The organism is Georgenia sp. Z1491 (genome assembly GCF_049856175.1).
Lineage (GTDB): Bacteria > Actinomycetota > Actinomycetes > Actinomycetales > Actinomycetaceae > JB111.
The window spans coordinates 1-56,441 of sequence record NZ_JBNDNA010000008.1; the positions used below are offsets into that span (position 1 = coordinate 1).

Annotated in this window: 48 protein-coding genes and 2 tRNA genes (1 of these 50 running past the window's edge); 17 read left to right on the forward strand and 33 right to left on the reverse strand. The window is 72.8% G+C overall.

What is annotated here, in order from left to right; all coding sequences use genetic code 11:
• Nucleotides 1–349: DUF6318 family protein (locus ACPYO4_RS09415; protein ID WP_425708973.1), on the reverse strand; the 349-nt coding region annotated here is incomplete at its 3' end.
• 365 nt (nt 350–714) lie between these two features.
• Complete coding sequence (locus ACPYO4_RS09420; protein WP_425708974.1) at nt 715–1,374, reverse strand: hypothetical protein; 660 nt, start codon at nt 1,372–1,374, stop codon at nt 715–717.
• A gap of 176 nt (nt 1,375–1,550) precedes the next feature.
• On the opposite strand from ACPYO4_RS09420, the gene ACPYO4_RS09425 reads away from it, so the two are divergent.
• The 4 genes from ACPYO4_RS09425 (at nt 1,551) to ACPYO4_RS09440 (ending at nt 5,152) form a co-directional block, all read left to right on the forward strand.
• Nucleotides 1,551–2,483 carry an ACP S-malonyltransferase gene (locus ACPYO4_RS09425; protein WP_425708975.1) on the forward strand — a complete coding sequence of 311 codons (933 nt, stop codon included), beginning with the start codon at nt 1,551–1,553 and terminating at the stop codon, nt 2,481–2,483.
• On the forward strand, nt 2,480–3,496 hold the full coding sequence (locus tag ACPYO4_RS09430) for a beta-ketoacyl-ACP synthase III (RefSeq protein ID WP_425708976.1): 1,017 nt from the start codon (nt 2,480–2,482) through the stop codon (nt 3,494–3,496). The genes ACPYO4_RS09425 and ACPYO4_RS09430 overlap by 4 nt, the downstream gene beginning before the upstream one ends.
• 61 nt (nt 3,497–3,557) lie before the next feature.
• The gene (locus tag ACPYO4_RS09435) at nt 3,558–3,806 is read left to right on the forward strand and encodes an acyl carrier protein (protein ID WP_425708977.1); all 249 of its coding nucleotides are present in this window, start codon (nt 3,558–3,560) and stop codon (nt 3,804–3,806) included.
• 95 nt (nt 3,807–3,901) lie between these two features.
• Nucleotides 3,902–5,152, forward strand: a complete 1,251-nt coding sequence (locus ACPYO4_RS09440) for a beta-ketoacyl-[acyl-carrier-protein] synthase family protein (protein ID WP_425708978.1) — start codon at nt 3,902–3,904, stop codon at nt 5,150–5,152.
• A gap of 10 nt (nt 5,153–5,162) precedes the next feature.
• Here the strand turns inward: ACPYO4_RS09440 and ACPYO4_RS09445 are convergent, their stop codons facing one another.
• Nucleotides 5,163–5,453, reverse strand: a complete 291-nt coding sequence (locus ACPYO4_RS09445; RefSeq protein ID WP_425708979.1) for a hypothetical protein — start codon at nt 5,451–5,453, stop codon at nt 5,163–5,165.
• 15 nt (nt 5,454–5,468) lie between these two features.
• Between ACPYO4_RS09445 and ACPYO4_RS09450 the strand changes: the two genes are divergently transcribed.
• Entirely contained in the window at nt 5,469–5,843 is a 375-nt protein-coding gene (locus ACPYO4_RS09450) for a VOC family protein (protein ID WP_425708980.1), read from the forward strand.
• A gap of 61 nt (nt 5,844–5,904) precedes the next feature.
• On the opposite strand, the gene ACPYO4_RS09455 is transcribed toward ACPYO4_RS09450, so the two are convergent.
• From ACPYO4_RS09455 to def, 5 genes are all read right to left on the reverse strand, one after another.
• A complete protein-coding gene (locus tag ACPYO4_RS09455) occupies nt 5,905–6,738 on the reverse strand; it encodes a mycofactocin-coupled SDR family oxidoreductase (RefSeq protein ID WP_425708981.1) in 834 nt (277 codons plus the stop codon).
• A gap of 155 nt (nt 6,739–6,893) precedes the next feature.
• Nucleotides 6,894–7,394: a DUF3145 domain-containing protein gene (locus ACPYO4_RS09460; protein WP_425708982.1), complete on the reverse strand. Its 501-nt coding sequence runs from the start codon at nt 7,392–7,394 to the stop codon at nt 6,894–6,896.
• 173 nt (nt 7,395–7,567) lie between these two features.
• The gene (locus tag ACPYO4_RS09465; RefSeq protein ID WP_425708983.1) at nt 7,568–8,230 is read right to left on the reverse strand and encodes a TetR family transcriptional regulator; all 663 of its coding nucleotides are present in this window, start codon (nt 8,228–8,230) and stop codon (nt 7,568–7,570) included.
• Nucleotides 8,230–9,744, reverse strand: a complete 1,515-nt coding sequence (locus tag ACPYO4_RS09470; RefSeq protein ID WP_425709123.1) for an MFS transporter — start codon at nt 9,742–9,744, stop codon at nt 8,230–8,232. Before ACPYO4_RS09470 ends, ACPYO4_RS09465 begins: the two co-directional genes overlap by 1 nt.
• Nucleotides 9,745–9,839: 95 nt before the next feature.
• Nucleotides 9,840–10,331 (reverse strand): peptide deformylase, encoded by a 492-nt coding sequence (gene def, locus ACPYO4_RS09475; protein WP_425708984.1) that lies wholly within the window; start codon nt 10,329–10,331, stop codon nt 9,840–9,842.
• A gap of 152 nt (nt 10,332–10,483) precedes the next feature.
• Between def and ACPYO4_RS09480 the strand changes: the two genes are divergently transcribed.
• Both ACPYO4_RS09480 and ACPYO4_RS09485 read left to right on the forward strand, forming a co-directional pair.
• Nucleotides 10,484–10,555: transfer RNA gene (locus ACPYO4_RS09480), tRNA-Asn, on the forward strand.
• 243 nt (nt 10,556–10,798) lie between these two features.
• Entirely contained in the window at nt 10,799–12,454 is a 1,656-nt protein-coding gene (locus tag ACPYO4_RS09485) for an MDR family MFS transporter (protein WP_425708985.1), read from the forward strand.
• A gap of 100 nt (nt 12,455–12,554) precedes the next feature.
• Here the strand turns inward: ACPYO4_RS09485 and add are convergent, their stop codons facing one another.
• From add to ACPYO4_RS09500, 3 genes are all read right to left on the reverse strand, one after another.
• Entirely contained in the window at nt 12,555–13,559 is a 1,005-nt protein-coding gene (add, locus tag ACPYO4_RS09490) for an adenosine deaminase (protein WP_425708986.1), read from the reverse strand.
• A 58-nt stretch (nt 13,560–13,617) separates the two neighbouring features.
• Entirely contained in the window at nt 13,618–14,118 is a 501-nt protein-coding gene (locus ACPYO4_RS09495; protein WP_425708987.1) for a hypothetical protein, read from the reverse strand.
• 66 nt (nt 14,119–14,184) lie between these two features.
• Nucleotides 14,185–14,655 carry an SRPBCC family protein gene (locus tag ACPYO4_RS09500; RefSeq protein WP_425708988.1) on the reverse strand — a complete coding sequence of 157 codons (471 nt, stop codon included), beginning with the start codon at nt 14,653–14,655 and terminating at the stop codon, nt 14,185–14,187.
• Nucleotides 14,656–14,943: 288 nt separating this feature from the next.
• Between ACPYO4_RS09500 and ACPYO4_RS09505 the strand changes: the two genes are divergently transcribed.
• Nucleotides 14,944–15,017: transfer RNA gene (locus ACPYO4_RS09505), tRNA-Ile, on the forward strand.
• A gap of 77 nt (nt 15,018–15,094) precedes the next feature.
• On the opposite strand, the gene rbsK is transcribed toward ACPYO4_RS09505, so the two are convergent.
• Complete coding sequence (gene rbsK, locus ACPYO4_RS09510) at nt 15,095–16,021, reverse strand: ribokinase (protein ID WP_425708989.1); 927 nt, start codon at nt 16,019–16,021, stop codon at nt 15,095–15,097.
• Between the two features lie 214 nt (nt 16,022–16,235).
• Between rbsK and ACPYO4_RS09515 the strand changes: the two genes are divergently transcribed.
• The 4 genes from ACPYO4_RS09515 (at nt 16,236) to ACPYO4_RS09530 (ending at nt 20,843) form a co-directional block, all read left to right on the forward strand.
• A complete protein-coding gene (locus ACPYO4_RS09515; protein ID WP_425708990.1) occupies nt 16,236–17,264 on the forward strand; it encodes a septum formation family protein in 1,029 nt (342 codons plus the stop codon).
• Between the two features lie 206 nt (nt 17,265–17,470).
• Nucleotides 17,471–18,445, forward strand: a complete 975-nt coding sequence (locus ACPYO4_RS09520; protein WP_425708991.1) for a hypothetical protein — start codon at nt 17,471–17,473, stop codon at nt 18,443–18,445.
• A gap of 166 nt (nt 18,446–18,611) precedes the next feature.
• Nucleotides 18,612–19,595 carry a hypothetical protein gene (locus ACPYO4_RS09525; RefSeq protein ID WP_425708992.1) on the forward strand — a complete coding sequence of 328 codons (984 nt, stop codon included), beginning with the start codon at nt 18,612–18,614 and terminating at the stop codon, nt 19,593–19,595.
• A 120-nt stretch (nt 19,596–19,715) separates the two neighbouring features.
• Complete coding sequence (locus ACPYO4_RS09530) at nt 19,716–20,843, forward strand: hypothetical protein (RefSeq protein WP_425708993.1); 1,128 nt, start codon at nt 19,716–19,718, stop codon at nt 20,841–20,843.
• 50 nt (nt 20,844–20,893) lie between these two features.
• On the opposite strand, the gene dnaG is transcribed toward ACPYO4_RS09530, so the two are convergent.
• The 3 genes from dnaG to ACPYO4_RS09545 all read right to left on the reverse strand — a co-directional run bounded on the left by dnaG (nt 20,894) and on the right by ACPYO4_RS09545 (nt 27,752).
• Nucleotides 20,894–22,999 (reverse strand): DNA primase, encoded by a 2,106-nt coding sequence (gene dnaG, locus ACPYO4_RS09535; RefSeq protein WP_425708994.1) that lies wholly within the window; start codon nt 22,997–22,999, stop codon nt 20,894–20,896.
• Entirely contained in the window at nt 23,000–24,304 is a 1,305-nt protein-coding gene (locus tag ACPYO4_RS09540) for a deoxyguanosinetriphosphate triphosphohydrolase (RefSeq protein WP_425708995.1), read from the reverse strand.
• Nucleotides 24,305–24,752: 448 nt separating this feature from the next.
• The gene (locus ACPYO4_RS09545) at nt 24,753–27,752 is read right to left on the reverse strand and encodes a metallophosphoesterase (RefSeq protein ID WP_425708996.1); all 3,000 of its coding nucleotides are present in this window, start codon (nt 27,750–27,752) and stop codon (nt 24,753–24,755) included.
• Nucleotides 27,753–28,065: 313 nt separating this feature from the next.
• Between ACPYO4_RS09545 and ACPYO4_RS09550 the strand changes: the two genes are divergently transcribed.
• Nucleotides 28,066–29,310 carry a hypothetical protein gene (locus ACPYO4_RS09550; RefSeq protein WP_425708997.1) on the forward strand — a complete coding sequence of 415 codons (1,245 nt, stop codon included), beginning with the start codon at nt 28,066–28,068 and terminating at the stop codon, nt 29,308–29,310.
• A 176-nt stretch (nt 29,311–29,486) separates the two neighbouring features.
• Here the strand turns inward: ACPYO4_RS09550 and ACPYO4_RS09555 are convergent, their stop codons facing one another.
• Nucleotides 29,487–30,248 carry a transglycosylase family protein gene (locus ACPYO4_RS09555; protein ID WP_425708998.1) on the reverse strand — a complete coding sequence of 254 codons (762 nt, stop codon included), beginning with the start codon at nt 30,246–30,248 and terminating at the stop codon, nt 29,487–29,489.
• Nucleotides 30,249–30,861: 613 nt separating this feature from the next.
• On the opposite strand from ACPYO4_RS09555, the gene ACPYO4_RS09560 reads away from it, so the two are divergent.
• Together ACPYO4_RS09560 and dhaL are read left to right on the forward strand one after the other, a co-directional pair.
• Nucleotides 30,862–31,860 carry a dihydroxyacetone kinase subunit DhaK gene (locus ACPYO4_RS09560; RefSeq protein WP_425708999.1) on the forward strand — a complete coding sequence of 333 codons (999 nt, stop codon included), beginning with the start codon at nt 30,862–30,864 and terminating at the stop codon, nt 31,858–31,860.
• Between the two features lie 3 nt (nt 31,861–31,863).
• Nucleotides 31,864–32,496: a dihydroxyacetone kinase subunit DhaL gene (gene dhaL, locus ACPYO4_RS09565; protein ID WP_425709000.1), complete on the forward strand. Its 633-nt coding sequence runs from the start codon at nt 31,864–31,866 to the stop codon at nt 32,494–32,496.
• Nucleotides 32,497–32,582: 86 nt separating this feature from the next.
• On the opposite strand, the gene map is transcribed toward dhaL, so the two are convergent.
• The 9 genes from map to ACPYO4_RS09610 all read right to left on the reverse strand — a co-directional run bounded on the left by map (nt 32,583) and on the right by ACPYO4_RS09610 (nt 43,332).
• On the reverse strand, nt 32,583–33,350 hold the full coding sequence (map, locus tag ACPYO4_RS09570) for a type I methionyl aminopeptidase (protein WP_425709001.1): 768 nt from the start codon (nt 33,348–33,350) through the stop codon (nt 32,583–32,585).
• 12 nt (nt 33,351–33,362) lie between these two features.
• Nucleotides 33,363–34,406, reverse strand: coding sequence for a zinc-binding dehydrogenase (locus ACPYO4_RS09575; protein WP_425709002.1), 1,044 nt, complete (start codon nt 34,404–34,406; stop codon nt 33,363–33,365).
• Nucleotides 34,407–34,591: 185 nt separating this feature from the next.
• On the reverse strand, nt 34,592–35,251 hold the full coding sequence (deoC, locus tag ACPYO4_RS09580; RefSeq protein ID WP_425709003.1) for a deoxyribose-phosphate aldolase: 660 nt from the start codon (nt 35,249–35,251) through the stop codon (nt 34,592–34,594).
• Entirely contained in the window at nt 35,248–36,246 is a 999-nt protein-coding gene (locus tag ACPYO4_RS09585) for a sugar-binding transcriptional regulator (RefSeq protein WP_425709004.1), read from the reverse strand. The genes deoC and ACPYO4_RS09585 overlap by 4 nt, the downstream gene beginning before the upstream one ends.
• A 51-nt stretch (nt 36,247–36,297) precedes the next feature.
• Nucleotides 36,298–37,344: a galactitol-1-phosphate 5-dehydrogenase gene (locus ACPYO4_RS09590; RefSeq protein WP_425709005.1), complete on the reverse strand. Its 1,047-nt coding sequence runs from the start codon at nt 37,342–37,344 to the stop codon at nt 36,298–36,300.
• Nucleotides 37,345–37,418: 74 nt separating this feature from the next.
• Nucleotides 37,419–38,969, reverse strand: a complete 1,551-nt coding sequence (locus ACPYO4_RS09595; protein WP_425709006.1) for an FGGY-family carbohydrate kinase — start codon at nt 38,967–38,969, stop codon at nt 37,419–37,421.
• A 178-nt stretch (nt 38,970–39,147) separates the two neighbouring features.
• Nucleotides 39,148–40,074 carry a sugar ABC transporter permease gene (locus ACPYO4_RS09600; RefSeq protein WP_425709007.1) on the reverse strand — a complete coding sequence of 309 codons (927 nt, stop codon included), beginning with the start codon at nt 40,072–40,074 and terminating at the stop codon, nt 39,148–39,150.
• Nucleotides 40,074–41,699 (reverse strand): ABC transporter permease subunit, encoded by a 1,626-nt coding sequence (locus ACPYO4_RS09605; RefSeq protein ID WP_425709008.1) that lies wholly within the window; start codon nt 41,697–41,699, stop codon nt 40,074–40,076. The genes ACPYO4_RS09600 and ACPYO4_RS09605 overlap by 1 nt, the downstream gene beginning before the upstream one ends.
• 274 nt (nt 41,700–41,973) lie before the next feature.
• Nucleotides 41,974–43,332 (reverse strand): sugar ABC transporter substrate-binding protein, encoded by a 1,359-nt coding sequence (locus tag ACPYO4_RS09610; RefSeq protein WP_425709009.1) that lies wholly within the window; start codon nt 43,330–43,332, stop codon nt 41,974–41,976.
• 258 nt (nt 43,333–43,590) lie between these two features.
• Between ACPYO4_RS09610 and ACPYO4_RS09615 the strand changes: the two genes are divergently transcribed.
• Nucleotides 43,591–44,712: a LacI family DNA-binding transcriptional regulator gene (locus tag ACPYO4_RS09615; RefSeq protein WP_425709010.1), complete on the forward strand. Its 1,122-nt coding sequence runs from the start codon at nt 43,591–43,593 to the stop codon at nt 44,710–44,712.
• The gene (locus ACPYO4_RS09620; RefSeq protein ID WP_425709011.1) at nt 44,709–46,589 is read left to right on the forward strand and encodes a glycoside hydrolase family 13 protein; all 1,881 of its coding nucleotides are present in this window, start codon (nt 44,709–44,711) and stop codon (nt 46,587–46,589) included. The genes ACPYO4_RS09615 and ACPYO4_RS09620 overlap by 4 nt, the downstream gene beginning before the upstream one ends.
• A gap of 213 nt (nt 46,590–46,802) precedes the next feature.
• On the opposite strand, the gene ACPYO4_RS09625 is transcribed toward ACPYO4_RS09620, so the two are convergent.
• From ACPYO4_RS09625 to ACPYO4_RS09660, 8 genes are all read right to left on the reverse strand, one after another.
• On the reverse strand, nt 46,803–48,494 hold the full coding sequence (locus ACPYO4_RS09625; protein WP_425709012.1) for a dihydroxyacetone kinase family protein: 1,692 nt from the start codon (nt 48,492–48,494) through the stop codon (nt 46,803–46,805).
• A 143-nt stretch (nt 48,495–48,637) separates the two neighbouring features.
• The gene (locus ACPYO4_RS09630; RefSeq protein WP_425709013.1) at nt 48,638–49,693 is read right to left on the reverse strand and encodes an alcohol dehydrogenase catalytic domain-containing protein; all 1,056 of its coding nucleotides are present in this window, start codon (nt 49,691–49,693) and stop codon (nt 48,638–48,640) included.
• A gap of 169 nt (nt 49,694–49,862) precedes the next feature.
• Nucleotides 49,863–50,648 (reverse strand): DeoR/GlpR family DNA-binding transcription regulator, encoded by a 786-nt coding sequence (locus ACPYO4_RS09635; RefSeq protein ID WP_425709014.1) that lies wholly within the window; start codon nt 50,646–50,648, stop codon nt 49,863–49,865.
• 46 nt (nt 50,649–50,694) lie between these two features.
• Nucleotides 50,695–51,729 carry an NAD(P)H-dependent glycerol-3-phosphate dehydrogenase gene (locus tag ACPYO4_RS09640; RefSeq protein WP_425709015.1) on the reverse strand — a complete coding sequence of 345 codons (1,035 nt, stop codon included), beginning with the start codon at nt 51,727–51,729 and terminating at the stop codon, nt 50,695–50,697.
• A 162-nt stretch (nt 51,730–51,891) separates the two neighbouring features.
• On the reverse strand, nt 51,892–53,403 hold the full coding sequence (locus tag ACPYO4_RS09645; protein ID WP_425709016.1) for a xylulokinase: 1,512 nt from the start codon (nt 53,401–53,403) through the stop codon (nt 51,892–51,894).
• A complete protein-coding gene (locus ACPYO4_RS09650; protein WP_425709017.1) occupies nt 53,400–54,464 on the reverse strand; it encodes an NAD(P)H-dependent glycerol-3-phosphate dehydrogenase in 1,065 nt (354 codons plus the stop codon). The genes ACPYO4_RS09645 and ACPYO4_RS09650 overlap by 4 nt, the downstream gene beginning before the upstream one ends.
• Before the next feature lie 32 nt (nt 54,465–54,496).
• On the reverse strand, nt 54,497–55,240 hold the full coding sequence (locus tag ACPYO4_RS09655; protein WP_425709018.1) for an L-ribulose-5-phosphate 4-epimerase: 744 nt from the start codon (nt 55,238–55,240) through the stop codon (nt 54,497–54,499).
• 2 nt (nt 55,241–55,242) lie between these two features.
• Nucleotides 55,243–56,441: the 3' portion of a ribulokinase gene (locus ACPYO4_RS09660; protein WP_425709019.1), read on the reverse strand. 484 nt of this gene lie beyond the right edge of the window; the window shows 1,199 of its 1,683 coding nt (coding positions 485–1,683); its start codon lies beyond the right edge, outside the window; its stop codon occupies nt 55,243–55,245.

The window sequence follows — 56,441 nt, forward strand, 5'->3', positions numbered from 1 at the left end:
TCGACTCATCGATCCGTACCACGTACTCGTCGATATATCTGCCATCGATCGCAAGTTCTTCGGTCGAATCAACCAATGACGAGCAGTATCCGCAGTCGTCACCCGACACTTCCACGAACGGTCCGGTTACGCCGGTTTCAGTCAGGTGCTCGATGAGCTCGAGGAAGTGATGAGCCGCCGCCAGCGCGCCGGCCTCGCCGTCGTCGTCCATCTCCGGGGGCGCTTCGGGCGCGGGCCGCGCACGGCGCTCGAGCTCCCACTCGGTCCACTCGATGTCCTCGGTGCTGACCTCGGCCCCGGCTGAACCGGACTCACGACCGCTCGACGACTCCGACGGTGTCTCCGTCATCCCGTCGGACGGTGTCTCCCCGGACTCGGCCTCGTCGTCGGGTCCGACACGCACCGGTGGTCGCTGCGTCTCGTCCGCGTCGTCGTCGCCCTCGCCACCGCAGCCGGCCAGTCCCATCGCACCGACGAGCAGCAGTGCGGTCAACCGACGCCGACGGCGCCCCCCTGGTCGCGTCATGCAGCCGAGGCTAGCGGCCCGGCCCACGCGGTGGGCGGTTACCGCTCACCCTGTGCACAACCTGGGCCGTCCACACCCGCAGGCGCCCGCGCCGTCCCCGCCGAGATGGAGCCCCGACGAACCGCAGGTTCGACAAGCCCAACCGCACGCTCGAGGGTCGAGAACCGCACACTCGATGACGTCGAGGGCTACTGGTTGCGGGCGTCCTCGAGCACCGAGCGCAGCTCGGTCACGACGGCGGCGCTCTCCTCGTCCTCGTGCGCGTCCAGGAGCTCGAGGTACTTCTCGGCGTCCTCGTAGCGCTCGGACTCGATCGCGGCCAGCACGATCTGGCGGCCCGCTGCCGGCACGTGCTGCTCGGCGTCCCAGTGCGCGGTCGCCAGCGCGTGCGCATGCGTGGGGTGGCCGGACTCCCGCAGCACCCACAGCGACTCGGCGAGCGCGAGGCCGGTCTCCTCGCGCGCGCACGCCGCACCGAGCCTCCGGTTCGCGCCGTCGAGGTCGTCCTCCACGGAGAGCCGGGCGAGCTCGATGAGCGGGTACCAGGCGTTCGGCCGACCGGCGAGCTCCTCGGCCAGCGCCCACACGGCGAGGTCGGCCGAGCGCGGGTCCGACTGCGGGACGTCCGCGGTCAACGGGTCCGCCGCGCGGGACTGGGAGCCGTGGCGGCGCACGATCTCCGCGAGCTCGTTGAACGCGACCGTGTCGTTCGGGTCCTCCTCGAGCCGCGCCCGCAGCTGCTCCTCGCGTGGGTCGGGCGCCTGCTCGTGGGCGGGCCGGTGGTGGCCGTGGTCGGTCGTGGCGAGCAGCAGTGCGAGCAGGAGAGCAGGACGGCGCGCGAGGGACATGCTCCTCAGGATAGCGGCCACGACCGAACTCGCTCGGTGAGCGAGTGCTCCCGGTCTCACCCACGGTGTCGCCCGTTCGGAGGCCCGTACCGGTCCCCGCGGCGCAACCCCCTGCGAGGCGTCCGACACGTAGGCGGAGCCCTGACCTGCCGTCGCTCCGGCGGTAGGTTGGCCCGATGATCGCTGTGCTCGCCCCAGGCCAGGGGGCCCAGACGCCGGGCATGCTCGCCCCGTGGGTCGAGGACCCCAGCTCCGCCGCTCTGCTCGACGAGCTGTCCTCCGCCGCGGACCTCGACCTCGCCGACCTCGGCACGCACGCCGACGCGGAGACCATCAAGGACACGGCGCTCGCCCAGCCGCTCATCGTCGCCTCCTCGATCCTCGCGTTCCGGGCGCTCGAGGCCCGCTCGCCAGGGTTCGTGCCGTCACTGACCGCCGGCCACTCCGTCGGCGAGCTCGCCGCACTCGCGATCGCGGGCGTCCTGTCCGACGTCGACGCCGTGCGTCTCGTCGCGGTCCGCGGCCGGGCCATGGCCGACGCCTCCGCCGTCACGCCCACGGGCATGTCCGCCTGCGTGGGAGGCGACGCAGAGGAGGTCACCGCCGCCATCGAGGCGGCCGGGCTGACCGCCGCCAACGTCAACGGGAGCGGCCAGATCGTCGCGGCCGGCACCCTCGAGCAGCTCGCCGCGTTCGCCGAGCAGCCGCCCGCCAAAACCCGGGTCGTGCCGCTCGCCGTCGCCGGCGCATTCCACACCGAGCACATGCGTCCCGCCGTCGACGTCGTGGGCTCCGCCGCGGGCGGCCTCGCCGCGGCCGACCCGCGCGTGACGCTCCTGTCCAACCGGGACGGCGTCGAGGTCACCTCGGGCGTCGAGGCGCTCGAGCGCGTCGTCGCCCAGATCGCCCACCCGGTCCGGTGGGACCTGTGCTGCGAGACCATGCTCTCCCGCGGGGTGCGCGCCGCCGTCGAGCTCGCCCCTGCCGGCGTGCTCACCCGACTGGCCAGGCGCACCCTTCCGGGCGTCACCGCCCGCGCCCTGTCCACCCCGGACGACCTGGCCGCCGCCGTCGAGCTCGTCGACACGGACACCGAAGGAGCCTCATGAGCCGCCCCGCACTCAGGACCGCACCGCCGAACCCTCACGCGAGGATCCTCGGCGTCGGGGGCTTCCGCGGCGAGAACGTCGTCCCCAACGACGACATCGTCGAGCCGATCAACTCCTCCGACGAGTGGATCCAGCAGCGCACGGGCATCGTCACGCGCACCTACGCGAACCCCGGCACCACGGTTGCCGACATGGCGTCGTCGGCGGCCGAGGCGGCCCTCGCCTCGGCCGGCGTCCCGGCGACGAGCGTCGACGCCGTCATCGTCGGCACCGTCACCTGGTTCACGCAGACGCCGTCGCTCGCGGGCATCGTCGCCGACCGGATCGGCGCGAACCCGGCGGCCTCCTACGACATCTCCGCCGCGTGCGCCGGGTACGCGTACGGCATCGCCCAGGCCGACGCCCTCGTCCGCTCCGGCACCGCCGAGCACGTGCTCGTCATCGGCGTGGAGAAGATGAGCGAGTACATCGACCCCACCGACCGGTCGATCAGCTTCATCCTCGGCGACGGTGCCGGCGCCGCCCTCGTCGGCCCCTCGGACACCCCGGGGATCGGTCCGACGGTGTGGGGCTCGGACGGGTCCAAGGCCGACGTCATCGCCCAGACCCACCCCTGGTCCACGTTCCGCTCGGACGACCCGGACGCGGACCGCTCCTGGCCGACGCTGCGCCAGGAGGGGCCCACCGTCTTCAAGTGGGCGAGCTTCGAGATGACGAAGATGGCGGGCCGGGCGATCGAGGCCGCGGGTCTGCGCCCCGAGGACATCGACGTGTTCGTCCCTCATCAGGCGAACATGCGGATCATCGACCACATGGTGAAGTACCTGGGGCTGCGCGACGACGTGGTCGTCGGACGGGACATCGCCGACACCGGTAACACCTCGGCCGCCTCGATCCCGCTCGCGCTCGAGCGCCTGATCCGCGAGGGACAGGCGAGCAGCGGCGACATCGCGCTGCAGATCGGCTTCGGCGCGGGCCTCGCCTACGCCGCACAGGTGGTGGTGGTGCCGTGATCCGGTGCCCGCGCCTGCCACACTGACCCCCGTCCACGTTCAACCCAACCAGGAGAAGCACATGGCACACACGGAGGAGGAGGTCCTCACGGGCCTCGCCGAGATCGTCAACGAGGAGACCGGGCTGCCGGTCGAGGACGTCAAGCCGGAGGCGTCGTTCACCGACGACCTGGACGTCGACTCCCTGTCGATGATGACGATCGCGACCCTCGCCGAGGAGCGCTTCAGCGTCACGATCCCGGACGACGAGGTCGCGAACCTCAAGACGGTCCAGGACGCCGTGAAGTACATCGTCGGGGCCCAGTCCTGACCACCGGTCGGGGGCCCCGCCAGGCGCCCCCGACCGCTCCCCCGCGAAGGGGGCCGAACCATCGCGCCGCTCCGGCGCGCACCCGAGGAGGAACCGTGCCCGAGCAGTCCACCGCACGCCGCCAGGTCGTCGTCACTGGCATGGGGACGACGAACCCCATCGGCGGCGACGTCGCGTCGACGTGGTCCGCCGCGCTCGCCGGCACCTCCGGCGTGGCGACCCTCGACAACGACTGGACCGAGACCTACGGGACGACCGTCACCTTCGCCGGCACCGTCAAGGTCGACCCCCTCGAGGTCCTGCCGCGCCCCGAGGCGCGCCGGCTCGACCCGTCGGGCCAGCTCGCCGTCGTCGCGGCGGACGAGGCGTGGGTCGACGCCGGCGAGCCCGACGTCGAGGGCGAACGCCTCGGCGTGGTCGTGGCCACCGGCATCGGCGGAATCCACACGTTGCTGAACGCGTGGGACACCGTCCGGGAGAAGGGCGCCCGCCGCGTCCTCCCGCTCACCGTCCCGATGCTCATGGCCAACTCCCCCGCGGCCAGCATCTCCGTCAAGCGCGGCGCACGCGCCGGTGCGCACGCGCCCGTGTCCGCCTGTGCGTCCGGCGCCGAGGCCGTCGCGTACGGGGTCGACATGATCCGCAAGGGCATCGCCGACGTGGTCATCGCCGGCGGCACCGAGTCCGCGATCCACCCGGTCACCATGGCCTCGTTCGGGAAGATGCAGGCGCTCTCGACGCGCAACGACGACCCGCAGGCCGCCTCACGCCCCTACGACGTCGACCGCGACGGCTTCGTCATGGGCGAGGGCGCCGGCATCGTCGTGCTGGAGTCGGCCGAGCACGCGGCCGCCCGCGGCGCGACCGTCCACGCCGAGGTGCTCGGCGTGGGGATGACGGCCGACGCGTTCGACGTCGCTCCCCCCGACCCGTCGGGCCAGGGGCAGGAACGGGCGATGCGCATCGCGCTGGAGGACTCCGGGCTCGCGGCGTCCGACGTCGTGCACGTCAACGCGCACGCCACCTCCACCCCGGTGGGAGACACCATCGAGGCAGAGGCCGTCCGTCGGCTCTTCGGCGAGCAGGTCACGGTCTCGGGGACGAAGTCGATGACCGGGCACCTGCTCGGCGGGGCCGGGGCGCTGGAGACGATCTTCGCCGTGCTCGCGGTCAAGGAGCGCACCGCTCCCCCGACGATCAACATCGAGAACCTCGACCCCGCCGTCAACGTCGACGTCGTCCGTGACACGCCCCGCGATCTGCCCGGCACCGGCCGACTGGCTGCCCTCAACAACGCGTTCGGGTTCGGGGGCCACAACGCCGCGCTCCTCGTCGGCAGCGTCTGACGGCCGGCGCTCACCGCACCTCGCTGTCCGTCCCGACGTCGAACGCCAGTCGGGGCGGCTGGCCGTTCACCACCCCGACGAACCGGACCTCACCGGACGGTGACCGGCCGAGCCGGCAAGCGCCCTCGACGGCCTCGTCCTCCAGGGCGCGGTCGCGAGCACCGGCCTGATAGAGCGCGAGCACCTTCGGAGCGGCGACGCGCGTACTCGGAAGCTCGATCCGGATGACGGGGATGACCGACCGCCCTTCCTCCTCGAGTTCCGGTCGCACGTCTTCAGGTCGCGGGACGACGTACCGCATCGTACGCTTCCCGGCATGGCCGTCAGAAGCGGTTTTCCCATCCTCACGAGCGACGCCATCGAGCCGCTCGTCGCCTTCTACGAGGCAGCGTTCGAGGCGACGAAGACGTACCGCTACCCGGGCGAGGACGGCCGGGACGTCTACGTCGCGCTCGACGTGGGTGGCATGCAGCTCGGCATCGGCGTCAGCACCGAGCTACCTCCGCCGGACCGGCGCACGGAGCTGTGGTTCTACGTCGACGACGTCGACGAGAGCTATCGCCGGGCTATCGACGCCGGTGCCGGCGACGAGGGCGCACCGAGCGACATGCCCTGGGGCGAGCGCGTCGCCCACGTGCGTGACCCTGACGGCCTGGTCATCCACCTCGGCGCACAGACCGCACCGGCGTGAGGTGCGGAGCGGACCTTCGGACCCGTGGACTCACGACGGCGCCGGCTCCGTACCGACGAGCTCAGCCCAGGCGCGCCCCGGCGTCGAGGGCGTGCTCGATGCCCGTGACGTACCGCCCGCTGTCGGAGACCAGGTAGAGCACCGCCTCGGACGAGTCGTCCGGCTCGAGCGCGGCCGTCGGCATGATGTTCATCTGCCGCGCCGCCTCCTCGAAGTCCTCGCGCGTGGGGCTCTCGAGATCGGGGCGGAAGAGCTTGTACGTCGGCTCGTTGAGAATCATCGGGCTCGCGAGCGTCGTCGGGTGGATCGTGTTGACCCGGATGCTCTGCGGGGCGAGCTCCTTTGCGAGGACCTTCATGAGCCCGACGACGCCGGCCTTCGCCGCCGTGTAGTGGGCGATGTTGGCGTTCGCCTTCATCGACGCGAGCGAGCTCGTGATGACGATCGCCCCACCGTTGCCGCCGGCGACGATGTGCGGCGCCGCGGCGCGGACCGTCTTCCAGACGCCCGTGAGGTTGATGTCGATCATCGTCTGCCACATGTGCTCGTCCATCTCGAGCGTGGGCGACATCGTGTTGATGCCGGCGTTGGCAAGGATGATGTCGAGGCGGCCGAGCTCGGCCACTCCCTCGTCGACGACGGCGGTCAGCGCCGCGAGGTCGCGGACGTCGACCTCGCGAGCGACGATGCGCCGGTCGAGCGCCTCGACCTGACGCACGGTCTCGGCGAGGTCCTCGGCGGTCGCGGTCGGGTACGGGACCGTGTCGATCTGTTCGGAGACGTCGACGGCGATGATGTCGGCGCCCTCCTGCGCGAGACGGACGGCGTGGTTGCGGCCCTGTCCCCTCGCTGCTCCGGTGATGAAGGCGACCTTGCCCTCGAGACGGCCTGCCATGGCGTGCTCCTTCCGTCGGCCCGGCGGGCGTCGGTGCCTGCCGAGGCATGTCCCAGCAGGCTATGGCACGCGGTGCCATTACGGAAGGGCGTCGGCCGCTGGTGCCGGTGCGCTCCGGGCGGCACGCGGCGTCCGGCGGGTCGCCTCACCCGGGGTCACCCCACCCGGTGCAGCCAGCGCACGGGCGCACCGGCGCCCGCGTACCGGAACGGCTCGAGCTCGTCGTCCCAGGCCTGGCCGAGGGCGAGGTCGAGCTCGTGCCGCAGCCGGGAGGGGTCGGTCCCGTGCTCGAGCGCTGCGCGCACGCGGTTCTCGGGCACCACGACGTTCCCGTGTGAGTCCGTCTGGGCGTAGAAGATGCCGAGCTCGGGTGTGTGCGACCACCGTCCGCCGTCGGAGCCCGGTGCGGCCTCCTCGGTGATCTCGTAGCGCAGGTGCTGCCAGCCGCGCAGGGCGGAGGCGAGGCGCGCGCCGGTCCCGACGGGGCCGACCCAGGACCGCTCGGCGCGCAGGAGTCCGGGCGCGGCGGGCTGCTCGGTCCACTCCAGCGCCACGCGCGCGTCGAGGACCTGGCCGGCCGCCCACTCCACATGGGGGCACAGCGCACGGGTCGCGGAGTGCACGAAGACAACGCCGCGGGTGTAGGCACCACTCATGTCGAGCCTCCTGGTTCGTGTGCGAGGGACGTCTTCCCCAACGGCCTCACGAGGAACCGGGCTGAACATGATCCACGGCGGAACAGCACCAGGATGCACGAGTCGGCGGCATTGCGCCAGAGTCGGGACGGACGGGTGTGGTAGATGGGGATAGTGCGACGCGAGTGACGAATTCAGGCCTCCGAGCGCCCCCGGTCGCTCGGGACGTCGTCCCGTGCCCCCGCCACGTCGATGATGCGCGCGACGAGCCGCTCCCGCACCGGGGGCAGGAGCTCCTCGGAGGTCAGCGCCTCGTAGAGCCAGAGTCCGTCGGCGGCGAGGCGCGCCACGAACCGATCGACTGTTGCGTCGTCGTCCGGGTCCGGGGCGGCCGGCGCCCACTCCTCCAGCACACGCCGCCACGGCAGCAGCAGGCCGTCCTCGTCGGCCGCTTCCAGGAGCAGGCGCAGCTCGGCGCGCGTCGCCGACGCCGCCGTGCTGCGGACGTAGGCGGCAAGCCGGGCCTCCTCGGCGCGTGGGGCACCGGTGGTGCCGGCCGGCGCGTCACCGACAACCGTGCCGGCCGAGTCACCGGCGGCACGACCCTCCGACGCCTCACCGGCCGCTCCGGCGCCGCGTCCCGCGTGCCGGCTCATCTCGGTGTGCCACTGCTCGCCGACCCTCTCGTGCATCGCCTCGAGGAGGGCCTCTCGTGAGGGGAAGTGGTAGAGCAGGCCGCCCTTGGTCAGGCCGGTCTCGACCGTGAGCGCCTCGTAGGTGAGCGCACGGACGCCGTCGCGGCCGACGATCGCGAAGGCGGCGTCGAGGACGGCGGCACGCTTGCTGGACCGGGACATCACTCGTTCCCCTCGTAGGTGCTGGCGCGGGAGCCGCGGCCGTGGTGACGCAACATCCGCGCCGTCGCGACCGCGGTCGTGGCGAGGGCCAGGGTGACGACGGCGAGCACCACGGCGTAGGCGTGGTCGAAGGCGGCGGAGGCGGCCTCCATGAGGCCGGGGGTCGTACCGGCGACCTCTCGCGCCTCTCCGATGCTCGATCCGGCCGCCTCGGGCGCACCGGCGGGCAGGGAGACGCGCGCCGTGTAGAGCAGGGAGGACAGGCTGCCGAGCACGGCGACGGCCACCAGTCCGCCGAACTCGTAGCTCACCTCCTCCACGGAGGCGGCCATGCCGGCCCGCCGCGGCGGGGCGTTGCCGAGGATCGCCGTCGAGGCGACGGACATCGAGGCGCCGAGCCCGAGGCCGGTGATCACGAGGCCGACGACGAGCAGGGCGAGGCTCGAGCGGGCCCCGGCGAGCGTCACGACCAGGCCCAGGGTGGCGATCGTGAAGCCGCCGGAGATCAGCAGCCGGAGCCCGGCGCGGTGGAGGATCATGCCGCCGAGAAGCCCGGTCGGCAGCGAGCCGGCCGCGACGGCGGTGACGAGCAGCCCGGCCTCCAGCGGCGAGTAGCCCGCGACGAGCTGGAAGCGCTGCGTGGTGAGCAGCTGGACGCCGCCGATGACGAACATGGCGGTGACGGCCGCGAGCACCCCGGCGGAGAAGGCCGGGTTGCGGAACACCGTGAAGTCGAGGAGCGGGTCGGCGAGGCGCCGCTGCCGGCGGACGAACAGCACACCGCCGACGACGGCGACGGCGGCCGCCGCGGCGACAGTCCCCCAGGCCTGGGGCTGGTGGAACGCCTCCTTGATCGCGAGCACGGCGCCGCTGAGCATGACCAGCGCCAGGATCGAGGAGGGGACGTCGAACGACTTCGACGGGTCCCGCGGCGCGCGCGGGGCCACGAGCGGGGTGACGATCAGCGCGACGACGACCACGGGCACGTTGATGAGGAAGACCGATCCCCACCAGAAGTGCTCGAGCAGCAGGCCACCGATGATCGGGCCGATGCCGAAGCCGATGATCGAGATGCTGCCCCAGACGGCGATCGCGAAGTTGCGCTCTCGGACGTCGTCGAAGCCGAGGCGCACGAGCGCGAGAGTTGCCGGCATCATCCCCGCGGCGCCCACCGCGAGGAAGGCCCGCGCCGCGATGAGGACGCCCGCCGTCGGGGCGAAGGCGGCCGCGAGGGAGGCGACGCCGAAGACGACGAGGCCGCCGAGGAACATCGTCCGGTGGCCGATCCGGTCCCCCAGCGCGCCGGAGCCGAGGAGGAGGCCCGCGATGACGAGCGGGTAGGCGTTGATGATCCACAGCGCCTGCGATGCAGACGCGTCGAGCTCGGCGGTCAGGGTCGGCAGCGCCGTGTAGAGCACCGAGTTGTCGAGCGTGATGAGCAGCAGGCCGACGCTCACGGTGGCCAGCAGGAGCCAGCGCCGCGAGGCTGCGGTGGTGGAGGTGCGTCCGGTCATCGTCACGACCCAAAACTGTACCGTCCGTACGGTTCAAGTCACCGTGTGGACCCAGTCACGGAAGCCGGGGGCGGGCCCGGGCGACACCGGGCTTGTCAGACCATCATCTCGCGCACGGCCTTCATGGCCTTCTTCTTCACCGAGCGCTCGAGGCGGTCGAGGTACAGCATGCCGTCGAGGTGGTCGAGCTCGTGGAGGATGCAGCGCGCCATGAGCTCCTCCCCCTCGACGACGACCTTCTTGCCGTCGACGTCGATGCCCTCGGCACGCGCGTACCAGGCACGCTCGGTGGGGTACCAGAGGCCGGGGACCGACAGGCAGCCCTCCTCGCCGTCCTGGTAGTGCTCCTCGTCGACGGCGACGAGCGTGGGGTTGAGGATGTAGCCGATCTCGTCCTCGATGTTCCAGGAGAACGCCCGCAGGGAGACCCCGATCTGGTTCGCGGCCAGGCCGGCGCGCCCCTCGTCGTCGACGGTCTCGCACAGGTCCTCGACGAGCTGCTTGACGGTGTGGTCGATGTCCGTCACGGGGTCGCACACGGTGCGCAGCACGGGGTCGCCGACGGTCCTGATCTCACGCATGGCCATGGGGCTCATTGTTTCACCGGCGCGGGGGCGCGCCCGGCGCTCGTCCCCCACCCCCTGGGTCCGGCTCGGTGAGTCTGCCCACAGGTCGCCCGCGGGGCGGGATTCTGCCCCTGGGGCCGCCCCCGGGTTTGTTAGAGTCGGTCGTCGCACGATCCCGCGTAGCTCAATGGCAGAGCATTCGACTGTTAATCGAACGGTTGCTGGTTCGAGTCCAGCCGCGGGAGCCGAGAAGGCCCGGGACCACCACGGTCCCGGGCCTTTGTCGGTGCCCGGCCCGGAATGTTCTCGCCCCGCCATCGGTTCGGTCGTAGGGTCGTCCGCGGCCCGCCGGTCCGTGCCCGGCTCACGCCCCGCACCTATCGGGCCACCACCGTCCGTCGACGTCCCGCGCCGACCTCCGACGCCTTGCCGCTCCCGGCCACGAGCGGCGAGCGCCGCTCCGCACCGCCCGTCCTCCTGGAGGTCCCATGTCACCCGCCGCCACCACCTCCTCACGCCCGGACGAGGCCATCGACCCGCAGGGCATGAAGGTTATCTGGCTGCTGCTCGTCGCCGCCTTCGTCGCCATCCTCAACGAGACGACGATGGGCATCGCCGTGCCCGACCTCAACAGGGACCTCGGCCTGGACCCCGAGCTCGGGCAGTGGCTGACCAGCGCGTTCATGCTGACGATGGCGGTCGTCATTCCCACCACGGGGTTCGTGCTCGAGCGGTTCACCACCCGCCAGGTGTTTCTCGCGGCGTCGAGCCTGTTCGCGCTCGGCACCCTGATCTGCCTCGTGGCACCCGGATTTCCGCTGCTGCTCACCGGCCGCGTCGTACAGGCCACCGGCACCGGCATCATGCTCCCCTTGCTGATGACGACGATCATGAACGTCGTCCCGCCGGGCTCCCGCGGGCGGATGATGGGCCTGGTCGGCATGGTCATCTCGCTCGCCCCGGCGATCGGCCCCACCCTGTCCGGCGCCGTGCTGGAGGCGCTGAGCTGGCGCTGGCTCTTCGCGATCGTCCTGCCCATCGCCCTCGTCTCGCTGTTCCTCGGCGCCCGCTGGATGACCAACCTCGGCGAGACGTCGAGGCCGTCGTTCGACCCACTGTCCGTCGTTCTCACGGCCCTCGGTTTCGGCGGCACCGTGTTCGCGCTCAGCCAGTTCGCGGCCGAGGGCGAGGCGGGGCTCGCCGCTCGGGTCGGGATGTCGACGACCGGGTTCGCGCTGACGATCCTCGCCGTCGGGCTCGTCGTGCTCGCCCTCTTCGTGTGGCGCCAGCTCGCGCTCCAGCGGTCGGACCGGGCGCTGCTCGACCTGCGGGTGTTCACCTCGCGGAACTTCACCGTGGCCGTGGCCATCATGGCGATCGTCGCGCTGGCCATGTTCGGCACGCTCAACCTGCTGCCGCTGTTCCTGCGGGACGTCGCCCAGCTCGACGCCCTGCAGTCCGGCCTCGTCCTGCTGCCGGGCTCGCTCGTCATGGGGCTGCTCGCGCCGGTCATCGGCCGGGCGTACGACGCGCGCGGCCCCCGCGCGCTGCTCGTCCCGGGCACGACCCTGCTGACGGCCGGGCTGCTCTTCTACGGGACCATCGGCCAGGCCACGCCGGTGTGGCTGATCGTCGTGGTCCAGACCGGCATCTCGCTGGGCCTGGCCATGTCCTTCACGCCGCTGTTCTCGGCGTCGCTCGGGTCGCTCCCCCGCGCGCTGTACCCGCACGGTTCGGCGGTGCTCAACACTCTGCAGCAGGTGGCCGGTGCCGCGGGCGTCGCGGTGCTCGTCGGCCTGTACTCCGCCGTCCTCGGCGCGGGCACGGACGACGGGCTCCCGAAGGCCGCCGCAGGCGAGCCGGGCGCCCAGACGGGCTTCCTCGTGGCCTCGGGCTTCGCGCTCGTCGCCGCGGTGCTGGCCTGGTTCATCCGGACCCCCACGGACCAGGAGGAGCACGACGACGCCGGACGAGGCGAGGGATCGCCGATCGCGGAGGGCGGCCCGGCCCCGACGACGGGCCCCGCCGGGAACGCGGACGTCCCGCACGGCCCGACCGATCGAGCGCGTGCTGACCGTCCGCGCGACCCGACCGACCGGGGGCCGGCCGACGAGCGTCACGTGCCGGCCGACGTCGTCGGCTGACCTCCCGAACGCAGCGCGACGGACGGCCCTCGGTGCTCCGGTTTCTACCGGGGCACCGAGGGCCGTCCGCTTGCCGGCCGCCCAGCTGACCGGTCGCGTGCTACGCCAGGGCGTCGAGCCGCGCGCGGATGTCGTCCTTGACGGCGGGCGGCGCCCAGGAGATGTCCACGGCGTTGCGCTCCAGCTGGAGGAGCTCGGCTGGCGTGAACCCGGCCTCCTCCGCCAGCACGGCGAGGTTCTCCTGGACGTAGCCGCCGAAGTAGGCCGGGTCGTCGGAGTTGATCGTGATCCTGATGCCGAGCTCGAGGCAGCGCCGGATCTCGGCGGCCTTGGTGCCGTCGCCGCAGAAGGTGTTGGAGATCGGGCACGAGGTCAGCCCGATGCCGCGCACGATCACCTCCTGCGTCAGCTCCTCGTCCTCGAGCACGTTCGTCCCGTGGTCGATGCGCTCCACGCCGATCTCGTGGAGCACCTGACGAATGTGCTCGATCGAGTTCTCCTGGTCGACGTCGCAGTGCATCGTCAGCCGGTACCCCTCGCGGCGTGCGCGAGCGAACACCTTTGCGAACTTCTCCGGAGGGTTCCCCTTCTCGTCTGAGTCCAGGCCGACCCCGACGATCCACTCGCGGTACGGCAGCGACTCGAGCAGCGTCGCCATCGCGTAGCCCGCCTCGAAGTCCCGCAGGAAGCACATGATGAGCGCGCTACGGACGCCGAGACGGTTCTCGGCATCCATCTGCGCACGCCGCAGACCCCGGATCACGACGTCGAACGGCACGCCCCGCGACGTGTGCGCCTGCGGGTCGAAGAACATCTCGACGTAGGCCACGTTCTGCGCGGCGGCGCGTTCGAGGTACTCCCGTGCCAGGTCGTAGAAGTCCTCCTCGGTGAGCAGCACGTTCATGCCCTCGTAGTAGACGGCGAGGAAGGACGGAAGGTCGTCGAAGTCGTAGGTCTCGCGCAGCGCCGCGGGGCTCTCGAACGGGTTGGCCAGGTTGTTGCGCTCGGCGAGCCGGAAGCGGAGCTCGGGCTCGAGGGTGCCCTCGATGTGCAGGTGAAGCTCCACCTTGGGCAGGGCGGTGAGGAAGTCGTCGTCGACAGTCATGCCTCGTACTTTCGCGCTCCCGCGAGCCGGTGTCGAGCCGACACGACAGGTGGCAGCCTCACTCACCCAGGCCGACGGCGCCGCGCGCCTCCGCCTCCGCCGCGAGGATCGCCTCGGCCTCCGCGGTGTCACCGGCAAGCGGGCCGGTGGTCGTCGTCTGGGAGATCAGCTCGCCGGCCTCCCCGCGCCGGACGTGGACCTGGACCTCGGAGCGGTTGGGCAGCTCGCGGCGGACCGTGTGCACCAGCGAGGAGGTCACTCGTTCGCGGAGAGCGTCGGCGAGGGCCTGGACGTCGTCGTCCTTGGTGCGCAGCTCGGCGGCCGGGGTCGTGGTGTCGACGTAGGTCACCGTGAAGACGCGTGTCTCTCCGTCCCAGCGGGCGTGGAGGATCTCGTGCCACGGCGTGCGCGAGCGGACGGCCTCGGCGTCGACGAGCGTGAGGGCCGACGGCGTGGCGACGGCCCAGGTGCCGTCCTCGAGCTCGGCGGCCGAAAGGACGGGGGCCTTGGTCAGGTGGGCACGGATCTCGGCGGGCGGGAGCGGGCGACGACGGCGCATGGTCCCAACCTACGTGGCGCCGGCGTTGCCGGCGGTGCCGGTGCGGCGCCGCACAGCGCCGGGACCTCACGACGAGGGGCGGGCCTCCGCCGCGGCAGCGATGTCCACGAGGTCCTGCCTCATCATCTTCTTCGCCATCATCAGGCCGAGCCGGTTCGGCACCGTCATGAGGACGCGCTTGATCAGGCCCCCGTCCGTCTCCTCCCCGCCGAACTCCATGGTGAGCCGCGTGCCCGTAGGGATCGGCTCGAGGTGGAAGGTCGTCCCGTAGGTGGCGCCGCGCGCTTCGGCGGCGAGGACGGTCGAGCGCGGCTCGTCGACCGCCGTCACCCACATCTCCTCAGTCTCCGAGCCGCCCATGAAGGAGCGGGTCTCCTTCCAGCGGGTTCCCACGCGATAGGGACCGTCGGTGAGCATCTCGATGGAGCTGACGCCGCTGAGGACCTGCTCGCTGCCGGCGGGGTCCGTGAGGATCTGCCAGACGGCGTCGGGCGGCGCGGCGATGTCGCGCGTGAGCGTCAGGGTGCGGGTAGCCATGTCGGTCTCCGTCCAGGTCTCGGGCGCTCTCGCGTGGACGCCCGGCGCTCAGAGTAGGCCCCGACGACGGACCGGAGCGGGCCCGCGTGGCCGGACGTGGCGCGGGGCCAGACGTGGCGCGGCGTCGGACGTGGCGTGCAGGGCCGGGGTCACCGCGCGGGGCCGGACGCGGTGCGCAGGTCGTCGCACAGGAGTCCGTCGAGGTGGGCGCCCGGACCTCCGTCGCCGAACTAGGATGGGCCGCCGTGGCCGACGAGGTCCGCTCGCGCGGATCGGTGGCGGCCATGCGCCCCTGTAGCTCAGCCGGTCAGAGCAGCGAACTCATAATTCGTCGGTCGCGGGTTCAAGCCCCGCCGGGGGCACCGGTTTCTACGACCCGCTGTAGCCACCGGTATAACCACGGCGCGTCCGCGGCCCTCGTGTCGGCCACGGTCGACCGCTACGACCGCTCGAGCAGGCGGTCGAGCCCCTCGCCGCGGGCGTAAGAGGCCTGAGTCCCACGGCGCGTGACGGAGTCCGACGCCAGCGTCGTGCCCAGCCTGATCGCGTCCGCCGGCGAGGCGCCCCCGGCGAGCGCGTACGCGAACCCGCCGCAGAAGGCGTCCCCGGCACCGGTGGTGTCCACCGCGCGGACCGCGGGCGCCTCGAACCTCTCGGCCACGCCGTCGCGGACGAGCAGCGCGCCCCGCTCCCCCAGCGTGACCACCAGCGACGCGTCGATCCGGTCGGCGAACGTGAGGGCGTCGGCCTCGAGGTCGCCCACGGTCCGCCCCGTCTCGGCCTCGAGGAGGATGGCGAGCTCGGTCTCGTTGGGCACCACCCAGTCGGTCACCCGCAGCAGCTCGGGATCGACCGGGGCGGCGGGGGCGGGGTTGAGGACCGTGGTCGCACCGCTTCGACGGGCGCGCTCGAAGCCGCGGCAGATCGTCTCCTGCGGGACCTCGAGCTGGCTGAGCACGAGATCGGGGGCCGGCGAGCCGTCGAACGCGGCATCGACGTGGTCCGGGGTGAGCAGCTCGTTGGCACCGGGCGCGAGCACGATCCGGTTGTCGCCGTCGGGGTCCACGAGGATCATCGCCAGCCCGCTGTGGGTGTCGTCCACCTCGACGATGAAGTCCGTGCCGATCCCGGACGACCGGAAGTTCTCGATCGTGTCCCGGCCGAAGGAGTCCGTCCCGACGGCACAGACCATCGTCACCTGCGCGCCGAGGAGCGCGGCCATCACCGCCTGGTTGGCACCCTTTCCGCCGAAGCCCTGCGCGAAGTCCTTGCCGAACACCGTCTCCCCCCGGTCCGGCATGCGATCGAGGTAGGAGACGAGGTCGGTCATCGTGCTGCTGACGATCATGATCCTTGGTCCGGGCACGGCGTTCTCCTTGTCGTCGTCGACGATCGATGCACCTCGCACGGTAGCCGCGGCGGGGGCGGGCCCGCAGCGCGACGAGACCCACGGGACCCCGGACGGGAACATCCCTGCGGCGCTGGTCAGCGGCACATATCGTTGGCAGGCATCCGTTGCCGACGGGGGCCGACCGGAGGGCCGGGCTCGGGTGCAGCACACGACGACGTAGGAGGGCACGATGTCGAACGACGGGTCGTGGGGCCAGCCCGGCGGGAACCCGCAACAGGGCGGCTTCGACCAGGGGGCCGGGTACCCGGCCAACGGTGGATGGGACCAGGGCGCGGGCGCTGCCGGGCAGGGCGGCTACGGGCAACAGCCCGGGTCCGGCCAGCAGCCCGCGTATGGCCAGCAGCCCGGGTACGGCCAGCAGCCCGCGTACGGCCAGCAGCCCGCCTACGGCCAGGCCGGAGGCTATCCGGCCCAGGGCGGCTACGGGCAACCCGGCTACGGGCCCGGACCTGGTGGGCCCGGTGGCCCCGGCAGCCCTGGTGACGACGGGCCGGATTCTGGGGGCTCAGGCGGCAAGGGCTGGCTGTGGGCGATCATCGGCCTGCTCGTCGCGGCCGCGCTCGCCGTCGGCGCGTACTTCCTGTTCTTCTCCGGCGACGACGACGAGAGCGCGACCGGCGGGCCGACCGACGAGGCCACCTCGTCGGCGCCACCGGAGGAGGGCACGGACGAGCCGACCGACGAGACCGAGGAGCCCACCACGGAGGACACCGAGGAGCCCACCACGGACGAGACCGAGGAGCCCACCACGGACGAGACCGAGGAACCGACCACGGAGGACACCGAGGAACCCACCACGGAGGAGACCGACGCACCGCAGGGCGGCACGTCGACCGTCCAGCAGTTCGAGGTCGGTCAGTGCCTCGACATGGACGCAGCAACCAGCGGCGGGGAGGGCACCGTCTCCGAGCTCCCCGTCGTGGACTGCACCGAGGAGCACACCGGTGAGGTCTACGTCGTCCACACCTTCGAGGGCGACGAGTTCCCGGGTGCGGAGCAGGTCGCCAGCGAGCTCGAGGCCGAGTGCGAGGCGGCGTTCGAGGAGTACGTCGGCATCGACTACGCCACCAGCGTCTTCGCGGCTCAGCTGCTCACCCCCACCCAGGAGACCTGGGACCAGGCGAACGACCGTGAGGGCATCTGCATCCTCACCACCCCCGCGGGAACGACCGGTTCGGCCGAGGGCAGCGCACGCTGACCCGTACCCGACCATGACATCGGCGCCGCACGCCCAGCGTGCGGCGCCGACGTACGTCCGGGCCCGCCGCGGGTGAGGACTCCCCATCGGGCTCCGGCCCCCGCCACCCGGCGCAGACATACCGTGGCGCTGTCCGCCGGGAACGGTGGGCGGCGTGCGACGGGCCGAGGCCCGGCCACGGCACGACGAGGTGTGGAGGACCAGACGTGTCGAACGACGGCCAGTGGGGCCAGCAGGGCGACTACCTGCAGCAGGGCGGGTATCCCGACCAGAGCGGCTATCCGCAGCACGGCGGCTACCCGCCGCAGGGCGGCTATCCGCCGCAGGCCGGGCCGGGCGGCCAGCAGCCTCACGGGTACGGTCCCCCGCCCCAGGGCTACGGGCAGCCCAGCGGCTACGGGCAACCCGGCGGCTACGGGCAACCCGGCGGCTACGGCGGACCCCAGCAACCCGGAGGTCCCGGGTCCGGCGGATCGAAGAGCTGGCTGTGGGTGCTCGTCGGGGTCGTCGTCGTCGCGGCCCTCGGCGTCGGGTCGTACTTCCTCTTCTTCGCGGGTGACGACGAGAGCGCGCAGGAGCCGCAGCAGGAGGGCGGTCTCCCCGCGCTGCCGGAGGATGGGGTGCCGGAGGGCGAGATGCCGGAGGGCGGGATGCCGTCGATGCCCGACGACCTGCCGACCGACATCCCCGAGCTGCCGGGCGGTGACGGAGGGGACGGCAGCGACGCCCCGTTCCCGGAGATCCCCGGCGGCAGCGGCGAGTCCGAGGCCACCGTCGTCGACGTCGAGGTCGGCGCACCCTTCGAGACCGCCGAGGGCCACACCATCACCCTGAACTCGTTCGAGCGGGACTTCCAGTGCGACGGCCAGCCGCTGACGACCGACTCCTTCGTGGCGCTGGAATTCACCGTCACGGCCGCGGGCTCGACCCAGGCGACCTCCCCGTCGGCGGGACTCACGCTGCAGTCGCCCGAGGGCGACATCAACTCCTTCGACGCGATCGGATGCCTGAGCGACACGAGCCAGGAGCTCGAGCCGTTCGTCGACCCGGGCGCCACCGAGACCGGTCTCGTCCTCCTCGTCCCGCCGGCCGACGGGCCGTTCACCCTCGAGTACGACCCGATGATGGGGATCGCCATGCCGGGCACCGACCTGTCCGTCGCCCGCTGGACGATCGACTGACCCTGCGCCGTCCAGAGCCGTCCAGGAGCGTCGAGATCCGGTCGGACCAGGCCGGTCCCCGGCCCCACGTGAGCCACACCGGGCTAGCGTGGCGGCGCCACCCGCCGCCCGGCGGGCCGCACTGCGAGAGGATCGCGGTGCCGGAAGCGTCGGCGCGGAGGTCGGCATGGTGGACGAGGAGCACCGGCTGGCCCGGGCCGGCTATCTCGAGGAGTTCTTCCACGACCAGGACGGGCCCGGACGGTACGCCGACGGCCGGTTGCCGCCCCACCTCGACTTCCACGAGGGCCACCTGACACAGACCGGTCCCGACCGAGCACGCCCGGACCCCGCCACCGCCACCGCCCCTGTGGGAGCGGGGGGTGGTCGGCACGTCGCTCGTTCGCACGACTGGCCCTGGCTCGTCGTCGGGGCGGCGACGGTCGTCCTCGCGGCCGTGGTCGGCTACTGGGTCGTCGATACCGCCGAGCGCGACGGGCTCCCCCTGGACGCCGTACGACCGCCACCCGCCATGACCGCGAGTCCCGCGCCGACAGTCCCACCCACCGCACCACCGACCACGCCCGCGCCCGTCCCCTCACCGACGCCGTCGCCCACGCCCCCGCCGGACGGCCCGGACTCGCCGTTCCCCTTCCCCTTCCCGCTCCCACCGGGGACGCCCGGAGCCGGGGGCGACCTGCCCGCCGGCATCGCCCACGCGTTCCCTCTCACGCAGGGCTCGGCCGCCGCCGGGGACGACGCCGTCGTCGACGTCGTCGCCATCGGCGAGACGTGGACCGGGCCGGACGGGACCACCCTCACGATCGACGACGTCGAGCGCGACCTGCAGTGCTCCGCCGCCTGGGCGCCGTCCGGAGAGGTCGTCGCGCTCGAGGTGACGATGACCGTGCCTGCCGACACCCGGGCACCCGCCCTCACCCTCGTCCCCGGCGTCACCCTGAGCTCGCCCGGCGGCACGCTCACGGCCGTGACGCCCGCATGCCTGGCCGGCGGCTCGACGGCCCTCCCGAGCACGGTCTCCCCCGGCGAGACGGTGTCGGGCACGGTCCTCGTCCTCGCCCCCGGGCCGGGGCGGTTCGACGTCGAGCTCGAGCCCGGCATTCTCGACGACGCCGGCCCGCAGACCTTCGTCCGCTGGACGATCGACTGAGATCGGTCCTCCGACAAGAACCCGGGCACCCCTCCCCGTTTCCGGTCGCGCTGCCGGGGCGCACCGCGCCCGTAGGCTGACGCGCATCGCCCGGCCGGGCGGCAGACCTGGGAGGACACGATGAGCAACGAGGGACGCTGGCGCCACGAGGGGAACGCGTTCGAGCAGCCTGGGGCCGACGCCACCCGGCCCGTCCACGCGGGCGACGCGCCGCGCGCCGACGGCCCCGGCGCCTACGGTCCGGTCTCCGGCAGCCAGGGCTCCGCGGGGCACGGCACCTCGGCGTACGGCTCCGACCACGGGCGCGGAGCCCAGGGCGCGTCGGCTTACGGCTCCGACCGCACGGGCGGAGCCCAGGGGGCCTCGGCCTACCGCGGTAGTGAGTACACGGCCGGCGGGGCCGGAGCTGCCCCCACCTACCAGCCCTCCTACGGCGGCGGATCCGGCGGCGACCTCCCCCCGGGCGACGGCGGGAGGACCCCGCGCGGCGGAGGATTCCCCTGGCTGGCCGTCATCCTCGGCGTCCTCGCCGTGGCGGCGGCCGCCGTCGCGGTGTGGTTCTTCCTCCTGCGCGACTCCGGCAACGAGGAGGCCGCGACCGACGATGCCGACGTCGAGGTTCCCAGCGGGGAGTCCGGCTCCGACTCCGCCCCGCCGACCGACGAGGACCCCTCCGGCGACGAGACGCCGAGCGACGACCCGACCGAGGAGGGGACCGGGCCCGGGGACGAGTCCGACACCGACTCGCAGGACGAGTCCGAGACCGACGACGGGTCGGAGGACGACACCGGCGGCGCGGAGTCCCCGAGCGACGACGACGCCGACGGGCCTGGCACCCCCGACGACGCGACGCTCCTCGAGATCGGCGAGACCCACACGCTTGAGAACGGCATGGAGGTCACCCTCGACGCGGTCGAGCGCGACGCCGAGTGCGCCACCTCCCCGGGCGACCCGTTCACCGCCCTGACGTTCACGGTGGTCGCGCACGACGACGAGCTCGTCCCCGCCGTCCCGCCGCTGCCGGGCATCACGGTGTCCACCTCAGAGGGCGACATCAACGCGGTCGACGTCCTCGGGTGCATCGACGACTCCGAGTCCCTGCCCCCGGTGGTCGGCCCCGGCGAGGAGGCCACCGGCACCGTGCTCGTGCCCGATCCCGTCGAGGGTTCCTACGACGTCATCTACCAGCCCGTGACGAACATCGTCTCGGGCGGCGAGACCGAGGCCCTGGCCTGGACGATCGACTGACGCTCCCGACCGCGACGCTCGCCGGGTGCGCTACTGCGGGCCGCGGCGGGCTACGGCGGGCCGAGCGAGCGTCGCCTCGACTCCAGCTCCATGAGGGCGGCGAACCGCTCCGCGTAGGCAGCGTCGTCGGGGTCGGTGCGCTGCAGCGCACCCTTGGCGTCACCGATGAGCCGGGTGAGCCCCATGCGTACCAGCGCGACGACGACGCCGCGCGCGTAGTCCTTCAACGCCTCGGGGCGGTCCTCCGGGAGCGGGGCCACCGCCATGCCGGTCACCGAGTCGGCCACCGGTCCGACCGCGTTCTCCCGCACGGCCTCCACCCAGTGCGCGGCAGCCTCGCGCTGGGCCGCCTGCTCGCCCGCCCCGGCGCCGCGCCGCTCGGCGAGGTGCGTCGCGAAGGTCGCGACCCCGCCGGCAGCCCGGATCGCGTCGTGCGCGGCACGGTAGGAGGGGACGGTGAAGGTGTCGGCCGAGAGTGAGTCGAAGCCGGCTGCGGCCGCGTCGGCGGGCAGCTGGAGCGCGACCTCGAGGACCTGTCGCTCGAGCCGCGCGACCGGGTCCTCCGGGCCACGGTGCCCGACGGCGCCGCCCGCCGTCGCCCCCCACGAACCACCCTGACCGGCGAGCTGCCCGTCGGGACGGCCTCCGCCCGGTTGCCCGGGCCCGCCGTCGTACGCGGGCGAGGCTCCGCCGTCGGGGCCCGGTCTTCCTTGTCCTCCCTGTCCCCCCGGTCCTCCTTGTCCTCCCGGGCCTGACCGTGCCGGCGGGGCCGCGCTGCGCCGCGCGCTGCTCTCCGCGGACCGGACGGCCTGGCGGACGCTCACGTCGTCCATCCCCAACCAGCCGGCGAGCTGCCGGGCGTACTCGCCGCGCAGGGCGCGGTCGCGGATCGCGGCGACCACCGGCGCGGCCGAGCGCAGGCCCGCCACGCGTCCCTCGGCGGTGCCCAGGTCGAGGGAGGCCAGCGAGGAACGGATGACGAACTCGAACAGCGGCTCGCGGCCGGCGACCAGGTCACGGACCGCGGCGTCGCCACGCTCGAGCCGCAGGTCGCACGGGTCCAGGCCACCGGGCGTGACGGCGACGAAGGTCTGGGCGGCGAAACGCTGGTCCTCGTCGAACGCGCGGATGGCAGCCTTCTGCCCGGCGGCGTCGCCGTCGAACGTGAACACCACCTCACCGCCGCGCGCGGACCCGGCGGTCATCACGCCGGACGCGGCGTCGCCGACGTCCCCGAGCAGGCGGCGCACGATGCGCACGTGGTCCTCGCCGAACGCGGTGCCGCAGGTGGCCACGGCCGTGGTCACGCCGGCCAGGTGCGCGGCCATGACGTCGGTGTACCCCTCGACGACGACGACCTGCCGACCGCGCCCGATGTCCTTGCGCGCGAGGTCGATGCCGTACAGGACGTGCGACTTCCGGTACAGCTGCGTCTCGGGGGTGTTGAGGTACTTCGGCCCCTGGTCGGACTCCAGCAGCCGGCGCGCGCCGAAGCCGAGTACCTCCCCCGAGGTGGAGCGGATGGGCCAGACCAGGCGGCCCCGGAACCGGTCGTACACACCCCGCTGCCCCTGAGAGACGAGGCCGGCCGCGAGGATCTCCTGGTCGGTCAGCCCGCGGCTGCGCAGGTGCTTGAGCAGGTGGTCCCAGCCCTCGGGGGCGAACCCGACGCCGAAGTGCGCCGCGGCGGCCTGGTCGAAGCCCCGCTCGGCGAGGAACGCGCGGGCGGGCGCGGCGCCGGGCGAGGAGAGCTGGTCGACGAAGTACTCGGCCGCGATCCGGTTGGCCTCCACGAGACGGCGACGACGGCCGGGCTCGGTGCCGGACGACTGACGGGAGCGACCCTCGCCGTCCTCCCGGCGCAGCTCGAGGCCGACCCGGTCGGCGAGCATCTCGATCGCCTCGGCGAACGACAGGCCCTCGATCCGCTGGACGAAGCTGACGACGTCGCCACCCTCGCCGCAGCCGAAGCAGTGCCAGACGCCCACCTGCGGGCGGACGTGGAACGAGGGGGTGCGCTCGTCGTGGAACGGGCACAGGCCCTTCATCGACCCGACGCCGGCGGACCGGAGCGTGACGTGCGCGCCGACGACCTCCTCGATGCGGACCCGCTCCTTGACCGCCTCGATGTCCTCGCGGCGGATCATGCCCGCCACTCAGTACACCTCGGAGAGCATCCCGCACAGCCGGGCGTGCCACTGCTGCGCGGACGTGTCGGTGAGCGACGCGATCTGGTCGACGACCACGCGCAGGCGCTCGGCGTCCGAGCCGACGGTTCGCCAGCGCTGCGCCAGGTGCGGCTCGAGATGCTCGGCCCCGCCCGCGCTCAGCGCGTCCGCGAGGTCGAAGAGGATCGTGCGCTGCGCCAGGTAGAGCGGCTCGGTCTCCCGCGGCGCCATGACGTAGTGCGCCGCGACCCCCTTGAGCGCGAGGATCTCGGCCTCGGTGCCCGGCGGGACGACGAGGTCGGCGGCGTACCGGGTGAGCGGGTCCTCGCCGTGGCGCTCCCGGGTCGCGTCCTCGGCCGCGGCACAGAACCGGCCGATGAGCTGGCTCGCCATGTCCTTGAGCGCCGCGAGGCCCGCCCACGAGTGGTCGAAGCTCCGCGGGACGACCGGAAGTGCGAGGACGCGGTCGAGGGCGGCGCCGATCTCGTCGTCGCTCAGCGCCGGGTCGTACCAGGAGCGCACCTGGGCGACGACGCCGTCCTGCACGCGGTCGGCTCGGACGCCCGCGATGTCGACGCGGCCCCCGGCCACGGCATCCTCGACGTCGTGCACCGAGTACGCGACGTCGTCGGCCAGGTCCATGACCTGGGCCTCCAGGCAGCGGCGCCGATCGGGGGCCCCGTCGCGCAGCCAGGCGAACGTCTCGGCGTCGTCGGCGTAGACACCGAACTTCGCCGTCGTCGTGCCGTCGGCGCGGCGCGGGCCGGCACCCGTGGCCCACGGGTACTTCACGGTGGCGTCGAGCGTGGCGCGGGTGAGGTTGAGGCCCACGCCGGTGCCGTCGTCGGTCATGATCTTCGGCTCGAGCGAGGTGAGCAGCCGCAGCGTCTGGGCGTTGCCCTCGAAGCCGCCGATGCCGGCGGCCACCTCGTGCAGCGCGCGCTCGCCGTTGTGGCCGAACGGCGGGTGACCGAGGTCGTGGGAGAGGCAGGCAGCGTCGACGACGTCCGGGTCGCACCCCAGCGCCTGACCGAGCTCGCGGCCGACCTGCGCGACCTCGAGGGAGTGCGTGAGACGCGTGCGGACGAAGTCGTCCGAGCTCGGACCGAGGACCTGGGTCTTTGCGCCGAGACGGCGCAGCGCCGAGGAGTGCAGCACGCGGGCGCGGTCCCGCTGGAACGGGGAGCGACGCGGATTCTTGCCCTCCTCGGGCCACCATCGGTCGGCGTCGGTGGCGGTGTACGGGGCCGGGACGGACCTCGTCCGTGCGACCTGCTCCGCCGATGCGCTCACGGATCAAGTCTAGGTGGCCCGGTCCCGCGCTGCTCCCGCCCTCCCCAACCCGGCGAGTGAGCGCGGTACTGCCGGCGCTTATGACGAGTGAGCGGACCTCTGCCCGTTCCGTGTGGCGAGTGAGCGGACTTCTGCCCGCTGGGGAGCGGATTCCGGTGTCGCGCCGAGGCGCCGTTGCCCAGTCAATCGGGTAACCGTCGAGGCAGTCCCCCGGGGGCACTGCCTCGATGGTTACCCCATTGACTCACCGACCACACCGAGCCGAGCACCGAGCATCGCGACGACGACGGGCGGGCCCCGCACCCCATCAGGGTGCGGGGCCCGCCCGACAGGTGAGCGCCGCCCGGACCTCGGTCCGGGCGACGCTCACCGGCGGAGCAGAACTCCGCTCACTCGTGGAGCAGAGCAGAGGTCCGCTCACTCGCCGATGATCGGCATCAGGTTCTGGTCAGCGGCGGACTCCGAGGGTGTCGGAGCCGTCGCCGTCCCAGTCACCGACGTACACCTCGTCGCCGGCCCGGCCGTACCGGACCTCGGTGTCGGCCACCGTGGAGGTCAGCGAGTTCGACACCAGGTAGAGGTTCCCGCGGCGCACGGCGAAGGTGTCGACCGCGTCGCCGTCCCAGTCACCAACCAGCACGTCATCACCGGCCCGGCCGTAGTCCAGCTCGACGTCCGCCCAGCCCGTGCTGAGCGAGTTCGAGACGAAGTAGGTGTTGCCGCGGCGGACGGTGAAGGTGTCGACGGCGTCGCCGTCATAGTCCCCGACCAGCACGGTGTCGTCGGCGCGGCCGTAGTCCAGCACCGCATCCGCGTTCCCACCGGTCAGGGAGTTCGACAGGAAGTAGCTGTTCCCACGACGCACCGCGAACGAATCCGCGCCGTCCCCGTCCCAGTCACCCACCAGCACCGCATCGTCCGCACGCCCGTAGGTCAGCTCGACCTCCGCCGCACCGCCATACAGCGAGTTGGACAGGAAGTAGGCGTTACCCCGACGCACGGCCAGCGTGTCGGACCCGTCGCCGTCCCAGTCACCGACCAGCACCTCATCACCCGGACGACCGAAGCTGAACTCGTGATCGGCCCAGATCCCCCACCCGTCGTTCAGGTAGAACCCACGCCCCGGTGACGGCGGCACCGGCTCAGGCTCCGGCTCGGGGTCCGGACGAGGCTCACCCGGCTCCTCGTCGTCGCCCGGCACCGTCACCTGGCCGGCCACGGCCTCCGAGCGACGCTCGCCGAACCCGTGGGTGAGGCCGAACTCGTGGGTGCCGGTCGCCGTCGGGTCCGCGAGGGCACCCTCGAGGGTCCAGGAACCGTCCTCCGCCACGACGGCCTCACCGGTGACCGCGCCGGTGGCGACGACGGTCGCGCCCGGCTGCCCGGTGCCAGTGAGCGCCGGGAGGACGCCGTCGGCGCCGGACTCGAGCTCCGCCGTCGGGGCCGTGAAGGCCTCGACCTCCGGGCGGTCGATGAGCCACTCGCCGGGCTCGGTGGCGCGGTCGATGACGCGGACCTCACCGACGCCGCCGTGCCAGCCGGCCCCGACCTCGTCGTCGCTCAGGGCGGCGCCGATCATCCACGGGTAGCCCTCCTCGAAGGACATGCCGTTGCCGTCGCTGATGTTGCGCAGGATCGGCATGCCGTCCACGTACATCGTCACCGAACCGTCCTCGGGGTCGTTGACCATCGCGAGGTGGTACCAGTCGTCGGAGGTGATCTCGCCGGACCATGCGGTGCGGTCGCCGGTGGTGGGGTCCTCGGGGACGACCGTCCACTGGAACTCGCGCAGGTTGGAGAAGCCGATCGACGCCGGCGAGTCGGTGTAGTCCCAGATCTGCGCCATGTCCGGGATGCGGGAGCGGTTGCCGGAGCGGGCCAGCGCGCGGGTCCACGCGTTCTCCTCGGCGGTCCACTCCTCCGAGATGTTGATGAACGCCTCGATCGTGTAGCCGTCGTCGAACTCGACGTTGGTCACGGGCACGCCGTGCTCGGTGCTGAAGTAGCTGAACCGGTCGTCGCTGTTGGACGAGTTGTCGAAGCAGATGCCGCTCGCGGAGGAGGAGAAGGCGTGTCCCTCGCACAGGGAGACGTCCGCCTCCTGCGCCGTCGGGGAGGTGTCGATCGGACCGCGGGTCATCGCCTGGTCCTCACGGATGACGTCGGGCAGGATCGCGCCCTCGGGAAGCACCTCCCCGATCTCCGCGTCGACGAGGTTCGGCCGCCAGTGCGCGACCGTCCCCTCGGTGCGCACGAAGTCCTCGGTGGAGCCCGGAACCGCACGGTCGACCGGCGGCACGCCCTCGAAGCCGTCGAGGATGAGGCTGCGGGCGCGCTCCGTGAGCGAGGTGTCCTCGCCGTCGCCCGGCTCCCAGTCCGGGTTGAAGCCGGAGAACCGCTCGGCGAAGTCGATGTCGACCGTGTACTCCTCGTTGGGAGCGTCGAGCATCGGGCGGTCGTGGACGGTCAGGTCCTCGGGGTCCTTGCCGACGACCCACGGCGAGGGCGCCGACACGTGGATCGCGTCGCTCTCCAGGTCGAACTCGAGCAGGCCCAGGTAGCCGTTGCCGCCCTCGTAGTGCATCTGCCAGTCCTGGAGGATCTGGATGACCCCGTTGCCGTTGTCGTTCTCCACCACCCGGTGCGTCGACCCGTGGTTGTGGCCCGAGAGCGTGAGGAAGATCTGGTCGTTGTCACGGATCAGCCCGTCCCACAGCCGCTCCCCGTTCCCGCCCGTCACAGCGGTCACGCCGTCCGAGTCGACGCCGAGGATCTCGTGCGAGACGAGGATCGTCGGGAGCGTGGGGTGCTCCGCCATGACCTGGTCGGCCCACTCGAGCGTCTCGTCCGAGGTGCGCCAGGCGAGCGAGAGCACGAGGTACTCCTGCCCCTCGGCCTCGAAGACGTGGTACTCGCTGAAGCCGGTGGCGTCGCGGCCCGAGTCCGGGGACTGCGCGGCCGAGCGCTCCGGGGAGAACCACTGCAGGTAAGGCTCGTCGGGACTCAGCTCGGTGTCGTTCGACCTCGAGTCGGTGAGGTCGTGGTTGCCGGGCAGCACCGAGTACGGAAGGCCGGCGTCTTCGAGCACCTGGTGGGCAGCGTCCGGCGTCTCCCACTCGCGCTCGACGCCCGCACGGTCGACGACGTCGCCCACGTGCGTGACGAACGGGATGTTGAGCTCGTCGCGCACCTCGGCGAGCCACTCGGTCTGCGCCTGGTACGGGTTGCTGCCGTAGCGCGGCTCGAACTGGTCGGCCGCGTAGCGGGAGTAGAACTGGGTGTCCGGCAGGTTGGCGAGCGTCCAGCGGGACCCCTCCGCCGCCTGGTCGTTCTCGTCGGTCTGATCGTCCTGTGCCGCCGGGTCCGGGGGCGCCGGCTGCGCGAGCGCAGGTGCGGCGAGCGTCGCGGCGAGAGCGGCGGCGAGCATTCCGGCCGCCGCGGTGGACATTCTTCGAGCTCGTGCGCGCACGACTCTCCTCTTCCTCGCGTTCAGGGGGATGGTGGGTGCGCCGAGGGCGCATCCCTGCGGAGCAGACCAGCGCCCGGTGAACGGTGGCTGGATCTCCGGCGGCCGCCAGGTGAATCGCAGCCGCCGGTGCCGGGATCGCTCATCTGCGGGTACGCCGTGATGTCCGAGCACGACGGGCATGCCGGCGGCTGCTCGCTCGCCGGGCAGAACCACGCTCGCTCGCCGGGCAGAACCGCCCTCTCGCGCCGTGTGGGCTTGGTGGGCCGCCCGGGCGGGGCCACAATGTCCGTCTATGGCTCTCGCGACGATCACCACCGACGCCGCCACGACCGGTTCGCGCGCCACGCGGATGCTCCACCGCAGGCCGACGGACCCGCTGCCGTGGTGGTCGACGGCCGCGGTCTACGAGACCGCCGAGGTCCGCACGGTCGACGCCCTCGACGACGTCGCCGCTCACGTGCCGCACGTCGCCTCGCTCGGGTGCGACGCGCTCCTGCTCACGGCCCCCGAGCTCGATCCCCGGCACCCGCTGGTCGCCGAGGCGGTGGCCGCCGTGGTCCGCCGCGCGCACCGTCGCGCGCTGAAGGTCGTGGCCTCGGTGCTGCCGATCGAGATCTCGGACACGAGCGCCTCCCACCTCGCGCGGGTGGAGCGCTGGCTCGCCCTCGGGGTGGACGGGATCGACCTGGGCATCGCACGCGGCACCACCGACGCCCGCGCGCTCGGCCTGGACGAGCGGGAGACCGCCTCAGCCGGCGCACCCGCGCCCCGGACCTTGCTGCGCCACCCCCGCGGAGCGACCCCCGGTGCCTTGCACGCGGTCGTCGCCGAGCACGACGGCGCGCTCACCGGCGGCGTCCGGGCCCTCTCCCTCGAGGCCTACGCCGAGGTCCTGCACGAGGACTGGCTCCACGCCACGCGGGACGACCGGCTCGCGCGCACCGGCTGGGACACGGCCGCGATGGGTGAGGCGCTCACCGGGGTCTTCGGCGTCCACGAGCCGCTCGGCGCACGCCCGGCCTGGGCCCTGGCCACCGGTCGCGCCGCGGCCCCACCCCCGACCTGGGCCCACGCGCGCGACGCAGCCGAGAGCGCCCGGCGGGTCCGCTCCATGACGGCGCTGACGCTCATGCTGCCCGGTGCGGTGTACCTGCGTCAGGGCGTCGAGCTCGACCCGGACGACTCCCCCGCCGGCGGCTCCGCCGAAGCGGGTAGCTCGACCGGATCGCTCGGGGACCTGGTGGCGGCCCTCGCGCCCGTGCGGCACCAGGACGACTCGACCTACGAGCGCCTGCGCGCGTGGCTACGGCTGCGCCGCGAGCTGGGCACGGCGTCGGGCTACCTCGGGCTGCGCGACGTCGACACCGACGCGTTGGTGCTCGTGCTCGACTCCCGTCACCTCGTGCTCGCGCTCGGTCCGGATCCGGTCGAGCTCCCGCCCAACGCGCACGTCACCCACGCGTCGGCCGACGTGCGCGACGTCGACGGGGGGCATGTCCTCGAACCCGGCACGGCCGCACTTCTCCGCCTCGGCTGACGCGGCTCCTCGCCCGGAGGCCGAGACGGCTCGGACCGCCCACGCCGCCCGGCCCGCCCAGGCCGCCCACACGGAGGGAACAGCCGGGGAGAGCTGCCGGCGAGGGCAGCCGGAGACACGCGAAGGGCGGGCGAAGGACCCGTCAGGTCCTCCGCCCGCCCTCGGCTCCGCCCGCGTTACTCGGCGGGAAGGACGAGCTCCTGGCCGACGTGGAGCAGGTCGGGGTGGGCGACCGTGTCCTGGTTGACGGCGTAGATGCCCTGCCAGCCGCTCTCGATGCCGTGCGCCTCGGCGATGTCGAACAGGGTGTCGCCCGCGACGACCGTGTAGGTCTCGTCGGACGGCGCCACGTCGGGCAGCGCCGGAGCGGGCTCGGCCTGCTCCTGCGGGGCGGGCTGGGCCGGTGCCTGCTGCTGCGGAGCCGGCTCGGCCTGCGGTGCCTGCTCCTGCGGGGCGGGCTGGGCCGGTGCCTGCTGCTGCGGAGCGGCCTCGGCCTGCGGTGCCTGCTCGGCCGGTGCCTGCTCCTGGGGCGCCGGCTCGGGCGCGGGCGTGTCGCGAGGCTCCGCCTCGCCGGTGGCCCCGATCTGTGCGGAGCACGCCGGCCATGCGCCCCAGCCCTGTGTGGCCAGCACGTTCTCCGCGACGCGGATCTGCTCGGCGCGCGACGCGTCGGCCGGGTTCCCGGTCCCGCCGTTCGCCTCCCAGGTCGACTGGAGGAACTGGAGGCCGCCGTAGTAGCCGTTGCCGGTGTTGATCGACCAGTCGCCGCCCGACTCGCACTCGGCGAGAGCGTCCCAGGTGGCGTCGTCAGCCGCGTTCGCGGCCGTCGGCATGAGCATCGCCCCGGCGAAGGCCGCGGCACCCGCGGTGGTCATCAGTCCGCCGCGCAGGAATCGCTTCGATCGCCGTGCGCCGCTGGTGGTGGTCTGCTGCTGCATCACACTGAACTCCACGGCCCCGTCCCGGGATGCGCCGTCGACGCGCCCGACCGCCCGACCGGATCAGATCGATTCCATGTCACGAAGGACTCGCGGGGCGGATGCGACGGCCGTCCTTCGCAGTTCAAGGTCCCGACGCTACCCGCACATCACGAAATGGCAACAGTCGGCCGGCAGCTCCACGCGCACCCGGTCCGGGGCCTCGGACACGTGCCGCGACAGCAGGTCCGCCCGCTGCCGGTCCGCGGGGCGCAGCGCCGTCGGCCCTCGAAACGGCGCGGTGGCGCGGCGTATGCCGGTCCGGCCGCCCCCTGCCTGCTGCGCCCCCGCCCGCTCCCCGAGGCACTCGTGCGGTCCGGTCGAGCGAGTTTCCGTGAGGATGAGCACGCCTGTGCCCGTCCACCGCGAATACCACCCGCCCCACTCCGCTCAGATGAGCATCTCTTCCCGGCCCACTGCACCGCCCCTCTCCCCCGGACAGCACCCCGCGTAGGCTCAGACTCGCAGCGCACGGCGCTGAGAACTTCTCACATCGCGGTGAGCACGCGCTCATCGGGGTCGGTCCCCTCGCCCCCGTCGACGCCGCCTCCGCACGACGACGACGAGGTGTGGAATGACCAAGGCGAAGAAGATCATCAACGACCCGGAGAACCTGGTCGACGAGGTGCTCGACGGGCTCGTGCTCGCCTCGCACGGGTCCCTCACGCGCGCTCCCGGCTCCCGGGTGCTCGTGCGCGACTCGATCGAGGACGGCAAGGTCGGGCTCGTCATCGGCGGCGGCTCGGGGCACGAGCCGATGTACACGGCCTACGTCGGCGAGGGACTCGCCGACGCGAGCGTGGCCGGCAACGTGTTCGCCGCCCCCGCGCCGCAGCACGTCCAGGAGGCCATCGCGGCCGCCGACCGCGGCAAGGGCGTCCTCCTGCTGTACGGGAACTACGCCGGCGACGTCCTCAACTTCGACATGGGTGCCGAGCTCGCCGAGGACGACGACGAGATCGACACCCGCACGGTCCTCGTCAACGACGACGTCGCCACCGACGACCCGGACACCCGCCGCGGCATCGGCGGCGCCTTCTACGTCGTCAAGATCGCAGGCGCGGCGTGCGCACAGGCGGACTCACTGGAGGAGGCCGAGGCGCTCGTCGTCAGGGCCCAGCAGGCCACGCGCACGCTCGGGGTGGCCGTCCGTGCCGGCTCCCTGCCGGAGACCGGCGAGCCGACGTTCGAGCTCGGCGACGACGAGATCGAGATCGGCCTGGGCATGCACGGCGAGATGGGCGTCGAGCGCTCGGCGATGATGACCGCCGACGAGCTCACCGAGAAGATGGTCGACAAGCTGGTCGCGGACCTGCCCTTCTCCTCCGGCGACCGCGTCGCCCTGCTCGTCAACAACCTCGGGGCGACCACGCTCATGGAGCTCCTCGTGGTCAACCGCAGGGCCCGTCAGCTCCTCGAGGACAAGGGCATCGAGGTCGTGCGCACCGACGTCGGCTCGTACTTCACCTCCCAGGAGATGGCCGGCTTCTCGCTGACCCTCCTGCGGCTCGACGACGACCTCGAGCGTCTCCTGGCCGCGCCCTGCCGCTCGCTGCCCTACTCGCAGGCCTGAGCGATGGCGGACCAGCTGACGACTGCCGAGGTGACGGCCGTGCTCACCGCCGCGTGCGACGCGATCGTCGCGGCGAAGGACCGGCTCACCCAGGCGGACCAGGCCATCGGCGACGGCGACCACGGCGTCGGCATGGCGCGCGGGTTCACGGCCGGGAAGCAGGCCCTGGCCGAGGCCTCGCCCGGCTCCGCGGGCGAGGCGTTCAAGGCCGTGGGCTCCGCGGTGCTCGCCACGAGCGGCGGGGCCTCGGGCGCGATCTTCGGCACCCTGTTCCGGGCACCGGCCAAGGTCCTCGACGGCGACACCCTCGACGCCGAGGGGTTCGCCTCGGCGCTCGAGGCCGGTGCCGAGCAGGTGATGCGCCGCGGCAAGGCGCAGGTCGGGCAGAAGACGATGCTCGACGCGCTCGTGCCCGCCGCCGAGGCCGCCCGCTCGGCGGTCCCGGACGGGCTCACGGCGACCGCGCGCGCCGCGGCCGACGCCGCCGCGGAGGGCGTGGAGCGCTCCGCCGAGCTCGTCTCCGGGTTCGGCAAGTCGAAGTCGCTGGGCGAGCGCAGCGTCGGCCATCCGGACCCGGGCGCGATCTCGGTGTCCGTGCTGCTGGCAGCGATGGCGGACGCGATCGACGCGAGCTGACCCTGAGGAGCACGACGCCGGGGGGCGAGGTCCGTACGGACCTCGCCCCCCGGCGTCGTGCGGGCCCGTTCTTCCGGCCGGACGGATCAGGGCAGCGTGAGGATCTCGGCGCCGTGGTCGGTGATGGCGATCGTGTGCTCGGTGTGCGCGGTGCGGCAGCCGGTGGCGCTGCGCAGCGTCCAGCCGTCGTCGTCCATCGCGAGCTCGTCGGTGTCGGTCATCACCCACGGCTCGAGCGCGAGCATGAGGCCGGGCCGCAGCGGGAAGCCGCGGCCGGGCCGGCCGGTGTTCGGCACGTGCGGGTCCTGGTGCATGGTGCTGCCGATCCCGTGGCCGCCGAACTGGGTGTTGACGGGGTACCCGGCGTCGGACAGGACGGTACCGATCGCGTGCGAGAGGTCACCGATCCGCTGCCCGGGGCCCGCCGCGGCGATGCCGGCGTCGAGCGCGCGCCGCGTGGCGTCGATGAGGCGTTCGCTCTCGGGGTCGGTCGACTCCCCGACGACGAAGCTGATCGCCGCGTCCGCCGCCACGCCGTCCTTGAGGACCGCGAGGTCGAGGGTGAGCAGGTCGCCGTCGGCGAGGACCTGGTCGTGGGGCAGGCCGTGGAGCACAGCGTCGTTGACGGCGGTGCAGATGTGGTGGCCGAACGGGCCACGCCCGAAGGACGGCGCGTAGTCGACGTAGCAGGACGTCGCGCCGGCCATCGCGATGAGGTCGCGCGCCCACTCGTCGATCTCGAGGAGGTTCGTGCCCGGCACGGTCCGTTCCCGGACGGCGCCGAGGATCCCGGCGACGATCGCGCCGGTCACCCGGCCGCGGGCGATCTCTGGGGGTGTGAGGATCTCGATCATGTGCTCGCGATCCTACGGCTCAAGCACGAGCTTGAGGCTCTCCCCCGCCGCCGCACGGGCGAACCCGGCGGGCGCGTCGGCCAGCGGCACGCGGTCGGTGATGAGGCGGCGGAAGCGCCGCGGGTCGGAGGACACGATCTTCAGGGCCTCCGCGTTGTCCTCGGGCGTGTTCGCGGTGGACCCGGTGACGATCAGCTCGCGGTAGTGGACGAGGTTGGCGTCGAGGGCGATCTCACCCTTCCCCGAGGGCAGGCCGGCGAAGAAGTTCACCCGCCCGCCGACGGCGGCGGCGCGCAGGGCGTCGCCGAAGACCTCGGCCACCGGGGTGGCGACGACCACGCAGTCCGCGCCACGACCGCCCGTCAGCTCGAGCACGCGCTCGGTGAGGTCCTCGGCGCGCGGGTCGACGGTGTCGTCGGCGCCGAGGGCGGCGGCCAGCTCCCGGCGCGGCGCGGACGTCTGGCTGACGATGATGCGCTCGGCCCCGCGCATCCGCGCCAGCAGCACGGTGGTGAGCCCGATCGGGCCGGCGCCGCAGACGAGCACCGTGTCGCCCGGTCCGGGGTCGAGGGGGCGCAGGCCCCGCACGACGGCGGCGACGGGCTCGGTCATGACGACCTCGACCGGCTCGAGGCCCGCGTCGACCACGAGGACGTTGCCGGCCGCCACGCCGCGCGCCGGCACGCGGACGACCTCGGCGAACCCGCCGTCGAAGGTGAGGCCGACGCCGGCGTAGTCCGTGCACAGGTTGCTGCGGCCGCCCGCGCAGGCGTGGCAGGTCCCGCACCCGACGTTCGGGGCGAGGGCGACGAGCGTCCCGGGGGCGAACCGGTCGTCGCCGGAGCGGTTCTCCCGGACGTGGCCGACGACCTCGTGCCCCGGGACGCGCACCGTGCCGGGCGGGAAGAGCCGGTGCTGCCCGCGGGCGATCTTCAGGTCCGTCCCACACACACCGGTGGCGGCGACGTCGATCGTCACCTCGCCGTCGTCGGCGACCGGGACGGGCCGCTCGACGAGCCGCAGCTCGCCGTCAGACTGGAACTCGTAGGCCAGCATGCGCTCATCCTCTCGCGGCCCTACGGCCGTGGTGACCGGCGACGCCGGGACGCCGCCTGTCGTCGGGCCCCCGACGCCGTGACGCCGCCAGTCGTCGAGCCGGCGACGCCGTGGTACGCCGGTTGGTCGGCCGTCCGGCCGCCGCGTTCCTCGCAGCGGCCAAACAGCCCGTCGTGGGGTCCGGGTCAGGCGTCCAGTCCGTCGAGGACGGCCGCGGTGCCGGACAGGCCGAGGCGCGTGGCGCCGGCCTCGATCATCGCCAGGGCCTTCTCCGTGTCGCGGATCCCGCCGGAGGCCTTGACGCCGAGGCGTCCGCCCACCGTGCGCGCCATGAGCTCGACGGCGTGGGTCGTGGCCCCGCCGCTGGAGTGGAAGCCGGTGGACGTCTTGACGAAGTCGGCGCCGGCGCGCTCGGCGGCCTCGCAGACGGCGACGATCTGCTCGTCGTCCAGCGCGCCGGACTCGATGATGACCTTGAGGACCACGCCCGGGGCGGCGTCCCGGACCGCCCGGATCTCGGCCTCGGTCTCGTCGTAGCGGCCCGTGAGCGCGAGGGCGAGGTTGATGACCATGTCGATCTCGTCGACCCCGTCGGCCGCGGAGCGGGCGGCCTCGGCCGCCTTCACCTCGGCGGCGTGGGCGCCGGAGGGGAAGCCGCACACGACGGCGACCTTGAGGCCGGCGGGCACCTCGAGCGGGACGAGGTTCGGCGACACGCACACGGAGTAGGCGCCGAGCTCGGCGGCGTCGCGGACGAGGGCGGCGACGTCGTCGGGAGTGGACTCGGGCTTGAGCAGCGTGTGGTCGACGAGCTGGGCGACCTCGGCGCGGGTACGGGTGGTCATGACGTGCTCCTTGTCGTTCGGGATGGTCGTGGGGGTTCGGGTGGCAGGGAGGCGAGCAGGCCGGCGGCGAGGTCCTCGTCGGTGACGAGGATCTTGCACAGGCCGTTGGTGACGGCTGCGAGCGCGGCCGGGGTCTTGGCGACGCCGGCCGCGACGGCGATCGGCAGCCGGGACGCGCGCACCTCGTCGAGCGTGAGCCCGACCGTACGCGCGTCGATCGCCGGGTCCGCCGGGCGGCCCCGGGAGTCGATGAACCGGCCGAGCACGTCGCCGACGGCGCCCTGGGCGACGAGACGCTCGACCTCGGCCGCGCTGAGGTAGCCGGCCTCCACGAGGACGGACGTGCCGACCGGCTCACCGAGGGAGAACAGGAGCGCGTCGGCCTCCCGCGCCTGGTCGAGGACCCGCCTGAGCGAGGCGTCGCCCATGAGCGTGGCGGCCAGGTCCGGCGACTCGACGATCGCCGGGGCCTGGAGGAACACGGCCGTGCCCCGTGCCTGGCGGGCAAGCTCGGCGACGACCTGCCCGGGGTTGCTCGCCCCGGGCAGGGGCAGGCCGGCGTTCGCCTGCACCACCACCGTGCCGTCGGACCACGACGGCGGGATCTGCTCGGCGAGGTCGATCATCGTGCGCCCCCAGGACACCGCGAGCGTGCCCGGGGACTCCTTGAGGTCGGCGAGCAGCTCGCCGGCGGCACCGGCGACCCGGGCGCGCGTGGCGACCGGGTCGCGCTCGGGCGGGACGACGACGGCGGCGGTGAGGCCGGTGCGCGAGACGAGCTCGGACTCCAGGGCGTGCGAGCGCGCCCGTGGATGCACGATCTCGATCCGGACGATGCCGGTGCGGCGCGCCTCCTGCAGGAGGCGGCCGACCTGCCAGCGGGTGAGGTGAAGCCGTTCGGCCACCTCCTGCTGGGTCAGCTCCTGCTCGTGGTAGAGCGTGGCCACCCGCAGCAGGAGCAGGTCGCGCTCCTCGTCACCGCTGCGCACCGGCACCGTGCCTCCCCGTCGTCGTCGTCCTCGTCCGCGTCCGTGGTCCTGCCGGGCTCACAGCCCGTGCGGCAGGAACAGCACCTTCGAGCTGTGGATCGTGCGGTTGTACATCGCCTCGATCGTCTCGCCGACCTTCTCCAGCGGGAGCTCGTGGGTGATCATGAACTCCCACTTGAGCAGGCCCTGGTGCATGGCCTCGACCGTGGTCGTCCACTCGGTGCCCGGGAACGGCGCCGAGAACGAGTTCCACGAGCCCAGGATGTTGATCTCGAGGCGCATCATGCGCGCCCAGTTCGTGTCGCTGATCGTCACGTCGGCGTTGGGGATGCCGATGAGCACGACCTCGCCGTGGCGTCCGGCCAGGCCGACGGCCTGGTTCTCGGCGATCGGGTTGCCGGAGCACTCGACGACGATGTCGTAGCCGAGCCCGGCAGCCTCGGCGGCCTGCTCCGGGGTGGTGGCCGTGGCGGTGGCCCCGGCCTCGCGGGCGAGCTCCGCCTTCTCCGGGGAGACGTCGACGGCGAGGACGTCGAGCGCGCCGCCGAGACGTGCCCACTGGATGGCGAACAGGCCGATCGGGCCCCCCGCGCCGACGACGGCGACCCGCTTGCCCGGCGCGAGCTTCGTCCGCAGCAGAGCGTGCAGGGCGATCGCCGACGGGTCCACCATCGCCGCGGCCCGCGGGTCGAGGTCCGAGGGCACCTTGAGCAGGAGCCGCGCCGGGCCCGCGACGTACTCGGCGTAGGCGCCGTGGCGGCGCGAGCCGTAGTAGTCGTAGTCCTCGCACAGGCTGTAGTGGCCGGCCACGCAGGGAGCGCACTCGAAGCAGGGCAGCATCGGCGGGACCGTGACGAGGTCGCCGACGGCCACCTCGGTGACACCCTCGCCGAGCTCCTCGACCCACGCGGAGAACTCGTGGCCGCAGATCAGGGGGAGCTTGTGCGCCCCCTTCTTGAACATGCGGTCCAGGTCGGACCCGCACACGCCGCACGCGGCGACCTTGAGGAGGGCCTCGCCGGGTCCCGGGGTGGGCTTCTCGACCTCCTCCAGGCGTGCGTCGCCGACGGCGTGGAGCTGGACGGCCTTCATCGTCTCGGTCATGTGTGGCTCGGGTTCCCTTCTGGTGGTCGGGCGCTGCCGCGGGCGCGGCGCTGCCGGTGGTTCTGCGGTGGGCGTCAGGCCTCGTCGACGTGACGCGACATCGAGTTGGTCAGCTCCTTCATGGCCTCGTACGTGTCGATGTACGCCTCGAGGTTGTACTGGTAGGCCTCGTGCGCCTCGGTGTCCGGCTCGATGACATCCACGGTGCGGACCATCTCCCGGGCCGCGGTCGGGAGGTCGGCGTGGACGCCGGCGCCGACGGCGGCCATCATCGCGGAGCCGAGCAGGGGCCCCTCGCTCACGTCGGTGAACGTGATCGGCACGTTCGAGACGTCGGCGTGCATCTGCATCCAGAAGCGGCTCTTCGTGGGACCGCCGGAGACGACGACCTCCTGCGGCGGGAAGCCGCCCGCGCGCATGGTGCGGAAGATGTTCTCCGTGCCGAAGCAGATGCCCTCGAGGATCGCGCGGAACATGTGGCCCTCGGTGTGGCCGAGCGTGAGGCCCCAGAACACGCCGCGGGAGCGCGGGTCGGAGTAGGGCGAGCGGTTGCCCTGGAAGTGGTCGAGCAGGACGAGGCCCTCCGAACCGATGGGGACCTCCGCGGCGAGCTCGTCGAGGACCTCGTAGGCGGAGCGGTTCTCCGCCGCCGCGCGGTCGTTCGCCTTGCGGGCGAGGTGGTCGCGGAACCAGGCGACGACGGACCCGGTCGAGACCTGTCCGGCCTCGACGGTCCACTCGCCGGGGATGACGGCGTCGGTGTAGGAGCCCCACAGGCCCTTGGCGTGCAACGGCACCGGGGACTGGCCGATCATCACGTGGCTGGAGCCGGTGATGAGGGCCATCTTGCCGGGCTCGACGACGCCGAGCCCGATCGCTCCGGCGTAGGCGTCGATCGCGCCCTCCGCCACGGGCGTGCCGGCGGCGAGGCCGAGCTCGTCGGCGATCTGCGGGCGCAGGCCGCCCACCGCGGTGCCGACGGGCAGGACCCGCTCCGGGAACTTCTCGAGCAGGTCGGCCGCGCCGACCGCGTCGTAGAGGGACGTGGGCCAGCCCCCGACGGAGGTGTCGTAGAAGTACTTGCCCGCCGCGTGGTTGAGGGACATGGTCCACTCGCCGGTCAGGCGGTGGACGAGCCAGTCCGTGCAGTCCACGAGGAGGTCGGCCTCGGCGAAGATCTCGGGCTCGTTGTTCTTCAGCCACATCGACTTCGGGGTGCCCCACTCGGCGGACACGGCGCCGTGCCCGGAGTACTTCAGGGCCGGGTCGCCGGCCCGGGAGAGCTCCTCGGCCTCGGCGGCGGCCCGGACGTCCATCCACAGCAGGGCGGGTCGCAGGTGGCGGCCGTCCTTGGTGGCGGCCACGAGCGTGGAGCTGGTGGCGTCGACGGAGATGCCCGCGATGGCGTCGGCGGGGACCTTGGCCTCGGCCAGCGCGCCGCGGACGGAGGTGACGATGGACGACCACCACGTGTCGGGGTCCTGCTCGGCGCGGCCGGGCCGCGGGAAGGACGTCTTCCACTCGGTCGAGGCGACGCCCTTGAGCGCGCCGGCGGCGTCGAAGATCCCGGCGCGCGCACCGCCGGTACCCATGTCGATGCCCAGCAGGTAGGGGCCGTCAGTCATCGGGAACTCCCATGTTCTCGGGGGCGCACCGCGTCATCGACTTATCGACGACCGGTGCTCGGGTGCGTTCAGCCTGCCAGCGGCTCGCGCATGCGCGCAAATGCGGCGCGCTGTTCGCTCATCTGAGCACCAGGAGTGCGGGGAGTGCTGGGCCTGCGCCGGCTCGTGTCCCGGCGCGCTACCCCTTGACCGAGCCGGCCGTGAGCCCGCCGACGATGTAGCGCTGAAGGAAGAGGAACAGCAGGAGCACCGGGACCGCCGAGATGACGGCGCCCGCGGCGAACACGCCCCAGTTCTGGTTCGTCAGCGAGGAGACCAGGCCGTACAGCCCGAGCGCGAGGGTCCAGTTCTGCTCGGACTGCAGCACCACGCGGGCGATGACGAAGTCGGAGAACGTGGCGACGAAGGACAGCAGGCCGACGACGGCCAGCACCGGAGAGACCATCCGCAGGATGATCGTCCAGTAGATGCGGGCGTGGCTGGCACCGTCGATCTTGGCCGCCTCGTCGAGCTCCTTGGGGATCGTGTTGAAGAAGCCGTACATGAGGAAGGTGTTCGTGCCCAGCGCCCCGCCGAGGTACACGCAGATGAGCCCGACCCGCGAGTTGAGCCCGAGCGCCGGCACCACCTCGCCGAGCGAGAGCAGGAGGAGGAAGACCGCCACGAACGCGAGGAGCTGGGGGAACATCTGCAGCACGAGCAGGGTGTTGAGGCCGAACCCGTGCCCCCGGAACCGGAACCGGGAGAACGCGTACGCCGCGGCGGCGGCCATGATCACGGTACCGATCGCCGTCGAGAGGCCGACGAACATCGTGTTGCGGAACCAGGTCCAGAACAGCGTGGTGTCGGACAGCTGCGCATAGCTGCCGACGTCGAGGGACGTGAACAGCGAGTTCGAACCGGTCAGCGTCGCGCCCTGCCCGGCGAGGGAGGCCGAGAGCACGTAGACGATGGGGAACGCGGCGTAGACGACGAAGACGATGCCGACGACGTGCCGCACACCGAGCTCGGCGAACCAGCGACCGAAGCCCATGCGGCGCTGCGGGGCGATCTCCTGGCCCTTCCGGTCGACGACCGGGTCGGCGTCGGGGGTCGTGGTGGTCATCAGTTGTACTCCTCGAGCTTGCGGGCCTGTCGGAAGCCGATGACCGAGATCACCGCGACGATGACGAAGATGAGGATCGAGAGCGCGGACGCGAGCCCGTAGTCCTTCTGCGCCCCGCCGTCGATGCCGGCGATGTTGTAGACCATCGAGATGAGGATGTCGGTGTGCCCGACCGGCACGCTCGCGTCGTCCATGCGCGGACCGCCGCCGGTGAGCATGTAGATGAGGTTGAAGTTGTTGAAGTTGAAGGCGAACGAGGCGATGAGCAGCGGGGCCGTCGCCACGAGCACGAGCGGCATCGTGATGGACCGGAAGTGTTGCCACACGCCCGCGCCGTCGATCCGCGCGGCCTCCTTGAGGTCGCCGGGGATGGACTGCAGCGCGGAGGTCGCGATGAGGAACATGTACGGGAAGCCGAGCCAGAGGTTGACGCCGAGGACCGAGAGCTTGGCCAGCCACGGATCGGTGAGCCACGGGATCTCGGCGCCGAGCAGGAGGACGTTGTTGACGAAGCCGAAGCGCTCGTTGAGCAGACCCGACCACAGCAGGGCCGCGAGGAAGCCCGGGAACGCGTACGGGAGGATGAGCAGCGTCCGGTAGATCTTCTGCCCCTTGAGGCGCGGCTCGTTGAGGACGACCGCCAGGAAGAGACCGAGGAGGAAGGTCGTGACCACGGACAGGGCGGCGAACGCGACCGTCCACGCCAGGACCTTGAGCAGCGGGCCGGAGTACCTCGAGTCGGCGAACGCGTCGATGTAGTTCTCGGGGCCGACGAGCACCCGCCAGCCGGGGGTCAGCGCCTCGCCCTCCGCGGAGACGAAGCTGCCCCGGTCGTCCGGCCGGTACTCGACCCCGGACTCGACGTTCGTCACGACGTCGGCGTCCTCGTCGTAGACCAGGCGCGAGGTGGCCTGGAACGCGTTCGAGGCGTCGGTGGTGCGCAGCGACCCGTCGTTCGGGTCGTCCGAGAACGGGATGCGGATCTCGAGGATCTCGGCCTGATGGTCAGAGATCTGGTCGCGCGGGAGGATCTGTGCGCCGGGCACCTCCGTGATCAGGGGACGCGTGGCGTCCAGGTCGACGACGGCGTCCGGCACGTCCTCGAGCTCGCCCTCGTGGACGCCCATCCGTACGGTGCCCGACGCCTCGTCGTAGATCGCCAGCCCGAGACCGTCATCGGTCTCGACGACGACGGCGGGGAACGTCGTCGCGTCCGGGAGCCGTCGCTCGTTCTGCTCGAGCATCCGCTCGATCGCCGTCGGCTTGTCGAGGATGTGGCCGTCGCCGTAGTTCGTCAGCGAGACGTACCCCGTGTAGACGATGGTGAACACCTGGTAGATCGCGAGGAAGATCAGTCCGGGCAGGAGGTACTTCAGCGGGACGACCCGGCGCGAGAAGTACACCCAGTTGACGACGACGAGCACGACGACGGTGCCGCCCAGCAGCCACCAGGACTCGGCACCGACCGCCTGGATGACGATCGTGATACCGAGCGCGTCGACCAGCGCGACGAGCGCGAGCTTGACGAAGAACCAGACGTTGACGTCACCGCCGGCGGCGGGACGGGTGCGGGTGCCGCCGGTGCCGGGCGACGGGGCGGCCACCGGGAGCTCTGTCGCGGTCATGGGGCCCTTTCGGGGACGTGGGCACGACGTCGTGCCGACCTACGGTGCGGAGAGGAGTGCGATGCGCCGTGGGGCGCGAGGTGGGAGCGGCGCCGTGGCGCGCGGGGTGGAAGCGGCGCACCGCATGGAGCGGAGGTGGGAGCGGCGCACCGCGGGGCGCGGGGTGCGAGGTGGAGAGGTGCGAGGTGGGAACGGCGCACCGTAGCGACGCGTGGCGGGCGGGGCCATGCTGCGGGGCGGCGGCAGGTCGGCCGCCGCCCCGCACGGGCAGGGTCTAGCCGGCGTCGATCGCGCCCTGGATGTCGGCCACCATGGTCTCCCAGGCGGCGGCCGGGTCGGCCTCGGCGCCGGAGACGATGCCGGCCTCGGTCACGCCCCAGAACTGCCAGACCTGACCCATCGCGGGCAGTGCGGGCATCGGGGCCGCGTCGGCGCCGACCTCGCGGAAGCCGGCCTGGATCTCGTCCTCCGCCGCGGCGTCGGCCGACGCGGTCAGCGCGGGCAGGCGACCACCGGTCTCGAAGATCGTGGTCTGCGCCTCCTCGGTCGACATGTAGTTGACGAGGAAGTCGTTGGCGTTGAGCGCGTCCGCGGACTGCGCGTTGACGAAGAACGCCTGGACGCCGGCGAACGGCGTGGCGGCCTCGGGACCGGGCGCCGGGATCGGGTCGATCGCGACGTCGATGTCCGCGAAGGACTCGAGCATCCACGGGCCACCGACGATGAAGGGTGACTCGCCGTTGGCGAAGGCCTCGACGGCGACGTCGTAGGTGACGTTCGTGTCGAGGGCGCCCGTGCCGTTCTCGCCCTGCTCGGCGAGCCACTGCGCGAACGCCGCGCCGCCCTCCCCGCCCAGGCCGAGCTCCTCGGTGTACGCGCCCGCGTCGTCGGTCTCGAAGACCGGGGCGCCGAAGGACATCTGGAGCGGGTAGTACGTGTAGGGGTCGCCCTCGGTGCTCGTCTGGATGAGGATCGGGAACTCGGTGCCCGCCTGCTCGCCCGCTGCGAGCGCGTCGTCCCACGTGGCCGGGGCCTCCGGGGCGAGCTCCGTGTTCCGGATGAGCGCGATGTTCTCGATGGCGAACGGCAGCCCGTAGACCTGCTCGTCGTACGTGACGGCATCGATGGCCACCTGCTCGAACACGTCGGCGTTGGTCAGCTCCAGCGGCGCGACGACGCCGTTGACGGTGAGCTCGCCGAGCCAGTCGTGCGCACCGACGGTGATGTCCGGGCCCTCGCCCGTGGGCACCTGCGTGACGAAGTCGGCGCGGATGTCCTCGAAGTTGCGCAGCACGGTCTGGACCTCGATGCCCGTCTCCTCCTCGAACGCCACGGCGGCCTCCTCGACGGCTGCCTGGCGCGTCTCGTCGACCCAGACGACCAGGGTGCCGTCCTCGTTGGGCGTGACCTCGCCGGCCTCGGCGACCTCGTCCCCACCTGCGTCGTCGGAGGACGCCTCGTCGGAGGAGGACTCGCCACCGGCGTCGTCGGAGGACGCCTCGTCGTCGGTTCCGCCGGCGTCCTGGGCGGGCTCCTCCTCGGTACCGGTCGACTCGTCGTCACCGCCTCCGCAGGCGGCGAGGGTGAGGGCCACGGCAGCTGCTGCCGCGAGGGTGGTGATGCTCCGTCGCATCTCGGTCTCCAGGTGTGTGAAGGTGACGGGGATGTCTCCGCGGACGTGCTCATCGCTGCGCACCTCGCGGATCGAGGCACACAGTACGCAGCCGACTGGCGATCTGCAACCACTTGCAGTAACTTTCAGGAATCCAGACGGTGCCGTTGCACCTCTTCCCCACGACCGCGCGAGCGGGACGCTCGACGAGGAGCGCACGATGACCCTCCACCGCCCTCCACGGGGCCTACCGACCACGTCGACGACGGAGAGCGTCGCATGACGCCCCGGACGCGGCTGACCGACGTCGCCGACCAGGCTGCCGTCTCCACCGCGACGGTCTCCCGGGTGCTCAACGGTCGTCCGGGGGTGGCGGAGGCCACCCGGCGCGAGGTGCTCGCCGCCCTCGACGTCCTCGGCTACGAGCGGCCCTCGTCGCTCCGGCAGCGCTCGGCCGGGCTCGTGGGCCTGATCGTCCCCGAGCTCTCGAACCCGATCTTCCCGGCGTTCGCCCAGCAGATCGAGACGCTGCTGAGCAGCTCCGACCTCACGCCGCTGCTGTGCACCCAGTCCCCCGGTGGGACCACCGAGGACGACTACGTCGAGATGCTGCTCGAGCACGGCGTCGACGGGATCGTCTTCGTCTCCGGCCTCCACGCCGACACCTCTGCCGATCCCGCTCGCTACCACCGGCTCGTCGACCGGCGCGTCCCGTTCGTCCTGGTCAACGGGACGAACCCGGACATCTCGGCGCCGGCGTTCGCCGCCGACGACGCCGACGCCATGGATCTGGCCGTGCGGCACCTCGCCGCGCAGGGGCACCGTCGGATCGGCCTGGCGGTCGGTCCGACGCGCTTCGTACCGGTCGCCCGCAAGATCGACGGCTTCCGTGCGGCGGCGGCCCGGTACGTCGACGACCCGGACCCGGCGACGGTCTCGACCCTGTTCACGGTCGAGGGGGGCCGCGCCGCCGGCCTCGAGCTTCTCCAGGCCGGCTGCACCGCCGTCGTCGCGGCGTCGGACCTCATGGCGCTCGGGGTCGTGCGCGCGGTCCGCGCGGCGGGCCTGCGGGTGCCCGAGGACGTGTCGGTGGTGGGCTACGACGACTCGCCGCTCATGGGGTTCAGCGACCCGCCGCTGACGACCATCCGTCAACCGGTGCCGGCGATGTGCCAGGCGGCGGTGTCGACGCTCGTCGCGATGATCCGGGGCGGTTCGCCGAGCGCCGCCGAGCTGACGTTCGTCCCTGAGCTGGTGGTGCGTCGTTCGACCGGCGCGGCTCCGCCGGAGTCGCCGGCCGCGGCGACCGCCTCCCCGTCGCCCGCGTACCCGTCGCCCGCACCGGGCGCCGAGGCCCCACCCGCACCACCGACGAACCCGGCACAGGACGAGGACGGATGACCGACGCAGCCGCACCCCACGACCGCCCGGCGGGCACCCTCCTGCACGCCGCCGGCTCCGGCGGCGGTGACCACTGGTGGCGCGACGCCGTCGTCTACCAGGTCTACCCGCGCTCGTTCGCGGACTCGGACGGCGACGGCATGGGCGACCTGCCGGGGATCACCGCCAGGCTCCAGCACCTGGCGGACCTGGGCGTCGACGCGATCTGGCTCTCGCCCTTCTACCGGTCGCCGCAGAAGGACGCGGGCTACGACGTCGCCGACTACCGCGACGTCGACCCCGTGCTCGGTTCGCTCGACGACGCCGAGATCCTGCTGGTCCGGGCGCACGAGCTCGGGCTGCGGGTGATCGTCGACCTCGTCCCCAACCACACCTCCGACCAGCACTCGTGGTTCCGCGCGGCCCTCGCCGCGGGTCCCGGTTCGCCGGAGCGCGACCGGTACCTCTTCCGGGACGGCAGGGGCGACGACGGCGACCTGCCCCCGAACGACTGGACCTCGGTGTTCGGCGGCATCGCCTGGACCCGCGTGCGCGACCGGACCGACGCCCCGGGCTCCGCGTGGGCCAACGACCCGCAGTGGTACCTCCACCTGTTCGACGGCTCGCAGCCCGACCTCGACTGGGACCACCCGGAGGTCCGCGCGGAGTTCCTCTCGATCCTGCGCTTCTGGCTCGACCGGGGCGTGGACGGGTTCCGGGTCGACGTCGCACACGGCCTGGTCAAGGAGGCGGGGCTGCCCGACTGGCCCTGGCACCTGCGCATGGTCTCGGGCTCCGACGTCGACCCGGCCGACGTCCCGCCCGCGCCGATGTGGGACCGCGACGGCGTCCACGAGATCTACCGGACCTGGCGGCGCGTCCTCGACGAGTACTCCCCCGCGCGCATCCTCGTGGCCGAGGCCTGGGTCGACGACGACGAACGTCTCGCGCGGTACGTGCGGCCCGACGAGATGCACCAGGCGTTCAACTTCCGCTTCCTGTCCACCCGCTACGACTCAGGGTCGTACGCCGCCGCGATCCGGGGGTCGCTCGCCGCGGCGGACCGCGTGGGCGCGCCGTCGACCTGGGTGATGTCCAACCACGACGTCGTGCGGCACGCGAGCCGGCTCGGCCTCGCCCGCGAGGACACGGGCAAGGGGCCGAACGGGATCACGGCGGACGACCCGCAGCCCGACGCCGCCCTGGGGCTGCGCCGCGCCCGCGCGGTCACGCTGGTCATGCTCGCTCTGCCCGGCTCGGCGTACCTCTACCAGGGCGAGGAGCTCGGCCTGCCCGAGCACACCCACCTGCCGGCGCAGGCCCGTCAGGACCCGGCGTACGCGCGCACCGCCGGCGCCGAGGCCGGGCGCGACGGCTGCCGTGTGCCGCTGCCCTGGGAGGCCGACGCACCGGCATTCGGCTTCTCGCCGTCGGGCGCCTCGTGGTTGCCCCAGCCCGAGGAGTTCCGTGCGCTGGCGGCGGACCGGCAGGCGGGCGTGGCCGGCTCGACGCTCGAGCTCTACCGCGAGGCGCTGCGGCTGCGCCGCAAGCTCGGTCTCGGCCGCGCGTCGCTCGAGCTCGTCGACGCCGGTGGGCCGGGAGCGGTCGAGCCCATCGGCGCCGCTGGGCCGGGAGCGGTCGAGATGCCCGCGTCGGGCGGCGCGGAGGGCACGGCCGCCGGCGACCTGGACGGGCTCGACGCCCACGGCGTGCTCGCTCTGATCTCCCGAGGAGCCGACGGCCGGGAGGTCCTCGTCGTGCTCGTCACCGGCGGCGAGCCGGTCCACCTTCCCGAGGGCTGGCGGGTGGTCCTGGCCTCGCAGCCCGGGGCCGGCGAGGACGGGACGGTCCCGGTCGACACCGCCGTCTGGGCGGTGCGGGAGAACAGCGCGGACTGAGTACTGCCGGCTCCGGCACGTCGACGACGCGGTCGGAACGCCGAGGGCGCGGTTCGTCGTCGACGACGCGGTCGGGACGCCGAATGGACCCCCGGCGGGTGTCCACTCGGCGCCCCGACCTGACTCTCGGCGCGTCAACCGCGCTCTCGGCGCGAGGTCCGTCTCCTCAGCTCGCTCCAACCACGATCTCGGCGCCGAGTCCCGCGCCTCGCCTCAGTGCGCCGTGCCCGCGTGCCGAGCGATCGTGCGGACGACCAGCGCCGCGGAGACCGCGCCGGGGTCCGCGTGCCCCACGGACTTCTCCGCGAGCGGACGCGCGCGCCCGAGCTTGGGCCGCATCTGCTCGGTCGACTCCGAGCCCTGCTGGGCAGCCACCGCGGCGGCCGCCCAGTCGCCCTCGCCGAGGGCGTCGATCGCGGGCAGCAGTGCGTCGAGCATCGTCTTGTCACCCGCGACCGCCCCGCCCACGCGGGCGACGGCGTCCACCGCGGCCTTGGCGGCCCGAACGAGGTCGGCGTTGCTCGGCGACCCGGTGTCGGACAGCTCGCCTGCGGCCGCGTTGAGCAGTGCGCCCCACAGCGCGCCCGAGGTGCCGCCGGCTCGGTCGGACCAGGTCTCGCCGGCCCGGCCGAGCGCGGTGCGCAGGCCCGCTCCGGCGTCGACGGCCTCCCGTGCCGAGGCGAGCGCCTCGCTCGAGCCGCGCGCCATCCCCGTGCCGTGGTCGCCGTCGCCCGCGAACGTGTCGAGCTCACCGAGCTCCTCCTTCTTCGCGGCGAGCGCCTCGGACACCGACGAGAGCACCTCGACGAGGCGTGCCGCGGCGGCCTTCCCGGCGTCGTCGGCGTCGGGGATCGCCTGCTCGGCGGACTCGACCTGCTGGATCTCCTCGGCGCTGAGCTCCTCGCCGGCGATCTGCCCCATCTTCACGGTCGGCGTGTCGCAGGGGGCCTTCCACAGCCGCTCGAGCTCGTCGTCGACCCACACCAGCGTCAAGGAGACCCCGCCCATGTCCAGCGAGGTGACGAGCTCGCCCACGAGCCGGTCGACCACGGTGAGGCCGGCGGCCTCGAGCTGGCTCTCGATGGTGCGGTAGGCGACGAACATCTCCTCGTACTTCGCGGTGCCGAGCCCGTTGAACAGGACGACGACGCGTCCGTCGGCGCCCTCGGGACGCTCCTTGAGCACGGTGTCGACGAGGGTGGTGGCCACCTCGTCGGCGGTCCCGAGGTCCGTCTCGTCGATGCCGGGCTCGCCGTGGACGCCGAGGCCGATGCCGAGCCGGCCCTCTGGCACGGTGAACAGCGGCTCGGACGAGCCGGGCAGGGTGCAGCCCGAGAACGCGACGCCGAGGGTCCGAGTGCGGTCGTTGGCGTGGCGGAACACGCGCTCGACCTCGTCGATGTCCATGCCCTCCTCGGCCGCGGCGGAGGCGATCTTGAATACCGGGAGGTCGCCGGAGATGCCGCGGCGCTTGTCGATCTCGTCCTCGGTCGCGGAGGCGATGTCGTCCGTGACGACCAGCGCGCGGGCGTCGATGCCGTCGGCACGCAGGCGCTCGACGGCGTCGCCGAAGTGGAGGACGTCGCCGGCGTAGTTGCCGAAGCCGATGATGACGCCGCCGCCGCGCTCGGCCGCCTTCGCGACCGACACGGCCTGGGCGGCCGACGGCGACGCGAAGATGTTCCCGGTGACGCCGCCGTCGGCGAAGCCCGGGCCGACCCAGCCCATGAACGCCGGGTAGTGGCCCGTCCCGCCGCCGGTGAGGACGGCGACCTTGCCCTTCGGGGTGCGGGTGGCTCGGACGACGCCGCCGTACACCTCACGGACGTGGTGGGGGAACGCGGCAGCGAATCCGGCGACGAGCTCGGCCGGGAAGTCCGACGGGTCGTTGACGAGCTTGGTCATGACAGCTCCTTCGGTGTCGATCTGGTGGGGGTGATGGGTAGATGGGTGGATGGGTGGACGGACGTGCGGGGGCGGGACGTGGCTGGTCGGGGCGGGTCTGGTCAGGTCGGGTGTGCTCGGGTCGGTCAGGGCGCGGCGCCGGATCAGGTCGCAGCGGCGGTCGTCCCGCCGGGGACGACGGCGACCTTGAGCCCGCCCCGCTGAGCGGTGAGCTCGACGGCGTCGAGCGCGTGGTCGAGGTCGAACCGGTGGGTGACGTAGCGCGAGCCGTCGACGGCGCCGGACGCCAGCAGGCCGACGGCCTCGTGGTAGTCGGACCGGCGGCAGTTCGAGCCGCCGGTGACGGTGAGCTGGCCGTAGTGGATGTCGTTCGGGTCGATGACGGCGGTCCCGCCCTTGGGGAACCCGGCGAACGCGCTCACGCGCCCGCCCACGCGCACGAGGCGGGAGGCCTCGTTGAACAGCTCGGGCGCACCGATGGAGATGACGGCGACGTCGGCGCCGCGGCCGTCGGTCAGCGCCCGCAGCTCGGCGTCGAGGTCGTCGGTGGCCGGGTCGAGGGCGAGGGTCGCGCCCATGTCGAGCGCGACCTGGCGCCGCTCGGCGGAGCGGTTGGTGACGACGACGTGGCGCGCGCCACGCAGGAGCGCCACCTGGAGGTGGAGCAGCCCGATCGGGCCGGCCCCCATGACGAGCACCGTGTCGCCGAGCTCGACGGTGTACTCGCGCAGCCCGTTGAGCACGCAGGCGAGCGGCTCGGCCAGCGCGAGGTGTGCGGGGTCCATGCCCGACGGGGCCGGCACGAGGTTCCCGCGCGCGACGGCGTCGGCGGGCACGAGCTGGTACTCGGCCAGGCCGCCGTCGACCTGGTAGCCGAACAGCCGGGCCTGCTCGCAGTGGTGCTCGAGGTCGCGGCGGCAGTAGAAGCACGAGCCGCACGAGATCGTCGGCAGGACCGCGACCAGGTCGCCGGCCTCCACCGCGGTCACTCCGTCGCCGACCTCGGCGACGACGCCGGCCGCCTCGTGGCCGAGCACGACCCCGGGCCGGGCGTCCTTCTCCCCCCGCAGCAGCCGCACGTCGGTGCCGCACACGGTGTTCGCGGCGACCCTCAGCAGCACCTCGCCGGGGCCCGGGCTCGGGGTCGGCACTTCCGTGAGGACGACGTCCCCCTTCCCGCGCAGGACGACGGCCCTCATCGGGCGGCCCTCGGGTCGGTGAGGATCTGGTGCGTCGTCGGCATCGGGATCTCCTTGGGTGACGGGGACGGGGCGGACAGGATGGTCAGGGCCGGCGGTGCGCCGGTGGTCGGCGGTCCCGCGGTCGTACCGTGGCCAGACGGCGCCGGGACGGCCCTTCGTGCGGCGGTCATGACACGTGGACCCGCAGGCCGAGGTCGCGCAGGTGCTCGACCCGCTCGGCGGACAGGGCGGAGGGGACGACCACGTCGTCGACCTGGGCGAGGTCGGCGACCCGGTGCATCGCGCGCCGGCTGAACTTGCTCGAGTCGACCACGAGGATCTTGCGCACCGACCGCGCGAGCATGGCGCGCTTGACCTCCGTGACGTCGCCGTCGGGGTGGTGCATCGCGTCGTCCCAGATCGCGGTGGCCGACATGACGCAGCAGTCGGCGCTGAGCTCGCGCAGCGCCGCCACGGTCGACGGGCCGTGGTAGGCCTGCGCCCACGGCGTCCAGCGTCCGCCGACCATGTGCAGCCGCACCCCCTCCATCGCCTGGGCTGCGGTGGCGACGAACTGGCAGTGGGTGATGACCGTGAGACCGCTCGTGGCGCCGAGCGCGCGCAGGACGTGCAGGCCGGTCGTCGAGTCGTCGAGCATAAGCACGCTGTCCGGGGCGACGAGCCGGGCCGCGACGGCGCCGAGCTCGTCCTTGACCTCCGTGTCACGCGCGAGCCGGTAGGCGGCCGACGCCTCGACGAGCGAGGTGACCACGGACGTCACCGTGCCGCGCGAGCGCGCGAGCAGGCCCAGCTGCTCGAGCGCCGCCAGGTCCCGGTAGACGGTCATCGCCGAGACGCCCAGCTCGGCGACAAGCTCCTCGACCTGGACGGAGCCGCGCTCGACCACGATGTCCGCCAGGCGGTGGCGGCGGCGGTTGAGCTCGCCGGCGCCCCGCGCGTCCTCCTGCGTCATCGGCCGCGCGCACCGGTCGCCGGCGGGCCGTCCGCGAGCACCCCGCTCACGGCAGCACCGCGGCCGCGACGCGTCCGGCCGGGTCGTCGGCGCCGTCGATGACGTCCGCGACGGCGGACAGCAGGGGCATGCGCTCGGTGAGGCCGCCGCCGACCTGCCGGGCGAGCCGGACCGCGAGACCGGCGGCGGGCACGCCCTCGACGGTCTGCTCGGCGGCCTCCATCGCGGCGAGGGCCTCCGTGGCCTCCTCGCCGGCGCCGATCCGGGAGCCGTAGACCTTGTTGCGTCCGGACAGACCGGTGACCTCGAGGTCGCCGACGCCGGCGAGCCCGTAGACGGTCTCGGCGCGGCCGCCGAGAGCCTGACCGAGGAGCGCGATCTCGCGCACCGCCTGGGCGAAGGTGGCGGCCTTGAGGTTGTGGAACGGCTCGCCGTGGGCCTCCTGGAGACCGTCGGCGAGCCCGAGGGCGATCGCGTAGACGTTCTTCATCGGCGCGCTGACCTCGAGCCCCACCTCGTCCGCGGACGGCTCGATCCGGTAGGTGGTCGAGCTGAGCGCCGCCGCCACCTCACGGACGACCGCCTCGTCCTTCCCCGCGTAGAGGGTCGCGGTCCAGCGGTCGGCGGCGACCTCGTTGGCCTTGCACGGGCCGCCGACGGCGACGATCGGCGGCAGGGGCGTGCCACTCGCCGCGGCGACGCGCCGCACGGCGTCGGGCAGGAGCTCGATGCGCCCCTCGGCGTCCGGGGCGAAGCCCTTGGAGGTGAGCAGGAGCACCCGTGCCCGTGCGATGCCGGACAGGGCCAGCTCGGCGACCTTCTCGACCCCGACGGACGCGACGGCGAGGACGACGTACTCGGCCCCGTCGAGGGCGGCCTCGATCTCGCCGGACCGGAAGAGCCGGGTGCCCTCGGCCACGGGGACCTGCGTGCGCGGGTGGGGCTCGCCCGCCTCGACGGCGTCGAGCAGGTGGTCGTCGAGCCAGGTCCCCCACAGGCGGACCTCGTGGCCCTGGGCGCGATAGGGCGTGGCGAGCGCGGAACCCATGGCCCCTGCGCCGAGGATGGTGATCGTCGTCATGTCGCTGCCTCGATTCGTCGGTGAACCTCGTCGGCCCAACCGCGAGCCGCCCGCATCATCCCACACTTCGGATGTGACAAACAACAGGCATCCCGTGAATCGGGTGGGCCCGTGGAGGCCGAAGCCGCGGGCCGGGACACTCCTGCCCCGGCCCGCGTCCGTTCACTCGCCCCCCAGCTCCCAGAGCCGCTCGTAGACCGGCTCGAGGTGCTCGTAGAGCGTGGCCTGGGCGTCGCCCCAGCGCGCGTACTCCTCGCCGCGACGCTCGTCGGGCTCGGTGACGTGGCCGGTCCTGGCCATGGCTCGGGCGGTGGCCGCGACGTCGCCGTGGACCCCCGTGTGGGCCATCGCGAGCACGGCGGCGCCCTGGGCGGAGACCTCGTCGACGCCGGAGGCGACGATCGGCAGCCCGACGGTGTCCGCGAGGATCTGCGTCCACAGGTCCGAGCGCGACCCGCCGCCCGTGGCCCGCAGCTCGGTGAGCCGCGTCCCGGTCCCCCGCTGCATGCCGGCGAGGTTCTGCCGCAGCTCGTAGGCCGTCCCCTCGAGGATCGAGCGATACATGTGGGCGCGCGTGTGGCTGCCGCCGAACCCGACCATCGCCCCGCTCGCCACGGGGTTCCACCACGGCGACTGCACGGCGTTCCAGTACGGGAGCGTGAGCAGGCCCTCGGCGCCGATCGGGACCTTGGCGGCCGCCGCCTCCAGCTCGGGGTCCGGCCGGCCGTCGAGCTCGGGCCGACCGAGCTCGGAGCGGAACCAGTTCGCGAGCACCGAGCCGGAGTTCTGCACGATCTCCAGGACGTACTGCCCGGCGAGCCCGGCGGCAAGGGTGCGGTACTCGCGCCCGTAGCGGTAGTCCGCGGAGTGCACCCCCGCGACGATCGACGTGCCGATGTTGATGTACGCGACCTCGGGCTCGATCGCGGCGGTGCCCAGGCCGGAGCCCTGCCCGTCGCCGAGACCGGAGATCACCGGCACGGTGTGCTTGAGCCCCCAGTGCTGGGCGACCTCGAGGTCCAGCTCGCCGACCACCTCGCCCGGCGCGGCCAGCTCGGCCATCTGCTCGCGCGTGACGCCGGCGAGCTCGAGCAGCTGCTCGGAGTAGTCGAGCGCCTCGATGTCGAACAGCGCGAGCGTGTCGGCCGACGCGTGGGAGGAGACCCACCGTCCGGTCATCGCATGGACGAGGTAGGCGTGCACGTCGACGACCTTCGCCGCGCGCTGAAAGATCTCCGGCTCGTTCTCCTTGAGCCAGATCATCTTGTACAGCGCGGGCGTCGTGTCGCCGGGTTTGCCGGAGAGCCGGTGGATCTCGTCCGAGCCGTGCTCGCGGATCTGCTTGGCGGCGCGCGAGTCGAGCCACAGCACGGCGTTGCGGATCGGACGGCCGGACGCGTCCACCGGCACGAAGCTCTCGCGCTGGTGAGTGATCGCGACGGCCGCGACGCGTGCCTTCTGATCGGCGCTCAGCCCGCCGACGGCCTTGCCGACCGCCGCGTCGGTGGAGAACCACCACTGCCGCGCGTCGTGCTCGTAGTGGTTCATCCTGGGCTGGAGCAGGTCGATGTCGGCCCGGCCCTCGCTGACGGTGGTGCCGCTGGGGTCCACCACCACGGCCTTGGTGGCCGACGTCGAGGAGTCGATGGCGATGACCAGCGGGTCGTCGGTCATGACCGGCCCCCGAAGAACTCGTCCCAGGGCAGCGAGATCGGCTCGTCGCGGGCGATGATCCCGTGGAGGTGGCGCAGCAGCGGGAACTCGTGCGCCTCGAGGACGCCCCGATCGATCTGCTTCTCGATCGCCGCGCCGACCACGCGGATGGCGTTGACGCCCTCGAGGGTGACGCCCTTCATCAGGGAGTCGCGCACCTCGGAGAACGGGACGCCGGAGCCGACATAGGTGCCGGCCTTGACGTTGCGCCCCCCGGCCGAGGTCACGTGCATGTCGCCCACGCCGGGCAGCCCCCACACCATCTTCGGGTCGCCGCCGAGGATCTCGTAGAACCGGTGCATCTCCTGGGCGCCCTGGGCGAAGATCGCCGCCGTGAGGTTGAGGCGGCGGTAGCGGTCGTTCGCGTCGTCGCCCTCGGCCCGCTGGAGGCCCTCGCCGAACCCGGCGGCGAACGCGTAGATGTTCTTCGTGGCGGCGCCGATCTCGGCGCCGAGGAAGTCGGTCGACGTCCACACGTGGTAGTAGTCCGTGCGGAACATGTCCGCCAGGCGCTCGACGACGTCCTCCTTGTCGCCGCAGAACACGACGGCGGTGTCGTGGCCGACCGCCAGCTCGCCGGCGATCGACGGGCCGACGATCGCGGCCCAGTCCACCTGGCCGGCGAGCTCCTCGCCGACGATCCGCTTGAGGGCGTCGGGGATCATCTCCAGGTTGCCGTCGTCGTCGGCGAGCATGCCCTTGGTGACCGACAGGACGGTCTGGCCGGGCCGCAGGAGCCGGGCCAGCTGCTCACCCACCCAGTCGACGCCGAAGGAGTTCACCCCCGACATCACCACGTCCGCGCCGTCGAAGGCCTGCTCGGCCTCCTCCAGCTGGTAGGCGGCGATCCCCTCCTCGACGACGAGGTCGAGGTCGGGGTGCCGGCCCGTGGTCCGGATCGACTCGATGATGTCCCGGTCCAGGTGCGTGCCGACGAGACGGACCTCGTGGCCGTTCTGGCGCAGCGGGTAGGTCAGCGCCGTGGCCATGATGCCGGACCCGAGGACGACGACGGTGGTCATGTGGGTGCTCCTTCGCGCGGGTGGTGGGGTTCTCAGTTCTGACCGTAGACGCCCTGGTAGCGCTCGTAGAGGCGCGTGACGGCGTCGTCGGGCACGGGCACGGGCTCACCGAGCTGGCGCGACACGTGGACGGTGCGCGCCACCTCCTCGCACATGACGGCCGCCTTGACGGCCGCCCGTGCGTCCTTCCCGATGGTGAACGGACCGTGGTTCTGCATGAGCACGGCCGGCGAGCGGTGGTCGCGCAGGGTCTCGACGATGCCGCGACCGATCGAGTCGTCGCCGATGATCGCGAACGGCCCGACGGGGATCTCCCCGCCGAACTCGTCCGCCATCATCGTGAGCGCGCAGGGCACGGCCTCTCCCCGGGCGGCCCACGCGACGGCGTAGGTCGAGTGCGTGTGCACCACTCCCCCGACGTCGGGCATGTGCCGGTAGACGTAGGCGTGCGCGGCCGTGTCCGACGACGGGCTGAGCACTCGGGACGCGTCCGGCTCGCTCAGCGCCCGGCCCCACAGGTCGGTGACGACCATGAGCTCCGGAGCGAGCTCGTCGTAGCTGACGCCGGAGGGTTTGATGACCATGAGGTCCTCGCCCCCCTCGACGGCCACACGTGCCGAGACGTTGCCCGCGGTCCACACGACGAGCCCCCAACGGGGCAGCTCGGCGTGCAGGGCGGCGACCTCCGCGCGCGCCCGGGCGACGTCGTCGCGCACCTCGGCCGGGAGGTCCGCCAGGGCGGGGACCTCCCCGCGCGGGGTGTCGACGTCCGCCACGGTCACCTCGTGGCGCCCCGGGCGGCCGCCCGGGCGCGGATCGCCTTGAGCCGGTGCATGAGCTCGTTGCCGCCCCGGCCGAAGTAGTCGTGCAGGGTGACGTACTCGGCGTAGAGCTCGTCGTAGAGCTTCGCGCGCGCCTCGCTGGGCAGGTAGGCGTTGCGGACCTTGCCGCCCATGGCCTCCGAGGCCTCCTGGATGGTGCCGTACTCACCGGCCGCGACGGCCGCGTGGACCGCCGAGCCGAGTGCCCCGGCGTGCGCCGCCGTCGCGACCGAGATCGGCAGGCGGGTGACGTCGGAGAACAGCTGCATGAGGAACTTGTTCTTCAGCAGGCCGCCGGCGGCGACGAACTCGGTGAGCTCGACGCCGTGCTCCTTGAAGGTGTCGACGATCATGCGGGCGCCGAACGCCGTCGACTCGAGCAGCGCGCGGTACTGGTCCTCCGGGCGCGTGGTCAGCGTGGTGCCGATCATCAGGCCGGACAGGTCCGTGTCCACGAGCACCGACCTGTTGCCGCCGTGCCAGTCGAGGGCGACGAGACCGTGCTCGCCGATCTCCTGCTTCGCCCCGAGGTCGGTGAGGTAGTCGTGGACCGACTTCTTCGCCTTCTTCGCGGCCTCGTGGTACTCGGGCGGGACGCTGTGGTCGACGAACCAGCCGAAGATGTCGCCGACGGCGGACTGGCCGCCCTCGAAGCCCCACAGGCCGTCGACGATGCCGCCGTCGACGACGCCGAACATGCCGGGCACCTCGACGAGCTCCGGTCCAGAGACGACGTATACGGCGGAGGTGCCGAGGATCGCGGTGAGCTGGCCGGCCTCGACGGCCTTGACCGCGGCGGCGGTGACGTGGGCGTCGATGTTGCCGACCGCGACCGCGGTCCCGGCGTCGAGGCCCATGAGCTTCGCGAACTCCTCGTTCAGCTCGCCGGCCTTCGACGCCAGCGGCGCGACGGGCGCGGACATCTTCTCCTCGAAGACACCGCCGAAGTCGGGGTTGAGCGCCTCGAGGTACTCGCGCGAGGGGTACTGCCCGTCCTGGTACATGCGCTTGTAGCCGGAGTCGCCGGCGGACTGGACGAGCGTGCCGGTCATCTTCCAGACGATCCAGTCCAGGGCGTTGACGAAGACGTCGGTGGCCGCGTAGACCTCCGGGTCCTCCTCGAGGGTCTCCAGGACCTTGGGCAGGAGCAGCTCGG

Excerpts from the sequence above, each read along its gene's own strand:
- ACPYO4_RS09420 (WP_425708974.1), bottom strand. The coding sequence starts at position 1,374 with ATGTCCCTCGCGCGCCGTCCTGCTCTCCTGCTCGCACTGCTGCTCGCC.
- ACPYO4_RS09425 (WP_425708975.1), top strand. The coding sequence starts at position 1,551 with ATGATCGCTGTGCTCGCCCCAGGCCAGGGGGCCCAGACGCCGGGCATG.
- ACPYO4_RS09430 (WP_425708976.1), top strand. The coding sequence starts at position 2,480 with ATGAGCCGCCCCGCACTCAGGACCGCACCGCCGAACCCTCACGCGAGG.
- ACPYO4_RS09435 (WP_425708977.1), top strand. The coding sequence starts at position 3,558 with ATGGCACACACGGAGGAGGAGGTCCTCACGGGCCTCGCCGAGATCGTC.
- ACPYO4_RS09445 (WP_425708979.1), bottom strand. The coding sequence starts at position 5,453 with ATGCGGTACGTCGTCCCGCGACCTGAAGACGTGCGACCGGAACTCGAG.
- ACPYO4_RS09450 (WP_425708980.1), top strand. The coding sequence starts at position 5,469 with ATGGCCGTCAGAAGCGGTTTTCCCATCCTCACGAGCGACGCCATCGAG.
- ACPYO4_RS09455 (WP_425708981.1), bottom strand. The coding sequence starts at position 6,738 with ATGGCAGGCCGTCTCGAGGGCAAGGTCGCCTTCATCACCGGAGCAGCG.
- ACPYO4_RS09460 (WP_425708982.1), bottom strand. The coding sequence starts at position 7,394 with ATGAGTGGTGCCTACACCCGCGGCGTTGTCTTCGTGCACTCCGCGACC.
- ACPYO4_RS09465 (WP_425708983.1), bottom strand. The coding sequence starts at position 8,230 with ATGTCCCGGTCCAGCAAGCGTGCCGCCGTCCTCGACGCCGCCTTCGCG.
- ACPYO4_RS09470 (WP_425709123.1), bottom strand. The coding sequence starts at position 9,744 with ATGACCGGACGCACCTCCACCACCGCAGCCTCGCGGCGCTGGCTCCTG.
- def (WP_425708984.1), bottom strand. The coding sequence starts at position 10,331 with ATGGCCATGCGTGAGATCAGGACCGTCGGCGACCCCGTGCTGCGCACC.
- ACPYO4_RS09485 (WP_425708985.1), top strand. The coding sequence starts at position 10,799 with ATGTCACCCGCCGCCACCACCTCCTCACGCCCGGACGAGGCCATCGAC.
- add (WP_425708986.1), bottom strand. The coding sequence starts at position 13,559 with ATGACTGTCGACGACGACTTCCTCACCGCCCTGCCCAAGGTGGAGCTT.
- ACPYO4_RS09495 (WP_425708987.1), bottom strand. The coding sequence starts at position 14,118 with ATGCGCCGTCGTCGCCCGCTCCCGCCCGCCGAGATCCGTGCCCACCTG.
- ACPYO4_RS09500 (WP_425708988.1), bottom strand. The coding sequence starts at position 14,655 with ATGGCTACCCGCACCCTGACGCTCACGCGCGACATCGCCGCGCCGCCC.
- ACPYO4_RS09515 (WP_425708990.1), top strand. The coding sequence starts at position 16,236 with ATGTCGAACGACGGGTCGTGGGGCCAGCCCGGCGGGAACCCGCAACAG.
- ACPYO4_RS09525 (WP_425708992.1), top strand. The coding sequence starts at position 18,612 with ATGGTGGACGAGGAGCACCGGCTGGCCCGGGCCGGCTATCTCGAGGAG.
- ACPYO4_RS09530 (WP_425708993.1), top strand. The coding sequence starts at position 19,716 with ATGAGCAACGAGGGACGCTGGCGCCACGAGGGGAACGCGTTCGAGCAG.
- ACPYO4_RS09545 (WP_425708996.1), bottom strand. The coding sequence starts at position 27,752 with ATGTCCACCGCGGCGGCCGGAATGCTCGCCGCCGCTCTCGCCGCGACG.
- ACPYO4_RS09550 (WP_425708997.1), top strand. The coding sequence starts at position 28,066 with ATGGCTCTCGCGACGATCACCACCGACGCCGCCACGACCGGTTCGCGC.
- ACPYO4_RS09555 (WP_425708998.1), bottom strand. The coding sequence starts at position 30,248 with ATGCAGCAGCAGACCACCACCAGCGGCGCACGGCGATCGAAGCGATTC.
- ACPYO4_RS09560 (WP_425708999.1), top strand. The coding sequence starts at position 30,862 with ATGACCAAGGCGAAGAAGATCATCAACGACCCGGAGAACCTGGTCGAC.
- dhaL (WP_425709000.1), top strand. The coding sequence starts at position 31,864 with ATGGCGGACCAGCTGACGACTGCCGAGGTGACGGCCGTGCTCACCGCC.
- map (WP_425709001.1), bottom strand. The coding sequence starts at position 33,350 with ATGATCGAGATCCTCACACCCCCAGAGATCGCCCGCGGCCGGGTGACC.
- ACPYO4_RS09575 (WP_425709002.1), bottom strand. The coding sequence starts at position 34,406 with ATGCTGGCCTACGAGTTCCAGTCTGACGGCGAGCTGCGGCTCGTCGAG.
- deoC (WP_425709003.1), bottom strand. The coding sequence starts at position 35,251 with ATGACCACCCGTACCCGCGCCGAGGTCGCCCAGCTCGTCGACCACACG.
- ACPYO4_RS09590 (WP_425709005.1), bottom strand. The coding sequence starts at position 37,344 with ATGACCGAGACGATGAAGGCCGTCCAGCTCCACGCCGTCGGCGACGCA.
- ACPYO4_RS09595 (WP_425709006.1), bottom strand. The coding sequence starts at position 38,969 with ATGACTGACGGCCCCTACCTGCTGGGCATCGACATGGGTACCGGCGGT.
- ACPYO4_RS09600 (WP_425709007.1), bottom strand. The coding sequence starts at position 40,074 with ATGACCACCACGACCCCCGACGCCGACCCGGTCGTCGACCGGAAGGGC.
- ACPYO4_RS09605 (WP_425709008.1), bottom strand. The coding sequence starts at position 41,699 with ATGACCGCGACAGAGCTCCCGGTGGCCGCCCCGTCGCCCGGCACCGGC.
- ACPYO4_RS09610 (WP_425709009.1), bottom strand. The coding sequence starts at position 43,332 with ATGCGACGGAGCATCACCACCCTCGCGGCAGCAGCTGCCGTGGCCCTC.
- ACPYO4_RS09615 (WP_425709010.1), top strand. The coding sequence starts at position 43,591 with ATGACGCCCCGGACGCGGCTGACCGACGTCGCCGACCAGGCTGCCGTC.
- ACPYO4_RS09620 (WP_425709011.1), top strand. The coding sequence starts at position 44,709 with ATGACCGACGCAGCCGCACCCCACGACCGCCCGGCGGGCACCCTCCTG.
- ACPYO4_RS09625 (WP_425709012.1), bottom strand. The coding sequence starts at position 48,494 with ATGACCAAGCTCGTCAACGACCCGTCGGACTTCCCGGCCGAGCTCGTC.
- ACPYO4_RS09630 (WP_425709013.1), bottom strand. The coding sequence starts at position 49,693 with ATGAGGGCCGTCGTCCTGCGCGGGAAGGGGGACGTCGTCCTCACGGAA.
- ACPYO4_RS09635 (WP_425709014.1), bottom strand. The coding sequence starts at position 50,648 with ATGACGCAGGAGGACGCGCGGGGCGCCGGCGAGCTCAACCGCCGCCGC.
- ACPYO4_RS09640 (WP_425709015.1), bottom strand. The coding sequence starts at position 51,729 with ATGACGACGATCACCATCCTCGGCGCAGGGGCCATGGGTTCCGCGCTC.
- ACPYO4_RS09645 (WP_425709016.1), bottom strand. The coding sequence starts at position 53,403 with ATGACCGACGACCCGCTGGTCATCGCCATCGACTCCTCGACGTCGGCC.
- ACPYO4_RS09650 (WP_425709017.1), bottom strand. The coding sequence starts at position 54,464 with ATGACCACCGTCGTCGTCCTCGGGTCCGGCATCATGGCCACGGCGCTG.